The organism is Superficieibacter electus (genome assembly GCF_002915575.1).
Lineage (GTDB): Bacteria > Pseudomonadota > Gammaproteobacteria > Enterobacterales > Enterobacteriaceae > Superficieibacter > Superficieibacter electus.
This window is the reverse complement of the sequence record NZ_PQGD01000010.1, coordinates 169,135-219,643: the sequence shown is the minus strand read 5'-3', so window position 1 is coordinate 219,643 and position 50,509 is coordinate 169,135. Positions and strand designations below refer to the sequence as shown.

Below are 50,509 nucleotides of genomic sequence, written 5' to 3'. Positions count from 1 at the left end.
CGCCATCCGGCATCACAACCACACTATGGATGCTTTGGGCTACCTGCCCGGTGGCGCTGCGCTTACCGGGCCTACGGGGGGAGGTCCAGGCTGGATAGCAGGTAGGCCGGATAAGGCGAAGCCGCCATCCGGCATCACAACCACACTATGGATGCTTTGGGCTACCTGCCCGGTGGCGCTGCGCTTACCGGGCCTACGGGGGGCGGTCCAGGCTGGATAGCAGGTAGGCCGGATCAGGCGAAGTCGCCATCCGGCATCACAACCACATTATGGTCGCTTTGGGCTACTGACGTTGAAATGCCCGGGTACTGCGCTTACCGGGCCTGGAACAGCATGAACCGGGGCGGCATATGACCCTCAAGACCATGGACATTGCCGCGCCGCTCCCTCTCCCTCAGGGAGAGGGCTGGGGTGAGGGTGGTAAAACCGCTCACCCGCGTTCTTACGCTACAGCACGTCCTCCAGCACCCATACGCTGACGCTGCCGCCGTTGCACAGGAAAGTTGCCGTACCCTGTTCATCCGTTTCGACCACTTCCTCACGGTTGCCGAGGAAATCACGCCAGCGTTTGTTGCCGTAATTTTCTCCCAGTTCGATGGTCTTTTCACCGTCGTCGCCGTTGGACATGACCACCACGCATCCGGCGGCCTCATCGGTGCCGCTACGGCTGAAGGCAATACAGTTCGGGTGATCGAAATACAGCGTCTGAATACCATGAGCAAAACGCTGGCGGGCGATAATCAGCTCGCTTAGCTGTTCAATAACCGGCATTTCAATCTGATAAGTGTTACCGTCGCCACCGGTGTCTTCATAACTGGCACCGAAGAGATCAGGATAAAACACCGACGGCACGCCATTTTCTCGCAGCAGAATCAGCGCATAAGCCAGCGGTTTAAACCAGGCCTCGACCGGCGCTTCCAGCGCCTGAAGCGGCTGGGTATCGTGGTTTGCCACCAGTGTTACGGCATGGAACGGATCGGCTTCCACCAGCGTACCGGTGAAGATCTGCGTCATGTCATAATCACGGCCCTGAAGCGACGCCTCGTGGAATTTCATATGCAGCGGGGCGTCGAACAGCATGGTCTTGCCTTCAACCTGATCGATATAATGCTGTAATTTCTCAACCTCATGCGACCAGTATTCCGCCACAATAAATAGCGGTTTTGGTGCCACTTCCTGCACGTGATCGATCCACTCCTTATAAAACCACGCCGGAATATGTTTTACCGCGTCCAGACGAAAACCGTCGCACTGCGTCTCATCCATCACCCAGCGCGCCCAGTATTTAATTTCTTCGGTAACCGCATGGTTACGAAAATCAATGTTTTCGCCCATCAGATAATCGAAGTTACCGAGTTCATCATCAACCTGCTCGTTCCAGCCGTCGCCGGTATAGTCGTTGACGATTTTAAAAATCCCGTCCTCGTCCGGATTCTCGATATGGTCGATACCGCTGAAACACTTGTAATCCCAGACAAACTGCGAATACTTGCCCTCACGTGCCGGAAAGGTATAGCGCGTCCAGGCTTCACATTCGATGATTTCATCATCAATCTGCGTGCGGTCCTGTTCGTTAACACGCTGTACCTGAACAGACTCCTTTTCATCAGCCCCCATTTTATGATTCACCACGACATCGAGTAAGACGGCGATGTCGTTTTGTCGCAATGCGTTAATGGCGGACAGTAATTGCTGCTTATCGCCATATTTTGTCGCAACAGACCCTTTTTGATCGAACTCACCCAAATCGAAAAGATCGTAGCTATCGTAGCCAACCGAATACCCGCCCGATGCGGCTTTATAGGCCGGGGGCAGCCAAATCATATTGATACCAATATCGTTGAGTGTGGCGGCGCGCTCTTCTATCTCAGGCCAGAGTTTGCCACCGTCAGGGTAATACCAGTGAAAGCATTGCAACAACGTGGGGTTGCGCATACGTCATCTCCATGTAACCAGGTGTCACAAGTATGGGATATCCGTTTGAAAAGCGCCTGGCACGAGTCAGATTATTTTTCTCGCGCCATAAAGACCGGTGATAAGCAAAATTAATGACTGATGTCGAGATTGTCCTGCGGCACCAGCACATGGCCGCCCTGTCTGGAATAGGTATTGAGCACGGATTTCTGGATGGACGACTGTCCGACCAGCTTAGCCAGCTCATCCATCCTGATTTGCAAAAGCCGTTTTACTTCACTCTCGTTGTTCAAAATCGACCGCAGCAGGGGGCGAAGCTGCTCCTGCACGACGGAAGAGGGCGCAACCTGTTGCGTTAGCTGCGCCAGTTTTTGCACCGCACTGACATAATCCATTTCAGTCGCGATTAATTCCTCCCACAGTCCTTCGGTGGCAAGGCGCAGCATAACGTTACTCTTTTCAAGTAGCTGCTGATACGAGGTATACAGTTGCGGTGCGTGGTTCATTAGACAGGGTCCTGAATCAAATTAGGCGTAAGTAATGATTCCTTCCAGGCTTCTGCGATGTTGCGCAGCAGACCTTCAACCTCCTCGACGGCATTAACGTCATTGCGAAGATTCGCTTGCAGCAAGCGTCTCACCATGTAGGCATAAAGCGCCAACAAGTTTTGCGTTAACTCGTCACGGCTGTCCTCATCAAGGCCTACTTTCAGGCCGTTTTCAATGATGTTGATCGCCTTAGAAAGGGATAGTCCTTTCCCTTCCAGATTGTTGTCCTGCATAAATAAGCGTGCGCGCACTAACGCACTCAACGCGCCGTCAAACAGCATCGTCACCAGCTGCTGCTGGCTTGCGCTCATCACTGCGCTTTCCACTCCGATTTTTGCGTAGGTTTGCGTGCCTTTTGCGCCGTACATGACGTCTCCTGCATTAATTATTTTTTGCTGCTATCCGTAGACTCAAATTGTTGAGTCAGGTAGCTGCTGGTTGAGTTCAATGAGTTCATCAGGATATCGAGTTGGGTGAACTGTGCTTTATAGCGGGCGACCAGCGAATCAATACGCGTGCTGGCAGCGTTATATTGCTCGGTCAAGTGGTTGAGCGTTTTGCTCACGCCGTCTTTGGCCGCCTGAATAATGCCAGTTTTGGACAGCCAACTGGTGAGGTTGCTGCCGATGGCCGTCGTCACCCCAGTTTTTTTGCCGTCGCCAACAATCATATCTTTTACGCCGGAGGCGTCTTTTTTCAGCGCGGCTTCCAGCTTGTCATCATCCACTTCTAACTGTCCGGTGCTCGGGTCAGAAGTGATGCCAATTTGCGCCAGCGTTTTAATTGAGGTCGACCCCGAGGTATTGGTGAGCAAACCTTTCAACTGGGTCTGAATCGTGCGCAGGGTAGAGTCACCCAGCAGCGCGCCGTTGCTGGCGTTCTGGCTATCCGCACCGGCATCAACGGCGGTGTATTTTGTCAGGCTACTGAAGGTGTCCTGTAAGGCGTTATACGCCGTCACCCAGTCTTTAATCGCTGTTTCTGCTTTCGACGTATCTTTAGTGATGGTTAGCGTCTGATTACCCGTAGTGACGTCGGTCAGATTCAGGGTGATATCTTCCAGCGCGTTACTAATCGTGTTGCTGCTGTTAACGATTTTAACGTTGTTAACGTACAGTTCAGCGTCCTGGGCGGTGACGCTTTCTTTCATGCCCAGGCTACTGTCAGCACCGTCATAGCCTAAAAAATCCTGTAATGCGCTGTCGCCGCTGACGCTTAATTTCATGGCATTGTCAGCGCCCGTGTCGTCGGAGGTAATAGAAAGACGATACTCTCCGCCACCCACATTAATGATACTGGCGCTAACGCCCGCTTTTGCATTATTGATCGCGTCACGAATGCCCGTTAATGATGAATTCGCGGCGCTGATATCAATGGTCACCGGCTTTTTGTCGCCACCCTGCTGGATAGTGAGTTTACTGTCTGACGTCGCAATCGCAGATTTATTATCGAGCTGCGTTTGCTGGCTGGTCAGCGTTTGCGCCTGGGCCAGCTGCGTGACTTTAATGGTGTATTTACCGGCAATCGCGCTACCGGACGTGGTAGCCGTAAAGGCCGTACTGCTGCTGGTGGTTGAGGTCGCGGTAAATAAGTCTGCTTTACCCAGGGCGGTATTGGCGGTCTGGAATTTTTCCAGTGCACTGCTTAACGAGCCATAGGCGCTTAACTTGGCGGTATATGAGGTCTGCTGAGCCGAGATGGGTTTTAAGCCTGCTTTTTCTGCTGCTTCCAGACTGTCCAGAATGCTGCTCAGGTCCAGGCCCGACCCGACTCCCAGCGTTGAAATACTTGCCATAGTAATTCCTTAATGTACCGACACGTAGAACGAATACCGGTGTTATCGGCCTGAATGAAGCAAAGTTTATGCTTAATTGTCTTTATTTAATGGCAAGAATAAGGGGGATAGAAAAGGGTATTTCGGCGCTCAGGAAAAATATCGGCGGCACGAAAAAAAAGTCTAAAGGTTGTTGGCAACCAGACGATAACAGGTTTGACGGCGACGAAGCCGACGGGTGGAAACCCAACACGTTAATCGTAGACTTGATAAACAGGAAAATGAATCATGGCACAAGTCATTAATACCAACAGCCTCTCGCTGATCACTCAGAATAACATCAACAAAAACCAGTCTGCTCTGTCTACCTCCATCGAGCGTCTGTCTTCCGGTCTGCGTATCAACAGCGCGAAAGACGATGCCGCAGGTCAGGCGATTGCTAACCGCTTCACCTCTAACATCAAAGGCCTGACTCAGGCTGCGCGTAACGCCAACGACGGTATCTCTCTGGCGCAGACCACTGAAGGCGCTCTGTCTGAAATCAACAACAACTTACAGCGTGTGCGTGAACTGACCGTTCAGGCAACCACCGGGACTAACTCTTCTTCCGATCTGGACTCCATCCAGGACGAAATCAAATCCCGTCTGGACGAAATTGACCGCGTATCTGGCCAGACCCAGTTCAACGGCGTGAACGTACTGTCTAAAGACGGTTCTCTGAAAATCCAGATTGGTGCAAACGATGGTGAAACTATTTCTATCGATCTGCAGAAAATTGATTCTAATACGCTGAAACTTGGCAATTTTAACGTTAATGGTAAAGGCTCTGTTGCCAATACTGCCGCCAGCAAAGCCGATCTTGAAGCAGCAAAAATTGGCAATGCGGTAGGCAATGATTACACAGTATCCGCCGGGCTGAATAAGACTACTGCTTCTGACGTTCTTAATAGCCTGAAAGGAACCGATACTGTCCATGCCACCATTGCTAATGGCTTTGGGGCAGCAACTGATACAGCCTACACGTATAATGCGACAAACAAATCATTCTCATTTAATGCTTCTGGCGCTGGAGTCACGTCTTCATCTGTACAGTCGTATCTGACACCAAAAGCAGGTGACACCGCATCACTGAGCGTCACAGTGGGTACTACCTCTGTCGATGTTGTGCTTTCAAGTGATGGCAAAATCGCCGCAAAAGACGGTTCTGCCCTGTTCATTGATACTACTGGCAACCTTACCCAGAACAACTCTGGCGCAGTGACAGACGCAACCCTGGATGCGTTGACTAAAAACCATGCCGGTGCTGCCGCGGTTGAAACAACGATTACTGCAGCCGATGGCGCTAAGTTCACTCTGGCGGGTAGTGGCGACAGTGGTGTTACTGCTGGTGCCATCGATGTTGAAGATGCTGTGATGTCAGCTTCTGCGCTGCAAACCGCTGCGAAAACTACCGGTTTCACTGTAGGCACTGGCGCGAACGAAATTCAGGTTAGCAATGCGGGTGCTGTTACTAAAGGCGCGGCCAATGACCAGCTCTATACTGGCACTGACGGTGCTCTGACCACTGATAACACTAAACACCTGTTCCTGCAGGATGATGGTTCTGTTACTAACGGTAGCGGTAAAGCCGTTTATAAAAATGCTGAAGGTGCATTCACTACCGACGCTGCCACGACGTCAGCAGCAACGTCAGATCCGCTGAAAGCGCTGGACGATGCAATCGCCTCCGTCGACAAATTCCGTTCTTCCCTGGGTGCCGTGCAGAACCGTCTGGATTCCGCCGTTACCAACCTGAACAACACCACCACCAACCTGTCTGAAGCGCAGTCCCGTATTCAGGACGCCGACTATGCGACCGAAGTGTCGAACATGTCTAAAGCGCAGATCATCCAGCAGGCTGGTAACTCCGTGCTGTCCAAAGCTAACCAGGTACCGCAGCAGATCCTGTCTCTGCTGCAGGGCTAATCGCCTTTCTTACCTGTCAAACCCCGCTTCGGCGGGGTTTTTTTACTGCTCCGATCTGTCGTAATCCCTAAATAACCCCCCATTTCACCCACTATTCATCCGATTAAAAGCCCTCCAGAAACGGATAATCATGCCGATAACTCATTAACGCAGGGCTGTTTATCGTGACTTCACTCTATACCGCTGAAGGTGTAATGGATAAACACTCGCTATGGCAGCGTTATGTACCTCTGGTGCGTCATGAAGCATTGCGCCTTCAGGTGCGCTTGCCAGCGAGCGTGGAACTGGACGATCTGCTTCAGGCGGGTGGCATTGGGTTATTAAATGCCGTTGAACGATACGATGCTCTGCAAGGAACGGCATTTACAACTTACGCAGTGCAACGCATTCGCGGGGCGATGCTGGACGAATTGCGCAGTCGCGACTGGGTGCCGCGCAGCGTTCGCCGCAACGCGCGTGAAGTCGCGCAGGCAATGGGACAGCTGGAGCAACAGCTGGGACGTAACGCAACCGAAACCGAAGTTGCGCAGCATCTCGGCATTCCTGTTGAAGATTATCGCCAGATGCTGCTGGATACCAATAATAGTCAACTCTTCTCCTGGGATGAATGGCATGAAGAGCATGGCGACGGTATTGAGCTGGTATCGGACGACCATCAGCGGGAAAATCCGCTGCAACAATTGCTGGACAGCAACCTGCGCCAGCGCGTGATGGAGGCGATAGAAGCCTTACCGGAACGCGAACAGCTGGTGCTCACGCTGTACTATCAGGAAGAGCTGAACCTCAAAGAGATCGGCGCAGTTCTGGAAGTCGGCGAGTCGCGGGTCAGCCAGTTGCACAGTCAGGCGATTAAACGCCTGAGGAGCCGCCTGGGTAAGTTATAGGTTGGAGGTGAATTCACCGCCCCTGAAAAGTGCCGCACAACGCAATGACAACCAGGAGTTATCATGACGGTGCAGCAAGTAAAAAGACGGCCCCTAAGCCGCTACCTAAAAGACTTTAAACACAGCCAGACGCATTGCGCCCATTGCCACAAGCTGCTTGACCGCATCACGCTGGTCCGCCAGGGCGAAATCGTCAACAAAATCGCTATTTCCCGCCTCGATATGTTGATTGATGATGAGACCTGGCTGGTCGAGCAGCAAAAATGGGTCGCACTCTGCCGATTCTGCGGCGATCTGCACTGCAAAACGCAGAGCGACTATTTTGATATTATCGGCTTTAAGCAATATCTTTTTGAACACACCGAGATGAGTCACGGTACCGTGCGTGAATACGTCGTACGCCTGCGCCGTCTTGGTAATCATCTGACTGAGCAGAACGTCTCTCGCCGCTTGCTGGATGAAGGTTTCCCCGATGAAAATCTCGAACCCTGGCTGCCAACGACCAGCACGAATAACTACCGCATTGCCTTACGCAAGTATGTCCAGTTTCAGACGCGTCATGCGCTGGCCGACACACAGGACATCGCGCACGCCGAGGTTTGTGATATATATTAAAAGTGAATAAGTTGTAGCGCAAAGGTGCTGGCGATCCTGTGCTAACGCCTTACAATACAGTCAATTTTTCTCTGGTCGGGGCAATTATGAAACTAGCACTTCTGGGTCGTCAGGCGCTGATGGGCGTAATGGCAGTAGCATTAATGGCAGGCGTGAGCGCGAAAACCTTCGCCGATGAAGGTCTGCTGAACAAAGTGAAAGAGCGCGGCACGCTACTGGTAGGGCTGGAAGGCACCTATCCGCCGTTCAGTTTTCAGGGTGATGACGGCAAGCTGACCGGTTTTGAAGTCGAATTTGCCGAACAACTGGCCCAGCATCTGGGTGTGAAAGCCTCTCTCAAGCCCACCAAGTGGGACGGGATGTTGGCATCGCTGGATTCCAAACGTATTGATGTAGTGATTAACCAGGTCACCATCTCCGACGAGCGGAAAAAGAAATACGATTTCTCCACGCCGTACACCGTTTCCGGTATCCAGGCGCTGGTGAAAAAGGGCAATGAGGGCAATATTAAATCCGCCGCCGATCTGAAAGGTAAAAAGGTTGGCGTGGGTCTTGGCACCAACTATGAAGAGTGGCTGCGCCAGAACGTGCAGGGCGTGGATATTCGTACCTATGATGATGATCCGACTAAATATCAGGATCTGCGCGTAGGCCGTATTGATGCCATTCTGGTTGACCGCCTGGCAGCGCTGGATCTGGTTAAGAAAACCAATAATACGCTGGCGGTGGCGGGTGATGCGTTCTCTCGCCAGGAAGCGGGCGTCGCGGTGCGTAAAGGCAACGACGATCTGCTGAAAGCGGTGGATAACGCCATTGCGGATATGCAGAAAGACGGCAGCCTGAAGGCTCTGTCCGAGAAATGGTTTGGCGCGGACGTGACCAGGTAAATAACACCCACCGTCAACAAATCACTTGTGAAATTGACAACGTCCTGACAAGACGCCAGGACGTTGTCCCCCTCTTTTCCCCTAACTTACGACGTCACGTCAGTGGGTACTTGCGGCGGTTAAACAAACGCCGGTTATCACATCGGCATTTGGTACTCTATCATGCCGCTTTTTTTCGCTACCCAATCGTACAGGCGCTGCCCACGCAAATTGGTTTGATGAGTATGCCAGTACAGACGTGAGGCTTCATGGGCATGAGCCTGTTGTCTGACATAGTCAATGAGCTGTTTTCCGACCTGCTTACCACGGACATCTGGCCTGACAAAGAGATCTTCGAGATAACAGTAGTTTGTCGCAGCCCAGGTGGAGCGGTGAAACAGGTAATGTACAAACCCAATTATGTGATCATCGACCTTTGCTACAGCGCAAAACATAGGTTCACCAGCATCAAAAAAGCGGCCCCAGTTCAAACGCGTTATCGGTTCGGGAATGTCGACACCATAAAATTCCTGATAGCTTTTCCATAAGGGTATCCACTGTGCGTAATCCTCATTAATTGCCTGTTGAATAGTTACGTTCTTGATGTCACTGTCCATAATCATAATTTTCCTCACATTCATACGGTGACGGGTCAATTTCGGACGCCATAATAAACGCAGTTTTGGTATCTATTAAGGGACAGTTTTTATATATTTTTAGGGTCCACTTTTAAGCGTACCAGGGATGAAGATGTCCACTAAAAAAGCGATTGCCCCCTTTTTTCAGGATTTGCTCTTAAAAGATGGCATCATTAAGGATCAAGTGTACAGTGCGATTCGCAATGCCATTCTTGACGGAGTTCTGATGGCTGGCGCAAGAATACCGTCCAGCCGTGCACTGGCAGAGATGATGGCGATTTCTCGCAATTCCGTGATTGCTGGCCTTCACCGTCTGTTAGATGAAGGCTATCTCGAAACGCGTAAAGGTTCAGGCACCTTTGTGGCACAAAGCATTCCAGAGAGTGCGATTGGCGTATGTCAACCGGGTATTTCCCCTGAATCACGGCATTTTTCTACGGATCAACTGAACGCTGATATCACTGCAGTCAGCCCTTTATGGATAGAAAGTCAGAAAGATAATAAGAACCACCGTCTTTTCACCGTTGGGGTCGGCTGTACCGATCTGTTTCCTCATGCGCTGTGGGGACGACTACTTGGCCGGGTCTGGCGGCAATCAAAGCGGGAGCTTGGCCTGCATACACACCCCGGAGGGTATAAACCGCTACGGCGAGCTATCAGTGCTTATATTAAGACCACCCGAGGCGTTCATTGCCATGAAGACCAGGTCATCATTGTCAATGGCATCCAGCAGGCACTGAACATTACGGCGAAAGCACTACTTTCGCCTGGTAGCGAGGTATGGCTGGACGACCCGGGTTATAATGGAGCCCGAGGCGCATTTACTGCTGGTGGCGCTGTTGTCAGGCCCGTCCGGGTCGATACCGATGGCATAGATATTAACGACGGTATTGCGCATTATTCCACTCCCCGTCTGGTGTATACCGCCCCATCACATCAATTTCCGCTGGGTGGCACCCTCAGCCTTTCTCGGCGGCTTGCGTTACTGGAGTGGGCGCACGTCAATCAGACATGGATATTCGAAGATGATTACAATAGTGAGTTTCGCTACGCCACTCGCTCAGTGCAGGCTCTCCAGGGACTGGACAAATATAATCGGGTCATTTATTCAGGAACATTCTCTAAAATGATGTACCCGGAATTTCGGCTGGGTTTTTTAGTCGCGCCTGCAGGATTACAGGATTATTTACTGAACGCTAAATATATTTCCGATGTCTGCACCGGCTATCTCGAGCAGGCTGTGCTGGCCCGTTTTATCGAAGAAGGGCATTACGCCAGCCACGTACGGCGTATTCGTAAAAAATGCTATGAACGTAAGATGGCGCTCATTGCTGCCATTGATGAGTATTTAGCACACAAGATGATTGTCCATCCTTCGGACTCAGGTATTCATTTAGTCTGCTGGTTACAGAATGGATTAAAGGGAAAAGAGGTTGAAGCAAAAGCGCGCCAACATGGAATGGGAATACAATCGCTTGATCGCTATTGCCAACGACCTCCAGCGAAGGAAGGCATCCTGCTTGGTTTTGCGAATCATTCCCCGGATGTTCTGCGACAGGGTATCCGGCAACTTGCGCAAATAATTTAACTTAGGGTAGCACTGATTAACGAGAGGGTTATTTCTCCCCACGTTGATCGGGGATTGACGATGAAATAATGAATGACATAACGTGAATACCCGATGCCTCTTAGGTTTGTTTAAAACGCCTGTTTCAGAGAGGCTTTTGCTGGACGGTAATCCGCTATGGAAAGTGTAAATTATCAGCTATCTGCCTGATTCTCGCCCCATTTAACTGCGAAACAGTAGCAAACCGCAGGCGAAAGGGGGGGTATCACGGTACTTTTTTTCTTTCTCGCCCATAGCGTGCATAATAAAAAGAAATTTGTCAGGAGGTTGCATGTCGCTGCACAACTTAACCCGCTTTCCCCGTCTGGAACTGATTGGCGCGCCGACGCCACTGGAATATCTGCCACGCTTCTCGGACTATCTTGGCCGCGAAATCTTTATCAAGCGCGATGATGTGACACCGATGGCGCTCGGCGGTAATAAACTGCGCAACCTGGAGTTTCTTGCCGCCGATGCGTTGCGTGAAGGCGCGGACACCTTAGTGACCGCGGGTGCGATCCAGTCTAACCATGTCCGTCAGACGGCGGCGGTGGCGGCTAAGCTGGGGCTGCATTGCGTGGCGCTGCTGGAAAACCCCATTGGTACCACGGCAGAAAACTATCTTACTAACGGCAACCGCCTGCTGCTGGATCTGTTCGATGTCCAGGTTGAAATGTGCTCAGCGCTGGATAACCCTGACCAGCAGCTCGGTGAACTGGCGATGCGTCTTGAAGCTCAGGGTTTTCGCCCGTATGTCATACCGGTGGGTGGTTCTAACGCGTTGGGTGCATTAGGCTATGTTGAAAGCGCACTGGAAATAGCTCAACAGTGCGAAGGTGCGGTCAATATCTCTTCGGTGGTGGTGGCCTCCGGCAGCGCCGGAACCCACGCCGGACTGGCCGTTGGGCTGGAACAACTGATGCCGGAAGCCGATTTGATTGGCGTGACAGTGTCACGAAAAGTGGCCGATCAGTTACCCAAAGTGGTTGCCCTGCAACAGGCGGTCGCTCAGAGTCTGGAACTGTCCGCCACGGCTGAGATCCATCTCTGGGATGACTATTTTGCGCCCGGCTATGGGATGCCGAGCGAAGAAGGTCTGGAAGCCGTTAAGCTGCTGGCTAAACTGGAGGGTATTTTGCTCGACCCGGTATATACCGGTAAAGCCATGGCAGGTCTGATTGATGGTATTACTCGCCAGCGCTTTAAGGACGACGGTCCGATTCTGTTTATTCATACCGGCGGCGCACCTGCGCTGTTTGCCTATCATCCGCACGTTTAAGGCATACTACTCACAATGCAAGAGAGTCTACAACTGGTCCTCGATTCCGCGCCTTTCCTGCTGCGCGGGGCGGTGTTTACCTTACAGCTGAGTATCGGCGGGATGTTTTTTGGCCTGTTGCTGGGCTTTATCCTGGCGCTGATGCGCATGTCGCCGGTGCTGGTGATCCGCTGGCTGGCGCGGTTTTATATTTCCGTTTTTCGCGGCACGCCGCTGATTGCTCAGCTATTTATGATTTATTACGGTCTGCCGCAGTTTGGCATTGAGCTGGACCCGATCCCGGCCGCGATGATTGGTTTATCCCTTAATACCGCAGCGTATACCTCCGAAACCCTGCGCGCTGCTATCTCATCTATTGATAAAGGCCAGTGGGAAGCGGCGGCCAGTATCGGTATGACGCCGGGTCAGACGCTGCGCCGGGCAATCCTGCCTCAGGCCGCACGCGTTGCGCTGCCGCCGCTGAGCAACAGCTTTATCAGTCTGGTAAAAGACACCTCGCTGGCGGCGACCATTCAGGTGCCGGAGCTTTTCCGGCAGGCGCAGTTGATTACCTCTCGCACGCTGGAGGTCTTCACCATGTATCTGGCGGCATCGTTGATTTACTGGGTGATGGCGACGGCGCTTTCGGCTTTGCAAAATCACTTTGAATACCGCTTAAACCGTCAGGAGCGCGATCCGAAATGAGTGCCATTGAAGTTAAACAACTGCTGAAGAAATTTCACGGGCAAACGGTGCTGCACGGTATCGATCTTGACGTGGAGGAGGGCGAAGTCGTCGCTATCATTGGTCCCAGTGGTTCAGGGAAAACCACATTGTTGCGCAGTATTAATCTGCTGGAGCAGCCTGAAGGCGGTACGATTCGGGTCGGCGCTATCACCATCGATACCGCCCGCCCTTTAGGCCAGCAAAAAGAGAAGATCCGTACCCTGCGCCAGCACGTGGGATTTGTTTTTCAGAGCTTTAATCTCTTCCCCCACCGCACCGTGCTGGAAAATATTATTGAAGGACCGGTCATCGTCAAAGGTGAAGACAAACAGGATGCAATGACTCGCGCCCGGCAATTGCTGGAAAAAGTGGGCCTTAGCGGGAAAGAGAACAGCTACCCCAAACGTCTTTCGGGCGGGCAGCAGCAGCGGGTGGCGATTGCCCGCGCGCTGGCGATGCGTCCGGATGTGATCCTGTTTGATGAGCCGACCTCTGCACTGGACCCGGAGCTGGTCGGCGAGGTACTCAACACCATTCGCCAACTGGCGCTGGAGAAGCGCACGATGGTCATCGTTACCCATGAAATGAGTTTTGCCCGTGACGTGGCCGATCGGGCGATTTTTATGGACCAGGGACGCATCGTTGAGCAGGGGCCGGCAAAAACCCTCTTTACTTCACCACAGCAGCCACGCACAAAGCAGTTTCTGGAGAAGTTTCTCAGCCAGTAATATCATTCAGGCGCATCTGCCCGGCCTGCGGATGTGCCGTCTCTCCCCGATGGAATATAAATTTCACTTAAGTTCTCTGCGTAATTTGCCGCTTCGTTTAACTCGGCGTATGCCTCTGTTTTAACCAAAAAATCATAAATTACCGGAGCTTGGCCTTGCCTTATCTGCGTCTGGTCCTGTTTTGGTACTGTTTATTTGTTCAGAATGGATATTTTATATTAATAAATAAGTTTTATGTGTTAGCTTGATGTATACATAATAATTATTGAAGTGCAGGGGAATTATTGGCAGTTATGAGGGAGAATGACTTTTTCGCGTGGCGGCGGGAGATGCTGTACCGTTTTCAATCGGCGACAGTGGCAGAAGAGGTTTATACTCTGCTGCAACAGCAAATTCAGTGGCTTGAATATGACTTTTTTTCGCTGTGTATCCGGCATCCGGTGCCCTTTACCCGCCCTAAAATATCGCTCCACGCAACCTATCCGGCGTCCTGGCTGAAGCATTATCAGTCTGAGAACTATTTTGCGATCGATCCTGTTTTAAAAACGGACAATTATCAGCATGGCTGTGTCAACTGGAGCGATGATTTGTTTTGCGAGGCAACCAACCTCTGGGATGCCGCTCGCGACCACGGATTGCGCGGGGGGATCACCCAATGTGCGGTCTTACCTAACCGGGCTACCGGTTTCTTGTCAGTCGCCAGTCAGCATGCACAGAATAAAAAAGTGAGTGATGACGAAACCGAGTTGCGGTTGAGAACGTTAATTGAGTTAAGTACCGAAGCACTGTTACGGCTGAATGATGAACTCGTTGCTTCACCCGAGATGAAGTTTAGCAAGCGAGAACTGGAAATTCTGAAATGGACCGCCGAGGGCAAAACCTCTGCTGAAATCGCTATTATTTTGTCGATATCGGAAAATACGGTCAACTTTCATCAGAAAAATATGCAGCGGAAGTTTAATGCGCCCAATAAAACGCAAATCGCCTGCTACGCGGTGGCGATTGGCTTAATCTGACCGCCCCGACGTTCTGCGTGCCAGACGCATAACCGGCTGTGAGTTTCGCTCTCAGCCGGCCATTCTACTACTGACGGTAGGCCTGTTTAATTTGCTTAACCGTGCTGGAATAAACCGCTGCCAGATTTTCATCGTCGATCTGGGCGATTTGTTTTTCCATCTTAATGATTACGCGGCCAGCATCGGCCTGTCCCATCGCCTGTAGCATCAGCGTAAGCATGGCTTTCAGGCAGGAGACTTCCTGAGCCAGTTGCTGAGTATTGTCAGAAGTGGAAAAATCGGGTGCGCTCATTTATTTTCCTCGTATGATTCTTGCGCGCTGGCGCGATGTTAAAAGCAAAGGCGGCGGAGTATATCATAAGCTGAGGCAAAAAAAGGAGTGGTTGTTTTTTGTTCAGCTTGTCTGCGCGGCCGCTAATTAGATAAAATCGTTGAAAAGATTAAATCCCGGTATCCAATAATTGTTTTTTGTTCTCATTGCGTTAATTATTGTTAAAGCCCTGGTTAAGTATTCTTCATGTTATAACGCGCAAAATGAAAAAAAATCCGCTTCTTGATGTTGCGCCGCCTCACATCGCATCGCCTGCGGTATTAAAATTCGAAAAACGCGGGCGAAATCTTATCTCTGGTCTTTTTTTGCATTTCAATGTTCAGCAAAAAAACGGTAATATACGAAAAATCAGTTGTCAGTAGCGTTATCCCTTTTCAGGAGATTATTCCTTTGATCAACGTTTTTCTTGTTGATGACCACGAGCTGGTGCGCGCAGGGATACGACGCATTCTTGAAGATATTAAGGGCATAAAAGTCGTTGGTGAGGCCTGCTGCGGCGAGGACGCCGTCAAATGGTGCCGGGCAAATTCCGTTGACGTGGTATTGATGGATATGAACATGCCTGGTATTGGTGGCCTGGAGGCGACGCGCAAAATCGCCCGCGCTGCGCCCGACACAAAAGTTATTATGCTCACTGTTCATACCGAAAATCCGCTGCCAGCCAGGGTAATGCAGGCAGGCGCTGCGGGTTATCTGAGTAAAGGCGCAGCTCCGCAGGAAGTGGTTAGCGCAATCCGCTCTGTATACTCCGGTCAGCGCTACATCGCCTCGGATATCGCACAGCAAATGGCACTCAGTCAAATCAAGCCAGAAAAAACGGAATCTCCGTTTGCCAGTTTGTCTGAACGCGAATTGCAGATTATGCTGATGATTACCAAAGGTCAGAAGGTTAATGAGATCTCAGAACAGCTGAATCTCAGTCCTAAAACGGTGAACAGCTATCGCTATCGTATGTTTAGCAAATTGAACATTCATGGTGATGTCGAGCTGACGCACCTGGCAATCCGCCATGGCCTGTGTAATGCGGAGTCGTTAGCAAATCTGTGAGTGATGTATTTGATTCAAAATCCTTTCTAAAAACGGTGACCAGCCAACCCGGTGTCTATCGTATGTACGATGCTGGCGGCACCGTTATTTATGTCGGTAAAGCCAAAGATCTGAAAAAACGCTTGTCGAGCTACTTTCGCGGCAACCTTGCCTCGCGCAAAACAGAGGCGCTGGTGGCGTTGATCGCCCAGATTGACGTGACGGTCACCCACACGGAAACCGAAGCGCTGCTGCTTGAGCATAATTACATCAAGCTCTATCAGCCCCGGTACAATGTCTTACTGCGCGACGACAAATCGTATCCGTTTATCTTTTTGAGTGGCGATACGCATCCTCGTCTGGCAACGCATCGTGGCGCAAAACATGCGAAGGGCGAGTATTTCGGCCCGTTTCCTAATGGTTACGCGGTAAGGGAAACGCTGGCACTGCTGCAGAAGATTTTCCCTATTCGTCAGTGTGAAAATAGCGTTTATCGCAATCGCTCACGTCCTTGTCTGCAATATCAGATCGGGCGCTGTCTTGGCCCGTGTGTGGCAGGGCTGGTAAGTGAAGATGACTATGCGCAGCAGGTCGAATATGTTCGCCTTTTCCTGGCCGGAAAAGACGATCAGGTACTAACACAGCTCATCGCCCGTATGGAAAAAGCCAGTCAAAATCTGGATTTTGAGGAAGCTGCGCGTATTCGCGATCAAATCCAGGCGGTGCGTCGGGTAACAGAAAAACAGTTTGTCTCCAATAATGGTGACGACCTTGACGTTATCGGCGTTTCTTTTGATGCGGGCATGGCCTGTATTCACGTGCTGTTTATCCGTCAGGGCAAAGTGCTGGGCAGTCGTAGCTACTTCCCTAAAGTTCCCGGTGGAACGGAGCTGAGTGAAGTGGTGGAAACCTTTGTCGGCCAGTTTTATCTCCAGGGCAGCCAGATGCGTACCCTGCCGGGCGAGATCCTGCTGGACTTTACTCTCAGCGATAAAACGCTGCTCGAAGAATCGCTCACCACACTTGCCGGGCGACGCGTTAACGTGCAGACCAAACCGCGTGGCGATCGCGCTCGTTATTTGAAGCTGGCACGCACCAACGCGGCAACGGCGCTGACGACTAAACTGTCGCAGCAGTCAACGGTACACCAGCGACTCGCCGCGCTTGCCACGCTGCTTAAATTGCCGGAAGTCAGACGAATGGAATGTTTCGACATCAGCCATACGATGGGCGAACAGACGGTGGCTTCCTGCGTGGTGTTTGACAGTAATGGTCCGCTACGGGCCGAGTATCGTCGCTACAATATTACCGGGATCACACCCGGTGATGACTACGCGGCCATGAATCAGGTACTGCGTCGTCGTTATGGCAAAGCGATTGAAGCGAGTAAAATCCCGGACGTGATCCTGATTGATGGTGGTAAGGGGCAGCTCGGACAGGCGAAAAACGTGTTTTCTGAGCTGGAAGTCCCCTGGGATAAACATCATCCCATCCTGCTTGGCGTGGCGAAAGGGACCGATCGTAAGGCCGGGCTGGAAACGCTGTTTTTCGAGCCTGAAGGGGAAGGGTTCAGTCTGCCACCTGACTCACCCGCGCTGCATGTGATCCAGCATATTCGCGATGAATCCCACGATCATGCCATTAGCGGGCACCGCAAAAAACGGGCGAAAGTGAAAAATACCAGCTCGCTGGAAACGATTGAAGGCGTGGGACCCAAGCGGCGGCAGATGCTGCTAAAATACATGGGCGGTTTGCAGGGTTTGCAGAATGCAAGCGTTGACGAGATCGCAAAAGTACCGGGTATATCGCAGGGTCTGGCAGAAAAGATCTTCTACTCGTTGAAACATTAGGTGCCTTGTAGCAACATAGGGCTAATTTTTACTAACAACAGATAGTTACCCGTCACTATGCGATTTAATATCCCTACGTTGCTTACTCTGTTTCGCGTTATTTTGATTCCCTTTTTCGTGCTGGCATTTTATTTGCCGTTCGTTTGGGCACCCTTTGCCTGTGCGCTGATTTTTCTCATCGCGGCGGTCACTGACTGGTTTGACGGGTTTCTGGCCCGCCGCTGGAATCAAAGCACGCGTTTTGGTGCATTTCTCGATCCGGTAGCGGATAAAGTGCTGGTGGCCATTGCGATGGTGCTGGTGGCCGAGCATTATCACAGTTGGTGGGTCACCTTACCGGCGGCAACGATGATTGCGCGGGAGATTATCATCTCCGCACTGCGCGAATGGATGGCCGAGTTGGGCAAACGCAGCAACGTTGCCGTATCATGGATTGGCAAGGTAAAAACCACAGCCCAGATGGTCGCCTTAACCTGGCTGCTGTGGCGTCCTAACGAGTGGGTGACATGGGCGGGTATCGCGCTATTTTTCGTCGCGGCAATCCTGACATTGTGGTCGATGCTGCAATATCTGAATGCCGCACGCAGCGATTTGCTTGAACCGTGATCGTTTCGCCGTAAATTTCAGCAAACGAGCCGCCGTTGCGAAAAATATCGTTGACTCATCGCCTCAGGTAAGTAGAATGCAACGCATCGAACGGCAGCACTGAATGCCAGACGATAATAAAATCAAGTGATTATATAGCTTGATATTGCGGGAATAGCTCAGTTGGTAGAGCACGACCTTGCCAAGGTCGGGGTCGCGAGTTCGAGTCTCGTTTCCCGCTCCAGTTTAAAGCATCGGCTATAGCGGGTGTTAGAGTATTAAAGGCGCGTTAGCAAAGCGGTTATGTAGCGGATTGCAAATCCGTCTAGTCCGGTTCGACTCCGGAACGCGCCTCCAATTTTTTCCCGCGCCCGGGTGGTGAAATCGGTAGACACAAGGGATTTAAAATCCCTCGGCGTTCGCGCTGTGCGGGTTCAAGTCCCGCCCCGGGCACCATGGGAAACAAATAGAATAATCAAAGCAATAAGCAGTGTCGTGAAACCACCTTCGGGTGGTTTTTTTGTATCGCGAAATTAATTTTATTACCTGTTGCTTTTAGTGGATATAAGCATAAGCTTCTTCAGCAGTACTGACGTACAACTGAATAACGCTACTGCATCGGGTCGGTTTGAGTCCGCTGCTGGAAATAGTGGGCTGTAAAAAGACAGGGATAGTAGTCATGACCGAATTAAATACCTTCGCCAGGAAAGCGAAAGGGCGCAAGCTGTATGCGTCTATCACCTTATGCGCTTTCGGAGTGCTTTCTGCCGCAGTCTGGGGATGGCAGCATTATTCCACGGTGAGTGAAAAAACGCTCACGCCGCTGGTCGTGCAAAACAATTTGCAGATAGACCTCAACACGCCTGATGTACTGATTGACAGCGACTCCTTAAGTCAGCTTCCCAAAGATCTTCTGACAATTCCTTTTCTGCATGATGTTCTCAGCGAAGACTTCGTTTTCTATTACCAGCACAACCCTGACCGCCTTGGCATTGAAGGCAGCCTCCGGCGCATTGTCTACGAGCATGATTTAACGCTACAGGACAAACTGCTGACCTCGCTGCTGGATCAGCCTGCCGAGGCTGCCTTATGGCACGATAAAAAAGGTCGCCTGTCGCACTACATGGTGCTAATCCAGCGAAGTGGATTGAGCAAACTGCTTGAGCCAGTGTTGTTTGCGGCGACCAGCGATCGGCAGCTAAGTAAAACCGAAATCAGCGGCATCAGGATTAACAGCGAGACTGTGCCTGTTTATGCGCTGAGTTATAACGGTAATCGCTCTCTGCTTTTTGCAACTTATCATGACAATATGCTGATTTTTTCCAGCAGCGACATGCTGTTTAAAGGCGAAGAACAGGATGCAACAGCAACCAGTATCGCCCGTGGCTTACTAAGCGGTGAACAGCACTGGAATACGCAGTTTGGGTTAAATGCGCGAGTGCCTTCTGCAACCGGCAAACAACAGGTTCGCCAGCGCATCGTGGTGAATGCCAACCTGCTGGGCTTTGGTTATCAGCGCCTGATCCCGGCATTTGCCGGGGTGCGGTTTGATATGGACGCCGGGGGATGGCATAGCTGGCTTGCGCTAAATGATAAATCCGCCAGCGAAGACACCAGCTTTGATTTCGCGCCGCTATGGAGCGTCATGCCCTCAGGTGCCAGTTTTTGTGTGGCCGTGCCGTATTCCCACGGTATTGCAGAGCAAATGCTCTCGCAACTCAGTGCGAATTCGCAAGAACTGAACGGGCTGCTGGACGGTGCCGGTGGGCTTTGCTGGTATGAGAACTCCAGACTTCAGAGCCCGTTATTTATCGGCAACATTAACGGCGGCGCTGAGCAGGCGCAACTTCCGGCCATGTTGTTTGAGAACGCCATCGGCGCGCGCGAAAGCAATGCGCCGCAGGGACGAATGCCGGTGAAAAAGACACAGTCAGGCTCTGCGACGATCTGGCAGCGCGAGGTCAGTTCGCGTTACGGCCAGTATCCGGCAGCGAAATCTGCCTCCCCGGAGCAACTGATGTCGCCCGCATTCTTTCGCGTATCGCTGGCAATACAGGACAAAACGGTGGCATTTTCTCTGGACGATACATTAGTCAATAATGCATTGCAGACGCTGAATAAAACGCGACCTCCGATGGCTGATGTCATTCCCGACGGGAATTTCGTCCCGCTCTACATTAACCCTCAGGGCATGGCGAAACTGCTGAGGCGCGAAACGCTGGAGAGCCTGCCAAAAAATGCCGAGCCGGTTTTCTTTAACGCGGCGCAAACGCTATTAATGCCGAAAATCGATGCATTAGCCGCGCAGCCTCGTTACGTCATGATGCTGGCTCAACCGGAACCCGGTGACGCCTGGCAGTGGCTACCGGTGAGCTGGAAGGCATTATGATCCGTCTGCTGGCGGCATGCTGCTGGCTTGTTTGTGCGCTGGCAACGGCGGCGCAGACCGTTACGCTTGATGCCGAACAATCGACGCTGTTTCGCTCGTGGTTTATGCGTATTGCCGAAGAACAACTGCGTCAGGGGCCGAGTCCGCGCTGGTATCAGCAGGATTGTGCCGGGCTGGTGCGTTTTGCCGCAAATGAGGCCCTAAAACCGCACGATACCTCGTGGCTACGCAGCAACGGGTTGTCAAACCGCTTTTTGCCGCCGGAAATGACCTTAACGCCGCAGCAGCGCCAGCTAGCGCAACGCTGGGATCAGGGCAACGGCAACATTGGCCCTTATGTCAATGCAATCAAATTGATCCAGTACAATAGTCGTTTTATTGGCCGGGATGTGAACCAGGCATTGCCTGGCGATATGCTTTTTTTTGATCAGGGCGACGACCAGCATTTAATGGTCTGGATGGGACGTTACGTCATCTACCACACCGGAAGTGCTACCCACGCGGATAATGGAATGCGCGCCGTCAGTCTGCAACAACTCATGACATGGAACGATACCCGATGGATACCCAACGACTCAAACCCCAATTTCATTGGCGTTTATCGCTTAAACTTTCTGGCGCGATAGGCGGGCAGCGTTTTTCCCGCCTTTGTCTTCCCCTGCTGATCGCAACGGCGCTGGGGGTTCCATGTGCCCATGCCGGTGAGGAGCTTCCCGACAGCGGTTATTCATCACCGACAGGAGACAGTTTTTTTCTGCTGGCCGATAGCAGTTTTACCAATACGGAAGAAGCCAAAGTCAGACTTGAAGCTCCCGGCCGCGATTACCAGCGTTACCGTATGGAGGAGTATGGTGGAGCCGATATTCGCCTCTATCGCATTCCCGATCCGCTGGCCTTTCTGCGTCAGCAGAAAAACCTGCATCGCATCGTTGTTCAACCGCAGTACTTAGGCGACGGGCTGGCAAACACGCTCACCTTTCTGTGGGACAACTGGTACGGAAAATCTCGCCGCGTTATGCAACGTTCGTTTTCCTCGCAGTCTCGCCAGAAGGTAACGCAGGCGCTGCCAGAATTACAGCTCGGCAATGCCATAACGAAACCCTCGCAGTATGTTCAGACGAACCTGTTCTCACCGTTGAAAAAATATCCGCTGGTTGAGCAATTTCGCTATCCGTTGTGGAGCGCTATCCCTATCCAGCCGCCAAAAGGCGTTGAACTGGAAGGATCGTCCAGTAACTTTGTACAGGCGCAACCGGGCAACGTTTATATTCCGCTCGGCAAGCTGGAACCGGGGCTTTATCTCGTTGAAGCTATGATCGGCAAATATCGGGCCACAACCGTGGTTTTCGTTTCTAATACTGTGGCGCTCAGTAAAGTCTCTGGCAACGATCTGCTGGTGTGGACGGCCGGAAAAACCAACGGCGACGTGAAACCCGGTACGGACATTCTGTGGACGGACGGACTGGGGATATTAGCCAGCGGTAAGACGGACAATGAGGGTGCTCTGAAGCTGAAACATATTTCGCCGGAGCGGTCGTACATTCTGGGTAAAGACGCAGAGGGTGGCGTTTTCGTCTCAGAAAACTTCTATTACGACAGTGAAATTTATAATACCCGGTTGTACGTCTTTACCGACCGACCGCTTTATCGTGCGGGCGATCGGGTCGATGTGAAAGTACTGGGGCGCGAATTCCACGATGCGCTGCATTCATCGGCCATTACCGGTGCCCCCGCGACGCTCTCTGTGATTGATGCCAATGGCAGCGTGCTGCAATCGCAGAAGATAACCCTTGATGGGCGCAGTGGCGGGCAGACCAGCTTCCGCTTGCCTGACAACGCCGTATCCGGCGGCTATGAACTCCGCCTGGCGTACCGCAATCATCTTTACAGCAGCGCGTTTCGGGTCGCGAGCTATATTAAACCGCACTTTGAAGTGGCGCTAACGCTGGATAAAAAAGAGTTCAAAACCGGGGACGCGGTGCAGGGTCATCTGCAACTGCTTTATCCCGATGGTAAAGCCGTAAAAGGAGCGCGTGTCCAGTTAAGCCTGCGATCGCAGCAATTGTCGATGGTTGGCAACGATCTGCGCTATGCAGGGCGCTTTCCGATAGAGCTCTCCAGTAGCGACATGGTGTCCGATGAGGCGGGGCGCGTGGCGATAAATCTGCCCGCCGCAGACAAACCAAGCCGTTATTTGTTAACCATTTCTGCCAGTGACGGCGCGGCGTATCGGGTCAATTCGACCAAAGAGATCCTTATTGAACGTGGACAAGCGCACTATGCCCTGCAAACGACTTCCCGGTTCAGCCAGGCCGGTGACGATGTCGCTTTTCACTATTCGCTACTCGATGGCGCAGGGCCAAAACCCGCGCAGTACGAGTGGGTCCGTCTTGAGGATCGCGCCACGCAACGCGGGAGTGTCTCTGCAAACGGGAAATCGTTCACCGTGCGGTTTGATAAACCAGGTAACTACACGCTGACGCTGCGCGATAAAGACGATTTAATCATCGGCGGTATCAGTCATATCGTCAGCGGCACCGGCAGTCAGGCGCAGACTGGCACCATTGACATCACGCCCGATAAAACCCAGTACCAGCCGGGTGAGACGGCGAAAATGCTCATTACGTTTCCCGAGCCGGTACAAGAAGCGCTGCTAACCCTGGAGCGCGATAGGGTCGAGAAACAGTCGCTGCTCTCACGTCCTGCCAGTTGGCTGACGCTACAGCGTCTGAATGATACCCAGTACATTGCCCTGGTCCCGGTTGCTGAAGCCTTTGCGCCGAATATGACCTTTTCAGTGCTTTATACTCGTCACGGCCAGTACAGTTTCCAGAACGCTGGCATTAAAGTGGCGACGCCGCACCTGGATCTACAGGTAAAAACCGATAAAACTCACTACCAGCCAGGTGAGCTGGTCAATGTTGAACTCACTACGCTGCTTAAAGGCAAACCGGTTTCTGCGCAGTTGACGGTTAGCGTGGTGGATGAAATGATCTATGCGCTACAGCCGGAAATCGCCCCGGATATCGGCAAATTTTTCTACCCGCTGGGACGTGACAATGTGCGCACCAGCTCCAGTTTATCGTTCATTACTTACGATCAGGCACTCTCCAGCGAACCCACGACGCCGGGTGCGACCAACCGCAGCGAGCGGCGGGTAAAAATGCTGGAACGTCCGCGCCGGGAAGAGGTTGATACCGCCGCCTGGCTGCCATCGCTGACGACGGACAAACAAGGCAAGGCGCACTTTACTTTCCTGATGCCGGATTCCCTGACCCGCTGGCGTATTACCGCCAGGGGAATGAATGCTGACGGCCTGGTAGGGCAAAGTCAGTCGTTCCTGCGCTCGGAAAAAAATCTCTACATGAAACTGAGCATGCCGACGGTGTTCCGTGAAGGAGATAAACCTGACGCCGGGCTGTTTATCTTCAGCCAGCAGGATAACGCCGCCGCTGAGCTGGTCACACATTTTGCCGGACAAGAGCAGCGTAAGCCGCTGACGCTTCATCAGGGCGCAAACTATATTCCTCTGGCCCAGTCGATTCAGCAGTCCGGTCTGTTCAGTGCCGAGCTGTGGCAGAACGGCCAGAGGCAGGATGGCATCAGCGCGCAGATAGCATTTATTCATAATGCCTGGTGGGTCGATGAGCAGAAAAACGTGCTGCTAAGCGGCGGAGATAACCTGCTAGAACTGCCGGCACATGCGCGCAACATTCGTCTGCAAAGCAGTGACACGGTGCAGGATATTTTCCGTAATAATCTTGATGAGCTTATTGATGAACCTTATGGCGGCGTAGTCAATACTGCCAGCCGTCTGATTCCCTTGAGTCTGGCATGGCGTTCATTGCCCACTCATGACGGTGCCGCCGCCGCCGATTTGCGTCAGATGATGCAAAACAACCGCCTGCGTCTGATGCAACTGGCAGGACCGGACGCGCGTTTCGCCTGGTGGGGTGACAGTGAAGATAGCAGCGCGCTGTTGACCGCCTGGGCATGGTACGCCGACTGGCAGGCCAGCCAAGCGTTAGGGGTACCTCAATCACCTGAATACTGGCAGCATATGCTGGACAGCTATGCCGGGCAGGCCAACACGATGCCGCTGCTTCATCGGGCGCTGGTGCTGGCCTGGGCGCAGGAAATGGGGTTGCCGGTGAAAAGTCTGCTGAAGGGGCTGGACGAAACCCTGGCCAGCCGTTCAGCGCAAAACGGTGATGACAATCTTGCGCCGGATGATAGCCTGATCCTCTGGCAACCCGACTCGGCGTTGGGGGATGCGGTAGCGAGCGTATTAACCTCGACGCTGCTGAAAAAAGCGAATCTGACTTCCGTTGGCAGCCAGGCGGCGCAGGCGGCTGCGCTGCGTCTGGCGGCGGATAGCGCTCAGCCGCTGGCACGCACGGTGGTCTTGCTCAGCGGCAACGGCGATGCCGCTCAGGCGGCCGCTATTCTTCGCAGCTTAACCGCGCAGCAGTCGGGCATGGATCGTGCACTGGCACTGAACTGGTTGGCGACATACATGAATACCGTGCCTGCGGTAGCCCTTCCCGCGCCTGCGGGCGCATGGGCGAAGCGCTATGCGGCAAATGGTGGCGAGTTCTGGCGCTGGAGCGGGCAGGATGTGCCCGAGGTCATCTCGCTACCTGATGATGCAATGCCACTCAATGTGCAGATCCGCTGGCGCGCACCGGCTGACAATGCGCAGCAAAATATGCCGGGGGTGAACATCGAACGTCATTTATTCAAACTGGTGGCAGGCGAGAGCGCCATGAGCTTTATCCTGCAACCCGTCATCGATGATGAAATTGACAGTGACGCGCTCTATCTTGATGAAATTACGCTGACCAGCGAGCAGGCATCACCGCTACGTTATGGGCAGGTTGAAGTCCCGCTCCCACCGGGAGCGGATGTGGAACGCACCACCTGGGGCATTTCCGTCAGCAAACCGGGGGCGAAAGACCAGCAGGGGGCAGCGCTGGAAAAAGCGCGCAATGAAACGAGCGAACTGGCGTACATGATCCCCGTGAAGTCGTTGAGCGGAACCGTAACCTTCCGTCATTTGCTGCGCTTCTCGCAAAAAGGGCAATTTGTATTGCCTCCCGCTCGCTATATCCGCAGCTACGCCACGGATCAGCAGAGCCTGGCACCGAATACAGACTGGACTAAGATGCGGGTGAAATAAATGAAGTGGTCCGGCACGCTATGTCTACTGTGTTTTCTTCCCTTGCTGGCAACGGCAGAGGAGCCTGCACTGCAACTGGCGCTACGCGAGGCTCAGGGAAACCAGCTTTATACCTTAACCACGGCGGGCGTAACACGCGCAATGCCCCTGGCGGAAAAGATGCTCACGCCGCTGGGGAGCGTATGGAAACTGTATGTTTACGCCTGGCTTGAAGATACCCATCAGCCGGAGCAGCCTTATCAGTGTCAGGGGCAGGACGTCGGGGAGGTTTATTGCTGCCATCCTGGAGAGCGTATCACGCGTGATACAGCACTGGTCCGCTCCTGTGGGCTTTATTTTGCACCCTCGCGGTTACATATTGATGCCCGCGCATGGGAAGCGTACTGGCGTCAGCACAACGGCCCATCGTGGGCGCTCTCGCTTTCCTCATTACAGCCGCAAACGCAGGTTGGGGTCAGCGCGCTACTCGATTCGTTAGCCGTCTTGCCCGCACAGCAAAAAGCCCGGACCGTGTTGCTGGATGTGATGCTGGATGGTACGAAAGAGGGGCTTGCCGCCGCGCTCGGGGGACGGCTACGGGTGAAAACCTGGAGCTGGTTTTCCGGCGATGAAACGCAGGCCCGGCGGGGAGGATTCGCCGGTTGGCTGACCGACGGTACGCCGGTATGGGCAGGCGGCAGCGGCACCAGTAAAACGGTACTGATGCGCTATGCGTCAGTATTGGATCAGTTTTTACCTGTGTCGTCAGGTGTCGCCAGCGGTCAGTGCGTGCAGGTGCATCTGTTCGCCCGTTACCCGGTGCAGTCAGTCGTCAAAGAAAACACCACACGTAGCATCACAACGGGTCCTCTGTACGGACGTTATCGGGTGACGTTCAGTAATGGCAATCATATTAGCCTGGTGAGTAACGGCGAAACGATGTTGCTGACCGAGAAGGGCGTGCCACGCCTTCAGGCGCATCTTGATCGTGAAGAGTACGTTGCCAGAGTGCTGGATCGCGAGGCGGCAGCGACGCCGCTGGAGGCGGCAAAAGCGATGACCATCGTCATCCGTAGTTATTTACTGCAAAACGCGCAGCGTGAGGGAGACTGTCTCGTCATCAATGACAGCAGCGCAAGCCAGCGTGTCTCGCCGTCGCCCGCCAGCCGCGCCTCGCGTGAGGTCACGGCCTGGACGCAGGATATGATCCTCGCCGGAAGAGCGGTTAATTATCACAGAGACCGCGCCGCGACGGGGTTGCTCTCATGGCAAATGGCGCGCGAGCAGGCAGAAAGAGGGCAACGCGTAGATGCGATTCTTTCTGCTGCCTTCCCGGATGCCAGTCTGAGTCGCTGGGACGACCCGCAAGCCACCTGCCAGCCGATGCCGGAGGCAAAACGCTGGCTAGTGGCAAAAATGGAGCAGTGGCGTACACAACTGAACCCGGAGCCTGGTTACAGCGAGCCGCCTGCCTTTGCGGTTTGCAAACTGGTTTCTGGTTTTCCATTTACCGACAGGCAGCAAAAGCGCCTGTATATTCGCAATTTCTTTACGCTTCAGGACCGGCTTGATTTAGCACACGAATACTTGCATCTGGCCTTCGATGGTTATCCTTCCGGGCTGGATGAGTCTTACGTGGAAAACCTGGCCCGTCATTTATTAATGGACTAATGCTATGCGTACAATGTCACCTATTTTGTTCCCGTTGTTATTGGTATCGCTTTCGACGCTGGCCGACAGTACGGGCGTTCAGGAGGTGCAAATCGATGCTCCGTTGTCCGGCTGGCATGCTGCAGAAGGCGACAATGCATCGTTCTCGCAGTCGGTAAACTATCCGGCGTCAACCGTCAATATGGCCAGCGACCAAAACATCTCCGCGCAGATCCGGGGGCAGATTAAAAATTTCACCCCGTCCGGTAAAAAGGTCCCCGGCCGACTGGTGGTAAACGGCGTCAGTATGCCGCAGCGTGTGGAAACTGATGGCTCCTTTGCCCGTCCCTATATTTTTTCGGAAGGCAGCAACAGTATTGAGGTGGTGAGTCCTGATGGTAACAGCCGTAATCGGGTGCAGTTTTATTCGACGCCGGGGACAGGGGCTATCCGCGCCCGCCTGCGGCTGGTGCTGTCATGGGATACGGATAATACCGATCTGGATATGCACGTCATTACGCCGGATGGTGAACATGCCTGGTACGGTAATCAGGCATTGAATAATGGCGGTGCGCTGGATATTGACGTCACCACCGGCTATGGGCCGGAAATCTTCGCCATGCCTGCGCCGCTGAAGGGGCGCTATCTGGTATATGTTAATTACTTTGGCGGACGAAGCGAAACCGAACTTACCACGGCACAGTTGAGCATTATTACCGACGAAGGATCGGCAAATGAAAAGCAGGAAACCTTTATTGTGCCGATGCGCGAAGCAGGAGAGCTGACGCTGGTGAAAAGTTTTAACTGGTAATCAAACGCAGTGCAAAGGCTGGCGAACGCCGCCAGCCTTTGCACTCTGATAAAACACGTCTAAACACATCCCCATCATCTCTCCTTTGTTGCTGAAAAATAAACCTTTTAACTTCTGGCCTGCTTATTGCTATTCCTCTGTGTATTTAACAGAAGGATATGGATTGTGACTACAGCAACGGCCCTCGATCTTGAAGAGATCGTTCTGAGTATTATTGTTAACGCCGGCGAGGCCCGGAGTCAGAGCCTTCAGGCGTTATCGCTGGCGGGTGAAGGTAACCTGGTTGAGGCGCGCGCGCGACTGTCGGCGGCGGAGCTGGCTTTGCGCGAGGCGCACAAAACCCAAACCCGTCTGATTGAAGATGAAGCCAGAGGCATCCATCACCCGGTGTCGCTGCTAATGATCCACGCCCAGGATCATTTAATGAACGCTATTACCATCAATGACCTTGTATCGATACAGATAAAAAAATATGCCTGAATCGCAAAAATCTTCAAGGAGACATTATATGCTGCAAATCACGTTGTTATGCGCGGGCGGATTTTCCACCAGCGTTATGGTCAATAAAATGAAAGCGGCTTGTCTTGAGCTCAATATAGACGCACAAATCAGGGCGACATCGGCGAACAATTTTGTCGAATACGCCACCAGCACCGACATTCTGTTGCTGGCTCCGCAAATCTCATTTCTTGAGAAAGATTTCAAAGAGAAGTGGCCGCACATTAAGCAAATGATTATTAGCGGTCTCGACTACGGCACGATGAACGGGAAGCATGTCGTTGAACAGGCACTGGAACTGTAGTTGAGGCCACAAAGGAGGCAGGGATGCGCATTGATGAGGTCTGGACGCTACTGGAGCAGGAAGCGGGTGAACAAGGGCTGACGGCACTGGCGATTGCTAACCGACTTGGCTATGCGCGCTCCAATGTCAGCAACGACCTCAACCAACTGGTAAAAGAGGGCCGCGCCCGCAAAATGCGCGGCAAACCAGTGCTTTATTTCCCGGCGGTAGCAAACGAAAAGCATGACGTTGACGATGCCAGTCTGGCGACGTTTCTCACCAGTAATCGCAGCTTGCGCAAGGCGTTCAGTCAGGCCAGGGCCGCAATACTCTATCCACCGAACGGCATGAATATGTTGATCCTCGGTGAGGCTGGCGTCGGCAAGTCAATGTTCGTTGAAATGTTGCACTGCTGGGGCAAAAAAATGGGCATTCTTGCGGCCAGTGCGCCTTTCATCGTTTTTAACTGTGCCGACTACAGTAATAACCCCCAGTTGCTTCTGAGTCATATTTTCGGCTGCCGTAAAGGGGCCTATACCGGTTCGGTGGAGGATAAACCCGGGCTGGTTGAACAGGCACAGAATGGTATTTTGTTTCTTGATGAAGTGCATCGCCTGCCGCCGGAAGGCCAGGAGATGTTTTTTATTTTTATGGATAAAGGCCTCTACCGACGGCTGGGTGAGGCCGAGGCCACGCGCACGGCCAGCGTGCGTATTTTCGCGGCGACGACGGAAGATACTCAGTCGCAGTTACTCAGTACTTTTTTGCGCCGCTTTGCCATGAGTATTATGCTGCCCCCGCTGCGTGAACGGGACCCGCATGAGCGTTTTCAACTCATCCAGACTTTTTTTAATATTGAATCAGCGACCCTGAAACAGCACGTTACCGTTTCCGGTAACGTTTTGCGCGCGCTGTTAACTTACCAGTGCAAGAATAATGTGGGTCAGTTGAAATCAGACATCCGCTTTGCCTGCGCGATGGCATATGCGGCGAATCAGTCCAGTAGCCCCGGCGCTCTGCGTGTCGGTATACAGCATTTACCGTGGTATGTGAAAGAGGATTTTATTTCTGATACCCATCACCGGGAAATGTGGAGCACGTTGCCTGCGGTAAATCATAAAGCCCTGGAGTTTACCGGCCATGAGCAGAGCATTATCGTGCCAGCGGGGAATAATGACACGCTGTACGAGAGGATGGACAGCCGCGCCAGCGAGCTGAAAATGCGAGGACTCGGCGATCAGGATATTGAAAAGGCACTGGAGAGAGATGTGCTGGCCTATTTTCGTCAGGTGCTGACAAATTATCATCCTGCCGCGCTACATAACGTCGTGGATTTACAGACGTTAACGCTGACCGGGCAGGTCATTAGTTTAAGCACTCAGAAGTTGCCTTATCCACTGAGCCACAAAGTATACTATGGTCTCGCCACGCACCTCGAAAACGCCATAAGCCGTATTAAAGAAAACCGGATCATACGGCATCCGCAGCTTAACAAAATCCGCACGCAATACCCCCAGGAATTCAACGTAGCGCTGGACGTATTACAGCTCATCGAAAAAATGACGGATGTGCGTTTGCCGATCGATGAGGCGGGCTTTTTGGCGCAGTTTTTCGCCTGGGAGCAGCAGTATGGCAATAATGCGAAACGGCAGGTGAAAATTATCGTTGCCGCCCACGGGGCACAGGTTGCCAGCGCCATGACGGCCACGGCGCATGCGTTACTGGCCGTAGAATATGCCAACGCGTTCGACGTTCCCCTGGAGAAAAAAACATGTGAGGTGATGGAAGACATCATCACCCTGCTGGAAGGGGAGAGCGCACATAGCGAAGTGCTGTTTCTGGTGGACATGGGCTCATTAAAGATGTTTGCCGATGAAGTGCGCGAGCGGCTGGGCATGCGCACCCGCACGTTTACCTATGTCAGCACGATGCACATTATTGACGCCATCCAGGGTGCGCTGGCCGGAAAGGAACTGGATACGATTTATCAGGATCTGCTTGTGATCGACAGTGAGAAGCAGCAGGATAATCGGCGTAATGCCTGTGCACAATGTCCACCCGTACAGCGGGATGAAATGAAAAAGCTGGTGATCATTGTATGCAGCAGCGCAGGGGAAAAAGCGGTGGTGCTGCATCACAAAATTGAGTCGCTGTTGAAAGATCAGCAGGGGCAAATTGCGATTAAAACCTGTAATCTGCAACAGCCCGATGCCATTCAGGAATATTTACTGGGTATCGGTGAGCAGTGGCATATTGCCGCGTTAATTTCCCTGCTACCCGTGGCAACCGAAATCCCACAGTTTGCCTGCGATGAATTATTCACCGCCAGCGGTATCACGCGGTTTATTCATTGTATTGCGTCGCAGCGGAATTACTTCCTGCTGGAGGATGCACTGAATTCAGTTATCCACCATGTTGACCGCCAGCGACTGCTGAGTGAAATTAAAAAATTCAATGCGCAGGTACAGGCGCTGTATGATATTCACTACACATTCAATATTTTAATTGGGGTGACGATGCATGTAGCCTGCCTGATTGACCGAATCGCTGATGTGACTTGTCAGCCAGAGGGGGATAATCTGGCTCTCCCTGAGGACAGGCTTTTCATCACCCTGCAAAAACATCTGGCGCGTTTACAGCAGGTCTTCAACGTTGTTATTCCCCAGCGGGACATTCTTGCGCTTCACGAACTGCTATTGCGGATAAAAAACAGTGTGCCGTTGGTTAGCGGAGCGACGTTATCCGACGCTCCGGCGTGAATCAAAGGCTAAGATCGTCTGCGGCAGAGGAAATTACCTGACGAAACCAATGAAAGCTTTTCTTCTTGTAGCGTTTCAGGTCGAGAAGTTCTTTTTCTTCACGATTAACATACACCAGCCCGTAACGTTTTTTCATCTCACCGACCGAGCTGAGAATATCAATCGGCCCCCAGACTAAAAAGCCCATCACCTCAACGCCTTCGTCAATCGCTCCACGCATAGCGCTGATATGATCGCCCAGATAGCGGATGCGGTAATCATCTTCTACCGTGCACTGCGCATTAAGCGTTTCTTTTTTCGCCAGCCCGCATTCGCTAATTAAAATTGGACACTGCCAGCGCTGATAGATATCACGCAGGGCAATGCCGAGACCAAGCGGATCAATCGCCGAACGCCATTCATTTTCTGTAAGAAACGGGTTGCTATTGATCATCTCTCGCTGGTGGTTTTTCAGGATGGTCACACTTTCCGGACGGATCAAACTGCTGCGATAATAGCTGATGGAGATGAAATCAACTGGATGTTTTTTGAACACAAGCAGGTCATCCGGCAAGACTATATCCTCGATGCCTTCCTCCTCCAGCCAGCGGGTATAGATACCCGGATACTCGCCGCCGCGTAAAACCTGTAAATATTGCAGGTTGGCAAGCTGATTAAACTGTTGGCAGGCCAGTTGATCCTCTGGCCGACAACTGGCCGGATACGCAGTGGTCCAGGTGATCATCCCACCCAGCATGCCGTCGGGGACGATCTCATGCAGAGCTTTGACTAGCCGTGCGGTAGCAACCAGCACATGATGATTAACCCGATGTGCGACATCTTTCCCGCTCTTGCGTGCGCCAAAGCGCGGCGCATGAATGTGGGCGAGATTGCTCTCGTTAAAGGGTAGCCATTTTTTCACCCGGTCACCGAAACGCGTAAAAACCACCCGCGCAAAACGTTCAAAGCAATCAATGACGTAGCGGGAATAAAAACCGTCATATTTTTCCGCCAGCGCGGCGGGCATATCAAAATGGTACAGCGTCAGCACCGGCTCAATGCCGTTTTCCAGTAAGGTATTGATAAGACGATCGTAATACTGCAATCCCGCTTCATTAATGGCACCCTCGCCGTCGGGAATAATCCGACTCCAGGCAATATTGGTGCGCAGTGCCGTAAAACCCATTTCTTTAAACAGGGCGATGTCTTCCTTATAGCGATGATAAAAATCGATAGCGACTTCCCAGTCAGAGGCGTTATCCGCGACCGGTAACTGGTCAATCAGCGACAGACCTTTGCCATCGGCATGACTGGCCCCTTCACTTTGAAAAGAGGTCATCGCGCCGCCCCAGAGGAAGTTTTTGGCAAGCGGAAGATGTGTTGTGCTCATAATTGGGTCCTTAATCGGAGGCGTTGAGGGTATGCACCCGTTCGGAGAGTTTGATAAATGGCAAATACAGCATCACCATCATCACGATAATGACGAGTTGAAAAACGACCGCCCGCCAGTCACCTCCAGTCGCCAGAAAACCGGAAATTAACGGTGGCGTCGTCCATGGTATTTGGATCACTACCGGGTCCATCCAGCCCCACAGGGTGACGAGCCAGGCAAGGGTGAGAGAAATTACCGGTGAGAGAATAAACGGCACGATCAGAATCGGGTTAAACACAATCGGCAGGCCAAAAATTACCGGCTCGTTAATATTAAAAAGCCCCATAAAAAATGAAATTTTGGCGATATTCCGCGATGCCTGGCGGCGGCTAAAGATGAACAGGGCGAGGAGTAGTGCCAGCGTATTGCCAGTGCCGCCAATCTGCCCGAATGTCGTCTGGAAGGCATAATTAATGATATTCGGAATATCATCACCATTTGCATAAGCCAGCATGTTCTCCTGCATGCTGGCCAGTAAGCCTGGCCGTAAAATAGACGCGTTGATCACGCTCTGGTGAATACCTATCGCAAAGAATAAATTACCCACCGTGTAAATAAACAAAAAACCCGGCAGATCGGTCGTGATATTCTTCAGCGGTGTCTGGATGGTCAGCGCTATAAGGGCATTAATATCTTTGCCTAACCAGTATTTGGCGGAGAACGAAATCAATGAAAATATCAGCAGGGTGATACATACCGGAATCAAGGCGTTAAACGAGTCAATTACCGCGGGCGGTACCGAGCCGTCGTTAGCGATGGTAATTTTTAGCCGCTCAGATTTTAATAAGCGAATAAAAACGGTGGTGACCAGCAGCCCGGTGATCATCCCCAGGAACATCCCCGATGTCCCGGTGGACGAGTAGGAGAGTGCCCCTGTCACTTGCACATTCTCTTTGCCTGCAACCAGCGCTGCGCTGATGGTATCCGGCATAAACACAATGACAGTGGCGACCGATAACAACACCGGGGCTATCGGATTTGCATGGTTTTTATTCAGACAAAGATGCCAGGAGACAGTGGCAGCAATGAGCACGCCGATGAAATTCAGTGAACCATTGATGATTGCCTCGCCGACGGTTCGCCAGGATTTAATCGCTTCATTGCCAATAATGTCTGCCAGCCAATTATCCGGTTTCAGGAACACGTTATTCACGAGAACCATCAGGCCCGCAATAATAAAAAAAGGCATCAGGGTGGCGAAGGCATCGCGTATTGAACGTAAATGCACCTGCTCCCCCAGCGAGTGCGCCAGTTTGATAGTGGCGTTAGTGAGTGTACCAGTAGCCATTTCTGTTCCTCATAACAAGAGCGTTACTCAGAAATAGCAAAGCGCGTGCCAGTAAATTTTACTGTTTATTTTCAATGGATTAATAATGCTTAAGGTAAGTGTATTAGTGTGTTTAATCGCCATCTTCCTCCGTTGACTGGTCGGTAGAGCAGGTAAACGCCTTCATACTTTGCCCCGCAGAAGGTATGCTGCCGGATAAACTTATCTCAGACAGGAGGACATTATGACTGTGGAAATCAAAACGCTTTCATCTGAGGAAATTTATCGTAATAAGTGGATGGCGCTGCGCGAAGACCGTATTTTGCGTGCCGACGGCAGCGAAGGGCTTTATTCGGTGATCGAAAAGCCGGATTTTGTTGTGATCCTCCCCATTGAAGATGACGCCATTTATGTTGTCGAACAGTTCCGCTATCCGCTGGGCGCGAGAACCATCGAGTTACCGCAAGGGTCGTGGGAGCACACATTAACCGCGACGCCAGAACAGGTTGCTGCCGGTGAGCTACGGGAAGAAACCGGCCTTATTGCCGGGAAAATGATCTGGATAGGCTATCAGAAGCTGGCGCAGGGGTACTCCGGGCAGGGGTATCATATTTATCTGGCAAGCGAGTTGTCGCATCATGCGCCGTCGCTTGATGCGGAAGAGGTGGGTTTAACCGCGCGCAGGATAAAAAACGACGACTTTATGCAGCTCATCCTGAACGGAAAAGTGACTGATGCTACCTCGGTCACCGCTTTTTTGCTGGCAAAAGCCAGGGGATTAATAATCTAAGACTTGTACGCGCCATTGCGCTAACATCCCCTTTATTGCACGTCGCAGAGGAAATACCTTATGAACAGTGGACCACTCAACGAAAACGAGCTGCAATGGCTTGACGATGTGCTGCTAAAGTACGGCAATGATGACAGTATTCTGGATGTTGCTGAACTTGACGGACTACTTACGGCAGTGCTCTCTGCACCGTATGAAATCGAGCCAACTGACTGGCTGCTGGCGATTTGGGGTGGGGCGCATCGTGTGCCTGCCTGGACGTCGGAAAAAGAAATGGAGCGTTTTATGGCGCTTTGCTTCCAGCACATGGCGGACATTGCTGAGCGGCTGGAAAACTACCCGGAGCAATTTGAACCGCTATTTGGTTTGCGTGAATTCGAAGGGGCTGAATTGACGATTGTTGAAGAGTGGTGCTTTGGCTATATGCGTGGCGTTGCGCTGGCCGACTGGTCATCGCTGCCAGAAGCGCTCCAGCCTGAGCTTGATGCCATTGCGCTGCATGGCCTGGAGGCAAACTTTGACAAGATTGAAACATTGACCCCGCAAGAGCTCGATCGCAGTATCGACAAGCTGGCACCGGCGGCGCTTAGTCTGTTTGCCTGGTGGTCCGCGCATCAGATAACTGCCCCGGCTAAGCCGGTACAGCAGCCGCTGCGGGTGGAGAAAACCGTGGGTCGTAACGATCCGTGTCCGTGCGGCAGCGGTAAAAAATTCAAGCAGTGCTGCCTGCATTAATTTCTCATCAGGGACGAGATTATCGTCCCTGGACGTTAATCAGCTCACCGCCGGTAGCCAGCCGGCTACTATCGCAACCTGCACCGCAATAACCAGCACGCCGCAGCTCAATACCAGCCACAGCGCTACCTGACCGCCGGCGACCCGATAACCGGGTTGCGGGTTACGCCGACGGCTTTGCATCGCCAGCAAAGAGGGAATAATCAATGCCAGCACGGCCAGTGCAACGCCCGCATAACCCAGCGCCAGCACGAAGCCGCGCGGATAAAACAGCGCAAAGGCCAGCGGCGGGGTGAACGTTAACACACCCGTCTGTAACCGTCCTGCCGGGCTGTTTTTACGTTGAAAAAGGTCGGCCAGATAGTCGAATAACCCTAGTGCCACGCCAAGAAAAGAGGTTGCCAGCGCCAGATCGGCGAACAAATGTACTGCCAGTTCGACGTGCGTTGAGGCGACGACTTCCCGGATCGCCTGTAACAGGCCATTTAGACCCGCATGCGTCGCGAGCAACGCGGCGAAAGCAGGAGAACCAATACTGCCGAGGGTCGCCAGTTGCCAAAAAATATACGCCACCAGCGGAATAAAACTGCCGACCATAAATACCCGCCGGAGCTTTTTAACGTCGCCATTCATGTAGCTGACAATACTGGGTACACTGCCATGAAAGCCGAACGAGGTAAAAATAACCGGGATTGCTGACAGTGTCAGTCCCTTTTCCAGCGGTAAGGTGAGTAAATTGATCTGATGAATATGCGGCAGCAGGAGGGCCAGCATTAGCAGCAGAAAAATTGTTTTTGCAGTAAACAAAAAACGATTGAACAGATCAACCAGCGATGTGCCGATACAGACCACCGATCCGCCGACCAGGGTGAACAGTAGTACGCCTGCTGTGGGTGGCAGCGTGATGTCCAGCCAGTCGTTAAGGCTGGATGCCAGCAGCTCCCCTGCGCCGCTGACGTAAGCGGCGGTCAGGGCATACATCAAAAACAGCATACTGAACCCAGTCAACCATTGACCATATCGACCGAGGTAGCGCTGCGCCAGCGAGCCAAGACCGGTATCGGCAGGGACGTGCTGATAAACTTCCAGCAGTAGCAGCGCGGTATAACACATCAGGGCCCACAAACCGAACAGTAACCCCAGCGTTACACCAAATCCCACGCCTGCCGCCGCCAGGGGCATGGCAAGCATTCCTGCACCAATGGTGGTGCCCGCAACGATTAAAACACTTCCCAGAGCGCGGTTTCTCACGTATTCCTCTACAGCTTACGGCTTCTTCAGGTTAATTATGCCGCGCAGAGTATGTTAAATCGTGATAATCGTCAAATCACTGTTACAGTTACTGTATTTAAATCTTTACAACATTGTTGGTGTCAATGGATCAGAACCTGTCCTGGCGCAATTCTGCCCTGCACCAATAACGCTATGCTGTGATTTTTCAGGAGGGATTATGGAATCGGTTCATGGGCACGATGTACTCACAATGATGCTTAATTCGGGCGAGAGCTATTCAACGGTAAGCCTGGAGGCGGCTATTATTGCCCGCTTTGGCGAACAAACACGGTTTCATACTTGTTCTGCCGAAAATATGACTGCCGGGGAATTAGTCGACTTTTTACAGCGCAAGGGCAAATTTATTCCGCAAGCGGAAGGGTTTACAACTCACGAAAGTAAAATTTGCCGTCATTAATTCAGGCCAGCATTTGCGCTGGCCTGAAGACTTAATTTTGTGCGTCGAGGGTGGAGAGTTCTTTATCGATGAAATAAAGACCTTCACCGCTTTTACCTGCCAGTGATAATTTGTCGATAACAGATTTGAACAGTTTTTCTTCTTCATGCTGTTCAGCCACGTACCATTGCAGAAAATTAAAGGTCGGATAGTCCTGGCTGCTCATCGCCGCATGCGCCAGGGCATTAATTTGACTGCTGATCAGCTGTTCATGTTCATAGGTGGCGTGGAACAGGTGATCCAGAGATTCATACTCGGCAAATGGTGACGCGGTGTTTTCGATGCGCGGCAAGCTGCCGGTATCGGTCAGGTAATCAAACAGCCGCTGCATATGGCCCATCTCTTCCTGCGCGTGACGACGTAGAAACGCGGCTGCGCCTTCAAAGCTGTGATAGCTGCACCATGCGCTCATCTGCTGATAAAGCAAAGAAGAGTAAAGCTCAAGGTTCATTTGTGCATTTAGTTTTTCGATCATATCGGCTTTAAGCATCATTTGCTCCGCAATATCTGCCAGGGGTTATTATGCCGCCACTATAATTTGTTATTTAATTATTTGCAAAAGGTTAAATAAAAAATTAATTAGCGAAAACGCGACCAGGAATAATACGCATTTGCGTTAATTAATATAAAAGTGCGAATAAGAATAATTCCGCATGAATAGCGCCAGCCGCGATGCTGGCGCAAAAAAATCACCAGTAGCTTACCACTGAATTCTGACTTACGGCGAGACCACGACACTGATATTGCAGTGTGACCTTTTCATTCAGGCAAAGAGAACCGCTGGTGACAGTGCAGGTGGTAATGGGCTGACCGTAAGAAACGGCGGTCGCGTAACCCGCTGCCTGACACTGCCGTGTTGCTGTGCCCTGGGCAAGATAAGGGTCAGTAGTCGCCGCCTGAAGCATGGCTTGTCCGTAGGTTAAACGCACAATACCGCTGGTGGTATCAACATCGCTGACATCAGCCTGTCGGTTAACCGAACAGCCTGCAAGTATTAGCAGGGAAAAGAGAAAGACGGCTTTATTCATGACGCGGTTCTGCTTTAAAAGGAATGCATCCATACTAACGTCTGCCTTTACAGGCAATCCGCGGAATAGCCATGGGATCTACACGTAGTTATCACAACGGCTGAATTAATCCGCCTGAGCGTCAAAGATGGCCTGAAATTTCTGATGCTGCTGGCGAAACAGCGCTACCAGTTGCGGATCAAAATGATGACCCGCCCCCTGAAAAATCATCTCGCAGGCGCGTTCATGCGAATAGCCTGGCTTATAAACGCGTTTTTGCCGCAGGGCATCATACACATCTGCCAGCGCCAGAATGCGTGCCTCAATAGGAATTTGTTCGCCACGAAGTCCTTCCGGATATCCGCTACCGTCCCATTTTTCATGATGAAAGTGAATGATATTTTCAGCGACAGGCCCCAGTCCCAATCCCTGTATAATGCGCCAGCCTTTCAGAGTATGAAGTTTCATTTCGCTAAATTCTTCCGCTGATAATGGACCCTGCTTGCGCAGAATGCGCTCGGGCACCGCGATTTTCCCCACATCATGTAAGGACGCAAAATGTTGTATTTCGTGGATCATCCTGCGCGGGAGTTTTAGTTCACGCGCCATCAAACCGCAATACTGCGCCACGCGGTGGATATGGCTGCCGGTCTCGTCATCGTGAGCGCTGTTAACTTTTTCCATCGCCTCGACGATACTGCGGTTTACCGCCCGGGTTTGTTTCATCTGCCGCCACATTATGAAAAGCAGGCACAGGCTGAAGAGGGCCGTGATCAGCAGCACGATGCTGATCATTTTGAAGGTATTTTTTGTCAGATCCGGCATCAGGGCAGGTTCCACATGCCGCTCCAGTTGGGTACGGAAGCTGGAAATGCGGTGAATCTGCGCTAATAAATGCTGCAGCGGATGGTCAGGCGCGACCCACGGGCCAATTTCATAATCTATGCGGGTCAGGCCCGCGACTTTGAGCACACCGCGAAAAAGTTCATTTCCCCGTAGTGAAAGCTCAAGCGAACTCAGGTCGCCGAGAATATAATCGATCCGGTGATTTTCAATGGCATCCAGCAACTCTTCAACGGAGGCACCGCTGACGATAAAAATATCATTACCAAATCGCTGGCGAAGATAAAGGGCTGCAAAAGACCCCCGCAGAACGCCGACTCGCTGATGACGTATTTGTTCTTCATCCCATAAAAAGGGCTGACCGATGCGGTTATAGTACACATTGTGCCAGGCGACAACCGGCCCAATCATGCCGTCAGACTGGCTGGCGTCGTTCGTATTAAACAGGTTAACCAGTCGAATGGGCCATTTCTCTTGCCGCATTCGCATCACATAGTTATCAACATAAATAACATCGACATCGACATGCAGCAGATCGCGCATGTCATTGATCATATCCACTACTGAGCCGTGATATCCCTGACCATCTTTCCAGATAAGCGGAGCGAAGTTCTCGTTTTTGGGTAGCCAGACGGTAAGTTTATTATCGGTAAACCAGCGTTTTTCGTCTTCGCTGAGGGCAATACGACTAAGTAAAAAATCGCGCCGGGTTTGATCTTCCAGCTTTCGCAGCTTGCCACTGCGTTGCCAGTCATTAATCAATTGATTCACGTTGGTTCTCAGACCACGCAACTCAGGGCTGAACGCCAGCACTGAGGCGATATGCAGATCGGGGAATGGGCGGGATAGCGTGTAATAACGCAGTGTTTCCTCCATTTCGGTAGCATCGTTAATATAAAAATCCGCCTTATTTTCACTGAGCAGACGGAAAGCGTCTTCACTGGTTGTTGCGAAAAGAAGCTGGCTGAAATGCAGATCGGGATAACGAAGATGAACTTGATCCCAGGTGGCATCGTTGCGACGAAACACTACCCGCGTCTGATTGAGTTCGTCCGGTGTGGTCACAGTGCGCGTCAGGCTGGCGGCAAGGACATCATTACTGAACAAACGTGCAGAGAGAATTTTGGTTCGCGCGCGGGCTTCCGTGCGGATCACCCCAGCATACAGGCCATAGCTATCGTTATTGAAACGTTGACTGATTTCATTACCGCCGATGGGCCGAATTTGCAGGTTATAGCCATATTGTTGATTGAGCGCCTGTATTAATTGCGGGTAAAAGCCCTGATAGTTGCCCTTCTTGTCGCGCCAGAACTCGTAGCTCTGGGCGTCATAAAGCCAGACGGGCACGGCCTGTGGCTGTGCGGGAGGGGCAGCAAACAGCGGGAATGCGCACATGAGCGCCAGAAATATCCAGACTACAGAAAACACCAGGGTTCGAAAGGGCGGGCTGTGCTGATCCACTCAGATGATTCCTGTTATCGTTTTGTTTACTTTGAAGTCTAACCAACCCACCGCGCAGCGAATAGAAATTTTTCGACAATGAGAGAAAAACGAGAGGTTGCCCCGGCGGCAGAAAATTGTGACGCTATCTGTAATTTTTAAAACCATTTTTCATTAAATTTGAAAGTATGTTTGCGGGGTAGTAAAGTTGATTACAGATGACATCCCGCGAGGCAACTCGCGCAGCACTCAGGAGAGTTAGAAATGAAAATTGCATTGATGATGGAAAACAGCCAGGCCAGTAAAAATGCCGTCATCCTGAAAGAGTTAAACGCGGTAGCGAGTGAGAAGCATTTTCCGGTATATAACGTCGGGATGAGTGATGAGAACGATCATCACCTTACGTATATCCATCTCGGCATTATGGCCAGCATTTTATTGAACTCGAAAGCGGTGGATTTTGTCGTGACTGGCTGCGGGACCGGGCAAGGCGCATTGATGTCGCTGAATATCCATCCCGGCGTGATTTGCGGTTATTGCATTGATCCAGCGGATGCGTTTCTGTTTGCGCAAATCAATAACGGTAACGCCCTGGCGCTGCCTTTTGCGAAGGGGTTTGGCTGGGGTGCCGAGCTGAATGTGCGTTTCATCTTTGAAAAAGCATTTACCGGCCGTACAGGTGAAGGGTATCCGCCAGAACGTAAAGAACCGCAGGTACGTAATGCCGGCATTTTAAATCAGGTGAAGGCGGCGGTGGTGAAAGACAACTATCTTGATACGCTTCGCGCCATCGATCCGCAGCTGGTGAAGACGGCAGTTTCCGGTCCGCGCTTCCAGCAGTGTTTCTTTGAGAACTGCCAGAACAAAGAGATTGAAGCATTCGTACGTGAAATCCTTGGCTGATAGCCCGGTGACGATCTGCCCGGTGGCGCTTCGCTTACCGGGCCGACAAGGGAAGGGCGTAACGGCCCGGCCATGTATCTTTTCCTGGCCGGGCAAGGCGCATATTGAGATACAGCGTAACCCCCCGTCCAGTGATAATCTATACTCCGTCTTATTTCGCCCTTTTAGATACTGAACTTCCCGCATCTCTGGTCAGCCGGAAAGTGTCAAACATACCCACCAGACAAATCAGCGCAATAAACACAAACGCCAGCCGGAAGCTAATGCCGGGCACGGCGGAAAGTGCCAGCCAGTCACTGACGCGTTCACCGAGGCGAATACCGATAGCCCCAAGAGTAATGCCCAGCCCGACGGCCAGTTGCGTGGCGGTGCTGAACAGGGTATTCGCGTAGCTCATCTGGCCGGTGGGGACGTCGGCAAATGCCAGCGTGCTAATGCCGGTGAACTGAACCGAACGAAAAACGCCTCCCAGATACAGGATGAGCAGGATTAGCCAGACTGGCGTCGTAGGCGTCAATAAAGCGCAGGCCAGTAATGCCAGTACATTAAGTGCGCCATTAATCAAAAGCAGGCGACGAAAACCTAACCAGCGGATCAAGGGGGTGGTGGCAGGTTTAATGGTTAAATTGCCGACGAAAACTGCCAGTACCAGCGAGCCTGCATGAAATGGGTCCATGCCAAACCCCACCTGAAACAGCAGTGGCAGTAAAAAAGGAACGGTACTGATGGACGAACGAAATAGCGAACCGCCATACATTGTGACGCGAAAGGTGGGAACCTGCAGGGCGTCCAGGCGAATCATCGGCCACGCGGCGCGGCGAAAATGGCGTAGCGCGTAATAAGCGGCAACCGCACCAACGGTAAGTAGTGTAAAAGTGATCCCTTGCTGAATCTGGTCAGCCCCCAGCGCCTCCATGGCATACACAAAAGCAATCATGGCAACCGAAGTGGCGAGAAAACCTGGTAAGTCGAAAGGTCTGCGCTGTTCATCGCGAATATCGGGAATAATTCGTAGCGCAAGCAAGATTGCCACTAACCCAATGGGCAGATTAATAAAAAAGATCCAGCGCCAGTCGGCATAACTGGTAATAAATCCTCCCAGCGGTGGGCCGATGATCGGGGCCACCAGCGCGGGCCAGGTAAGCGTGGCGATGGCGGTGATCAGTTGGTGCTTCGGCGTTGTGCGCAACACAGCCAGCCGCCCGACGGGTACCATCAGCGCGCCGCCAACCCCCTGAAAAATGCGCATTGCGACAAAACTCTCCACGCTGGTGGCCAGCCCGCACAATACCGATGCCAGCGTAAAAATGGCCAGCGCCAGCGTAAATACTTTTCGCGCCCCGAAGCGATCGGCAATCCAGCCGCTGGCAGGAATTAACACCGCCAGCGTAATCAGGTAAGCGCTGATGCCAATGTTAAGCTCGACCGCCTCAACGCCGAAGGTTTTACCCATATCCGGCAAGGCAGTAGCAATGACCGTGCCGTCAAGAAACTCCATAAAAAACGCCCCAGCGACCAGTAAGGCCGCTGGCGATAATCCGCGCTTCTCCCTGCCAGAAACAGAATCACTCATCTCATGCCTGCCAAATAAATTGCTGCCAACGTAGATGTTAAGCCGTAGTTTTACATAACTTTTGTTTAATACTTTACCGATACGTGTAAAATTTATGTGATTTTTATCACGTTGTAGTTGATTTTTGTGACGCAGGTCATATTATAGACGGGTAGACAGTAACACCTGCATAACAAAACGGAGTAAATGATGAAATTTCGCAAAATCCTGAAAAGCATGTTTGAAAACTACTGCAAAACCTTCAAAGACGTACCGCCTGGCGCTATGTTCTGATAAAAAAACCTGCTGCGGCAGGTTTTTTTATCTCTGCATTTCCCCACTGGCATTTCAGAGCACGTGCGGTACTATTACGCCCCTGAAACGAGGAGCGCAATATGTCTGACAACCTGAATGCTGACCAGGAACTGGTATCTGATATCGTAGCCTGCCAACTGGTCATTAAACAACTTCTTGATGTGATTGAAATCATCGCCCCGGCAGAAGTGCGCGAAAAAATGTCCGCGCAACTCAAAGCGATTGATTTTACCAGCCATCCCGCCGCTGCTGATCCCGTTACCTTACGTGGTATACAAAAAGCCATCGCCCTGATTGAGCTGAAATTCACGCCGCAGGATGAAACGCATTGAGTGAGGCCTGGCCTCAGACTATGACAAACTTGATTTTGCTATTCTGCGCGTCGTCTGCCGGAAGGTGGCTTCATATTGCACGGTCTGAAAAACAATAATCTCAATTCGTTATTGTAGACCTGTGTAAGCGAAGCACCGGCAGGCATCATTTCGCGTAATAACATTTATCAGCAGACAAAGGCCTGGCATGGCCAGGCCTTTGAACATCAGAAGAAAGTCTGGACCAGCAGGTAACTTGCAGCACAGGCGCAGCTAACGCCAATTAAGCCCGGCAGAATGAAACTATGGTTAATGATGAACTTACCGATGCGGGTGGTGCCAGAGCGGTCGAAACCAATGCAGGCGAGGTCGCTTGGGTAGGTTGGCAGAACAAAATAGCCGTAAGAGGCCGGGAAGAAGGCTATTAGCATTTTAGGCTCTACGCCGAGCATCAGCCCCATCGGTGCCACGGCAGTCAGCGCTGCCGCCTGGCTATTTACCAGTTTTGACACCAGAAAAAGTACAATGGCATACGTCCAGGGATGCGTTTTTACAACCCCTTCAAGGGCGACTTTTAGCTCGGTCAGGTGCGCCTGAAAGAATGTATCACTCATCCATGCTACCCCAAAGACCGAGAAAATCGCCACCATGCCTGCTTTAAATACCGCGCCGTTAGAAATAGTTGTCGCGTTGACCTTGCACACCATTAACATGATGGCCCCGGCAATCAGCATCATCATCTGAATCGTCAGGTTCATTGACAGGGGCGTCAGTTTACCTTTTAGTTCAAAAGAAGGACGCAGCTCCGGAATAGCCCCAAGTAACACCACCACCAGTATCCCGGCGAAAAAGATCCATGTTGACCAGTAGGCCTGCGGCGAAAAACGTTGATCCATCAATGTTTCGCTGCTGCCGTATATAAATTCGCGCTGTTTAGGATCTTTGATTTTTTCTTGGAACTCAGCATCATCAGCCAGGTCTTTACCGCGCCGCAGACTCCACAGGGCGGCAATGGCAACGCCAAACAGTGATGCCGGAACAGAGATGGCGAGGATCTCAAGAATTCCCCATGCCTGACCAACCCCATGGTTTGCACCAATAATGGAAACCAGGGACACGACCGCCACCGAGACCGGCGAAGCGGTAATGGCCATCTGCGAGGCGATGGAGGCGACCGCCATCGGACGCTCAGGACGAATACCTTTTTTGAGCGCAATGTCGGCGATAATCGGGAACATGGTGTACACCACATGACCCGTACCACACAAAAAGGTCAGTGACCAGGTGGTAAAAGGAGCCAGCAGGGTAATATGCTGCGGATGCTTACGCAGTAAACGCTCTGCAAACTGCATCATAACATTCAGACCGCCTGCTGTTTGCAGTGTGGCAGCACAGCCTATCACCGCAAGAATCGTCAACATCACGTCGACAGGGGGTTTACCGGGCTCAAGACCAAAAATAAACGTCAGGATAAACAGGCCAATTCCACTAATTAAACCCAGCCCCATCCCACCAAAACGTGTGCCTACCAGCAGGCAGAGAATAATGACCACAAACTCCAGGGTAATCATATAGCACCTTTTGCACCTTAACAGATTTTCCTGAAGCATTGCATTTTGTAAGGTTAAGCGATGAGATATAGATCTAATTTATAAAATGTTAATTAAAACATAATGTTATATACATTTTATTAACATTTAATTCGAAGGGAAGAGGCCATACTTGCAGGAAAGGGTACGGTTCGCTCCCACCACCTGCAGGCAGGAGCGAATAGAAGGATTAATGTTTTTGGTAATTAACCACATTTAAAAGATGGCGGTCAGTTTGTTCCATCGCCATTCCAGCCTGACGAGCATGGCGTACTTCTTCAACAATGGTTTGTAACAACAAACCATGTTCTTCCCGCTCAGCTTCAATTTGGATGAGAAACGCCAGTGTGTCAGCGTCGTTGAGTTTTCGCGCTTCCTCTATCAATTTTGCCAGGGTTTCACTACGGCGCTGAAAATCGATCATTGTTTGCGAAAAGAGTTCTTCGAGGTTCGTGCACTGCTCTTCTATAGGTGTGGTGGTGGTCACCACGGGATTTGCCCCCGCTTTCTTTATAAAGTCGAAAACACGCATCATCCGGGTAACGTTGATTTGAGCTTGAGAACGCAGAAAGATGGCGGTGCCATTGAGTCTGCGTTTTGCACACCATTCGCTCAGGCGCAGGTAGCGATTCGACGCGTTGTATTCAAGATTCATCTGGGCGTTGAGTTTTTGAACCATTCCTGAAGCAGTCATACCAATATCCTTATTACCAGGGGAGACGATTTATACGAGATCGCATAATTCATGAAAACACCGGAAGAGACGTTTTCATGCGCCACCGATACTGAGAACAGAATAATTAAATCCCGTTATAGCTGTATGTGATCGGTGGTTAATTTTCCGTAATTACTGCAGAAAGAATAAAACCATTACTTATATAAGGAAAGTCTCAAATCCTGGCATTCATCAATATTTACAACTTTTGAAAAAAGAATGACGACTACTCAAAAAAGATGATTTTTTGCATAACTCTTTGATAATAAATGGAGTAACACCATTTTGATATAGTTGAAATGATATTTCATAAAGAGTAGTATTGCACCAGGAGTGGAAAATGGTACTCGCCGGACGTAGCGATACGGGTCAGAAGGGAACATCGTGAAAGCGCAAAATATGCGATAAAATTGAGCCAGATCATTTTCATTCCGACACGTTATACGACCTCAGACGACACTATTTGAGCCTGAGCGTCTAATGCATGCGTAAAACATTCACAGATGAATTTTTCGGAGTAAAAAATGAAGAACGTTGCCGTACTGCTGGCCCCTGGATTTGAAGAGGCGGAGGCCATTGTCACCATTGATATATTACGTCGTTTGAATATTAATGTGGAAACCCTGGCCTGCGCGACCTCCCGTGCAGTCGTCAGCTATCATGCGATTCCGATGGTTGCCGATGCGACTCTCAGTGAACGTCAGGCGCAACGCTATGACGCTGTAGTTTTACCGGGTGGCCCACAAGGCAGTATCAACCTCGCCGCCAGTGAAGACGTCATTGCATTTGTGAGCGCACATGACAACGACGGTAAACTGATTTGCCCCATTTGCTCCGCCGCCGCCAGAGTGCTGGGCGCTCATGGGCTACTGAAAGGACGTCGCTACGTGTGTTCGGGCGAGTTATGGCAGTCGGTGACGGATGGCCAGTATGTAGATGCAGCGGTCGTTGAAGATGGCAATTTAATTAGCGGTAAAGGGTTGGGGCGCGTTTTTGATTTTGCGCTGACCGTTGCCGCCCGACTGCTGGGCGATGAAGCCCCGGCCCGCGACCACGCTGACCATATTTATTATCCCTGGTAATCGCTTGTCCCGGATGCGCTTTCATCCGGGACAAGGATAAGCACGCTAAGGATATAGACAATCCTGTTATAACCCATGCTAATTGTCTGACAATATCCCACCTTTTTATGTCATTAATTGCTGAATATATGTACGCAATGACTGTAATTCTGCGATGTGATGGCGCTCTCCTATGGAGAATTAATTTCCCGCTATTAATGTTCCAGCAAAGGCATCATCGGCATTCTGAATGCTAATGCGTTGTTTTATGTCTGATAAAAAATTTTTAGTACGACTTTACCCTACATAAAAGAATGTTAACGCTGGAGTTTAACATGCACAAATTCACTAAAGCACTGGCAGCCATCGGACTGGCTGCGATTATGTCACAATCAGCTATTGCTGAATCCATGAAGCTGGGTTTTCTGGTTAAACAGCCGGAAGAGCCCTGGTTCCAGACTGAATGGAAGTTTGCCGACAAAGCCGGTAAAGATTTAGGGTTTGAAGTGGTCAAAATTGCCGTGCCTGACGGCGAAAAAACGCTCAATGCTATCGATAGCCTGGCGGCCAGCGGCGTCAAAGGTTTTGTCATTTGTACTCCCGACCCCAAACTTGGCTCGGCCATCGTTGCCAAAGCTCGCGGCTATGACATGAAAGTGATTGCTGTGGACGATCAGTTTGTCACAGCTAAAGGCAAGCCAATGGAAAGCGTTCCGTTGGTGATGATGGCAGCCAGCGAAATTGGCGCGCGCCAGGGGCAGGAGCTGTATAAAGAGATGCAAAAGCGGGGCTGGGATGTGAAGGAAACCGGCGTGATGGCGATCACTGCTAACGAGCTGGATACCGCCCGCCGTCGCACCACCGGCTCCATGGATGCCCTGAAGGCGGCGGGTTTCCCGGAAAAACAAATTTATCAGGTTCCCACCAAATCGAATGACATCCCGGGCGCATTCGACGCCGGTAACTCGCTGCTGGTGCAACATCCGGAGGTGAAACACTGGCTGGTGGTCGGCATGAACGATAACACCGTTCTTGGCGGCGTGCGTGCCACTGAAGGTCAGGGATTTAAAGCTCCTGATGTTATTGGTATTGGCATCAACGGTGTCGATGCGGTCAGTGAACTATCGAAAAACCAGCAAACCGGTTTCTACGGCTCGTTATTACCGAGTCCGGATATCCACGGTTATAAAACCAGTGAGATGCTTTACAACTGGGTTGAGAAGGGCGTTGAGCCGCCGAAATTTACGGCCGTTACTGATGTCGTATTGATCACCCGCGATAACTTTAAAGAAGAGCTGGCGAAGAAAGGTCTTTAATCGATTTCAGTCAACCATGCCTCAGCCCCTTGCCTGTATGCGAGGGGCCAGTTACGTCCCACTATGAATGGCGGAGTCGTTATGCAGCAGTCTACCCCTTATCTTTCTTTTCGCGGTATCAGTAAAACCTTTCCCGGCGTGAAGGCGCTGTCCGACATTAGTTTTGACTGCTATGCCGGACAGATCCATGCGCTAATGGGCGAGAATGGTGCCGGGAAATCTACCCTGCTGAAAATTCTGAGCGGCAACTATGCCCCGACCAGCGGGACCCTGGCGCTACAGGGTAAAGATGTTTCTTTTGCCGACACGACCGCCGCGCTGAATGCGGGTGTCGCTATTATTTACCAGGAACTGCATTTAATTCCGGAAATGACCGTCGCGGAAAATATTTATCTCGGCCAGCTTCCCCATAAAGGCGGCATCGTTAATCGCTCGCTGTTGAATTACGAGGCGCGGCTGCAGCTTGAACATTTAGGCCTGAACATCGATCCGCAAACCCCGCTTAAGTATCTATCAATAGGCCAGTGGCAAATGGTCGAGATCGCCAAGGCGCTGGCGCGCAATGCCAAAGTGATTGCCTTTGATGAACCTACCAGCTCCCTGTCCGCCCGCGAAATCGACAACCTGTTTCGGGTTATCCGCGAGCTGCGTAAAGAAGGACGCGTCATTATTTATGTATCACACCGGATGGAAGAGATTTTTGCCTTAAGTGATGCTATCACCGTATTTAAAGACGGTCGCTATGTTTGCACCTTTACCGATATGCAGAAGGTTAACCACGACGCGCTGGTACAGGCGATGGTTGGCCGTAATCTCGGCGATATCTATGGCTGGCAGCCACGTGACTATGGTGCGGAACGCCTGCGGCTGGAAGACGTAAAAGCGCCTGGCGTGCGCACGCCGATTAGCCTGTCGGTGCGTAGCGGCGAGATCGTCGGTCTGTTCGGGCTGGTGGGAGCCGGGCGCAGTGAGCTGATGAAAGGATTATTTGGTGGCACGCGCATCACCGGCGGGCAGGTGTATATCGACGGTCAGCCTGTTTCCATCGATAAACCCTCGCAGGCTATTCGTGCCGGAATGATGCTCTGTCCGGAAGACCGCAAAGCGGAGGGCATTATCCCGGTCCACTCGGTGCGCGATAACATTAATATCAGCGCCCGGCGCAAGCATATCCACGCAGGCTGTGTCATTAACAATGCGTGGGAGGCGCGCAATGCCGCTCACCATATCCAGTCGTTCAATATTAACACGCCCGGGGCTGAACAGCTGATCATGAACCTGTCCGGGGGAAATCAGCAGAAGGCGATCCTCGGGCGTTGGCTCTCAGAGGAGATGAAAGTCATTTTGCTTGACGAACCAACGCGCGGTATTGACGTTGGCGCGAAGCATGAAATCTATAACGTGATATACGCGCTTGCTGCTTCCGGTGTCGCGGTGCTTTTTGCCTCAAGCGACCTGCCGGAAGTCCTCGGTGTTGCCGATCGTATCGTGGTAATGCGCGAAGGCGAAATTGCCGGCGAGCTTTTGCATCACGATGCCAAAGAACAGCAGGCCCTCAGCCTTGCGATGCCCAAAGTCAGCCAGGCTGTTGCCTGAGAAGGAGTTGAACATGTCATCTTTTACTACGACGGGCGCGTCAAAGTCGTC

The 50,509-nt window shown here is 51.7% G+C and carries 47 protein-coding genes and 3 tRNA genes (1 of these 50 cut by a window edge); 34 read left to right on the top strand and 16 right to left on the bottom strand.

The features are described 5' to 3' along the window. Positions 1 to 220, top strand: a 220-nt coding sequence (locus CHU32_RS28445; protein WP_218113734.1) for a hypothetical protein, incomplete at its 5' end; no start/stop codon positions are given. A gap of 227 nt (positions 221 to 447) precedes the next feature. On the opposite strand, the gene amyA is transcribed toward CHU32_RS28445, so the two are convergent. From amyA to fliD, 4 genes are all read right to left on the bottom strand, one after another. After that, complete coding sequence (gene amyA, locus CHU32_RS14300) at positions 448 to 1,935, bottom strand: alpha-amylase (RefSeq protein WP_103676181.1); 1,488 nt, start codon at positions 1,933 to 1,935, stop codon at positions 448 to 450. 110 nt (positions 1,936 to 2,045) lie between these two features. Further along, on the bottom strand, positions 2,046 to 2,420 hold the full coding sequence (gene fliT, locus CHU32_RS14295) for a flagella biosynthesis regulatory protein FliT (RefSeq protein WP_103676180.1): 375 nt from the start codon (positions 2,418 to 2,420) through the stop codon (positions 2,046 to 2,048). After that, positions 2,420 to 2,830 (bottom strand): flagellar export chaperone FliS, encoded by a 411-nt coding sequence (gene fliS / locus CHU32_RS14290; protein WP_103676179.1) that lies wholly within the window; start codon positions 2,828 to 2,830, stop codon positions 2,420 to 2,422. The genes fliT and fliS overlap by 1 nt, the downstream gene beginning before the upstream one ends. Before the next feature lie 17 nt (positions 2,831 to 2,847). After that, positions 2,848 to 4,257 carry a flagellar filament capping protein FliD gene (fliD, locus tag CHU32_RS14285; protein WP_103676178.1) on the bottom strand — a complete coding sequence of 470 codons (1,410 nt, stop codon included), beginning with the start codon at positions 4,255 to 4,257 and terminating at the stop codon, positions 2,848 to 2,850. A 267-nt stretch (positions 4,258 to 4,524) separates the two neighbouring features. Here fliD and CHU32_RS14280 point away from each other — a divergent pair, with 267 nt between their 5' ends. The 4 genes from CHU32_RS14280 to tcyJ all read left to right on the top strand — a co-directional run bounded on the left by CHU32_RS14280 (position 4,525) and on the right by tcyJ (position 8,587). Next, complete coding sequence (locus CHU32_RS14280; RefSeq protein WP_103676177.1) at positions 4,525 to 6,201, top strand: FliC/FljB family flagellin; 1,677 nt, start codon at positions 4,525 to 4,527, stop codon at positions 6,199 to 6,201. Positions 6,202 to 6,365: 164 nt separating this feature from the next. Next, entirely contained in the window at positions 6,366 to 7,085 is a 720-nt protein-coding gene (locus CHU32_RS14275; protein WP_103676176.1) for an RNA polymerase sigma factor FliA, read from the top strand. Positions 7,086 to 7,148: 63 nt separating this feature from the next. Continuing rightward, complete coding sequence (gene fliZ, locus CHU32_RS14270; RefSeq protein ID WP_103676175.1) at positions 7,149 to 7,700, top strand: flagella biosynthesis regulatory protein FliZ; 552 nt, start codon at positions 7,149 to 7,151, stop codon at positions 7,698 to 7,700. A gap of 86 nt (positions 7,701 to 7,786) precedes the next feature. Continuing rightward, a complete protein-coding gene (gene tcyJ, locus CHU32_RS14265) occupies positions 7,787 to 8,587 on the top strand; it encodes a cystine ABC transporter substrate-binding protein (RefSeq protein ID WP_103676200.1) in 801 nt (266 codons plus the stop codon). Between the two features lie 137 nt (positions 8,588 to 8,724). Here tcyJ and CHU32_RS14260 read toward each other — a convergent pair whose 3' ends face one another. Then, the gene (locus tag CHU32_RS14260; protein WP_103676174.1) at positions 8,725 to 9,189 is read right to left on the bottom strand and encodes a GNAT family N-acetyltransferase; all 465 of its coding nucleotides are present in this window, start codon (positions 9,187 to 9,189) and stop codon (positions 8,725 to 8,727) included. A gap of 127 nt (positions 9,190 to 9,316) precedes the next feature. Here CHU32_RS14260 and pdxR point away from each other — a divergent pair, with 127 nt between their 5' ends. The 5 genes from pdxR to sdiA all read left to right on the top strand — a co-directional run bounded on the left by pdxR (position 9,317) and on the right by sdiA (position 14,538). Continuing rightward, positions 9,317 to 10,792, top strand: coding sequence for a MocR-like pyridoxine biosynthesis transcription factor PdxR (gene pdxR / locus CHU32_RS14255; protein WP_103676173.1), 1,476 nt, complete (start codon positions 9,317 to 9,319; stop codon positions 10,790 to 10,792). 310 nt (positions 10,793 to 11,102) lie between these two features. Continuing rightward, positions 11,103 to 12,089, top strand: coding sequence for a D-cysteine desulfhydrase (gene dcyD, locus CHU32_RS14250; RefSeq protein WP_103750872.1), 987 nt, complete (start codon positions 11,103 to 11,105; stop codon positions 12,087 to 12,089). A gap of 15 nt (positions 12,090 to 12,104) precedes the next feature. Further along, the gene (tcyL, locus tag CHU32_RS14245; protein WP_103676171.1) at positions 12,105 to 12,773 is read left to right on the top strand and encodes a cystine ABC transporter permease; all 669 of its coding nucleotides are present in this window, start codon (positions 12,105 to 12,107) and stop codon (positions 12,771 to 12,773) included. Next, complete coding sequence (tcyN, locus tag CHU32_RS14240; RefSeq protein WP_103676170.1) at positions 12,770 to 13,522, top strand: L-cystine ABC transporter ATP-binding protein TcyN; 753 nt, start codon at positions 12,770 to 12,772, stop codon at positions 13,520 to 13,522. Before tcyL ends, tcyN begins: the two co-directional genes overlap by 4 nt. A gap of 293 nt (positions 13,523 to 13,815) precedes the next feature. Continuing rightward, positions 13,816 to 14,538, top strand: coding sequence for a quorum-sensing transcriptional regulator SdiA (gene sdiA, locus CHU32_RS14235; protein WP_103676169.1), 723 nt, complete (start codon positions 13,816 to 13,818; stop codon positions 14,536 to 14,538). Between the two features lie 67 nt (positions 14,539 to 14,605). Here the strand turns inward: sdiA and CHU32_RS14230 are convergent, their stop codons facing one another. Beyond that, entirely contained in the window at positions 14,606 to 14,830 is a 225-nt protein-coding gene (locus CHU32_RS14230; RefSeq protein ID WP_103676168.1) for a DUF2594 family protein, read from the bottom strand. After that, positions 14,802 to 14,897: a hypothetical protein gene (locus tag CHU32_RS28935; protein ID WP_425444893.1), complete on the bottom strand. Its 96-nt coding sequence runs from the start codon at positions 14,895 to 14,897 to the stop codon at positions 14,802 to 14,804. The genes CHU32_RS14230 and CHU32_RS28935 overlap by 29 nt, the downstream gene beginning before the upstream one ends. Positions 14,898 to 15,259: 362 nt before the next feature. Between CHU32_RS28935 and uvrY the strand changes: the two genes are divergently transcribed. The 14 genes from uvrY to CHU32_RS14160 all read left to right on the top strand — a co-directional run bounded on the left by uvrY (position 15,260) and on the right by CHU32_RS14160 (position 31,878). After that, positions 15,260 to 15,916, top strand: a complete 657-nt coding sequence (gene uvrY, locus CHU32_RS14225) for a UvrY/SirA/GacA family response regulator transcription factor (protein WP_103676199.1) — start codon at positions 15,260 to 15,262, stop codon at positions 15,914 to 15,916. After that, complete coding sequence (gene uvrC / locus CHU32_RS14220) at positions 15,913 to 17,745, top strand: excinuclease ABC subunit UvrC (RefSeq protein ID WP_103676167.1); 1,833 nt, start codon at positions 15,913 to 15,915, stop codon at positions 17,743 to 17,745. Before uvrY ends, uvrC begins: the two co-directional genes overlap by 4 nt. A 57-nt stretch (positions 17,746 to 17,802) precedes the next feature. Beyond that, positions 17,803 to 18,351 (top strand): CDP-diacylglycerol--glycerol-3-phosphate 3-phosphatidyltransferase, encoded by a 549-nt coding sequence (pgsA, locus tag CHU32_RS14215; RefSeq protein WP_103676166.1) that lies wholly within the window; start codon positions 17,803 to 17,805, stop codon positions 18,349 to 18,351. 147 nt (positions 18,352 to 18,498) lie between these two features. Continuing rightward, a tRNA-Gly gene (locus CHU32_RS14210) sits at positions 18,499 to 18,574 on the top strand. Positions 18,575 to 18,613: 39 nt separating this feature from the next. Next, positions 18,614 to 18,687 (top strand) — tRNA-Cys (locus CHU32_RS14205). Positions 18,688 to 18,699: 12 nt separating this feature from the next. Next, positions 18,700 to 18,786 (top strand) — tRNA-Leu (locus CHU32_RS14200). Positions 18,787 to 19,009: 223 nt separating this feature from the next. Then, entirely contained in the window at positions 19,010 to 20,719 is a 1,710-nt protein-coding gene (locus CHU32_RS14195; protein WP_103676165.1) for a DUF2138 domain-containing protein, read from the top strand. Then, on the top strand, positions 20,716 to 21,345 hold the full coding sequence (locus CHU32_RS14190) for a DUF1175 domain-containing protein (protein ID WP_425444895.1): 630 nt from the start codon (positions 20,716 to 20,718) through the stop codon (positions 21,343 to 21,345). The genes CHU32_RS14195 and CHU32_RS14190 overlap by 4 nt, the downstream gene beginning before the upstream one ends. Further along, on the top strand, positions 21,279 to 25,898 hold the full coding sequence (locus CHU32_RS14185; RefSeq protein ID WP_103676164.1) for an alpha-2-macroglobulin family protein: 4,620 nt from the start codon (positions 21,279 to 21,281) through the stop codon (positions 25,896 to 25,898). Before CHU32_RS14190 ends, CHU32_RS14185 begins: the two co-directional genes overlap by 67 nt. Beyond that, on the top strand, positions 25,899 to 27,548 hold the full coding sequence (locus CHU32_RS14180) for a DUF2300 domain-containing protein (RefSeq protein WP_103676163.1): 1,650 nt from the start codon (positions 25,899 to 25,901) through the stop codon (positions 27,546 to 27,548). Between the two features lie 13 nt (positions 27,549 to 27,561). Further along, positions 27,562 to 28,338 (top strand): YfaP family protein, encoded by a 777-nt coding sequence (locus CHU32_RS14175; RefSeq protein ID WP_103676197.1) that lies wholly within the window; start codon positions 27,562 to 27,564, stop codon positions 28,336 to 28,338. A gap of 165 nt (positions 28,339 to 28,503) precedes the next feature. Then, complete coding sequence (locus tag CHU32_RS14170; protein ID WP_103676162.1) at positions 28,504 to 28,818, top strand: PTS sugar transporter subunit IIA; 315 nt, start codon at positions 28,504 to 28,506, stop codon at positions 28,816 to 28,818. Positions 28,819 to 28,846: 28 nt separating this feature from the next. After that, entirely contained in the window at positions 28,847 to 29,140 is a 294-nt protein-coding gene (locus CHU32_RS14165) for a PTS sugar transporter subunit IIB (protein ID WP_103676161.1), read from the top strand. 23 nt (positions 29,141 to 29,163) lie between these two features. Next, positions 29,164 to 31,878, top strand: coding sequence for a sigma-54-dependent transcriptional regulator (locus tag CHU32_RS14160; protein ID WP_103676160.1), 2,715 nt, complete (start codon positions 29,164 to 29,166; stop codon positions 31,876 to 31,878). A 1-nt stretch (position 31,879) separates the two neighbouring features. On the opposite strand, the gene CHU32_RS14155 is transcribed toward CHU32_RS14160, so the two are convergent. Next, the gene (locus CHU32_RS14155; RefSeq protein WP_103676159.1) at positions 31,880 to 33,247 is read right to left on the bottom strand and encodes a glycoside hydrolase family 1 protein; all 1,368 of its coding nucleotides are present in this window, start codon (positions 33,245 to 33,247) and stop codon (positions 31,880 to 31,882) included. 10 nt (positions 33,248 to 33,257) lie between these two features. After that, on the bottom strand, positions 33,258 to 34,577 hold the full coding sequence (locus CHU32_RS14150) for a PTS sugar transporter subunit IIC (RefSeq protein WP_103676158.1): 1,320 nt from the start codon (positions 34,575 to 34,577) through the stop codon (positions 33,258 to 33,260). 223 nt (positions 34,578 to 34,800) lie between these two features. Between CHU32_RS14150 and CHU32_RS14145 the strand changes: the two genes are divergently transcribed. Together CHU32_RS14145 and CHU32_RS14140 are read left to right on the top strand one after the other, a co-directional pair. After that, the gene (locus tag CHU32_RS14145; protein ID WP_103676157.1) at positions 34,801 to 35,346 is read left to right on the top strand and encodes an NUDIX hydrolase; all 546 of its coding nucleotides are present in this window, start codon (positions 34,801 to 34,803) and stop codon (positions 35,344 to 35,346) included. Positions 35,347 to 35,406: 60 nt separating this feature from the next. Continuing rightward, positions 35,407 to 36,081 (top strand): YecA/YgfB family protein, encoded by a 675-nt coding sequence (locus tag CHU32_RS14140; protein WP_103676156.1) that lies wholly within the window; start codon positions 35,407 to 35,409, stop codon positions 36,079 to 36,081. Positions 36,082 to 36,120: 39 nt separating this feature from the next. Here the strand turns inward: CHU32_RS14140 and tyrP are convergent, their stop codons facing one another. Further along, complete coding sequence (gene tyrP, locus CHU32_RS14135) at positions 36,121 to 37,332, bottom strand: tyrosine transporter TyrP (protein ID WP_103676155.1); 1,212 nt, start codon at positions 37,330 to 37,332, stop codon at positions 36,121 to 36,123. 199 nt (positions 37,333 to 37,531) lie between these two features. On the opposite strand from tyrP, the gene CHU32_RS14130 reads away from it, so the two are divergent. Next, complete coding sequence (locus CHU32_RS14130) at positions 37,532 to 37,771, top strand: YecH family metal-binding protein (protein ID WP_103676154.1); 240 nt, start codon at positions 37,532 to 37,534, stop codon at positions 37,769 to 37,771. A 31-nt stretch (positions 37,772 to 37,802) separates the two neighbouring features. Here the strand turns inward: CHU32_RS14130 and ftnA are convergent, their stop codons facing one another. From ftnA to CHU32_RS14115, 3 genes are all read right to left on the bottom strand, one after another. Next, a complete protein-coding gene (gene ftnA, locus CHU32_RS14125) occupies positions 37,803 to 38,300 on the bottom strand; it encodes a non-heme ferritin (protein ID WP_103676153.1) in 498 nt (165 codons plus the stop codon). A 199-nt stretch (positions 38,301 to 38,499) separates the two neighbouring features. Beyond that, positions 38,500 to 38,838, bottom strand: a complete 339-nt coding sequence (yecR, locus tag CHU32_RS14120) for a YecR family lipoprotein (protein ID WP_103676196.1) — start codon at positions 38,836 to 38,838, stop codon at positions 38,500 to 38,502. A gap of 105 nt (positions 38,839 to 38,943) precedes the next feature. Continuing rightward, complete coding sequence (locus tag CHU32_RS14115) at positions 38,944 to 41,121, bottom strand: HD domain-containing phosphohydrolase (RefSeq protein WP_245880222.1); 2,178 nt, start codon at positions 41,119 to 41,121, stop codon at positions 38,944 to 38,946. A 243-nt stretch (positions 41,122 to 41,364) separates the two neighbouring features. On the opposite strand from CHU32_RS14115, the gene CHU32_RS14110 reads away from it, so the two are divergent. After that, a complete protein-coding gene (locus CHU32_RS14110; RefSeq protein WP_103676152.1) occupies positions 41,365 to 42,003 on the top strand; it encodes an RpiB/LacA/LacB family sugar-phosphate isomerase in 639 nt (212 codons plus the stop codon). 151 nt (positions 42,004 to 42,154) lie between these two features. On the opposite strand, the gene CHU32_RS14105 is transcribed toward CHU32_RS14110, so the two are convergent. Then, positions 42,155 to 43,576, bottom strand: a complete 1,422-nt coding sequence (locus CHU32_RS14105; protein WP_103750871.1) for an MFS transporter — start codon at positions 43,574 to 43,576, stop codon at positions 42,155 to 42,157. A 189-nt stretch (positions 43,577 to 43,765) separates the two neighbouring features. On the opposite strand from CHU32_RS14105, the gene azuC reads away from it, so the two are divergent. Beyond that, positions 43,766 to 43,849: a stress response protein AzuC gene (gene azuC / locus CHU32_RS14100; protein WP_103676150.1), complete on the top strand. Its 84-nt coding sequence runs from the start codon at positions 43,766 to 43,768 to the stop codon at positions 43,847 to 43,849. 101 nt (positions 43,850 to 43,950) lie between these two features. After that, positions 43,951 to 44,202 (top strand): DUF2766 family protein, encoded by a 252-nt coding sequence (locus CHU32_RS14095; protein WP_103676149.1) that lies wholly within the window; start codon positions 43,951 to 43,953, stop codon positions 44,200 to 44,202. Positions 44,203 to 44,408: 206 nt separating this feature from the next. Here the strand turns inward: CHU32_RS14095 and CHU32_RS14090 are convergent, their stop codons facing one another. Both CHU32_RS14090 and CHU32_RS14085 read right to left on the bottom strand, forming a co-directional pair. Next, positions 44,409 to 45,752, bottom strand: a complete 1,344-nt coding sequence (locus CHU32_RS14090; RefSeq protein WP_103676148.1) for an anaerobic C4-dicarboxylate transporter — start codon at positions 45,750 to 45,752, stop codon at positions 44,409 to 44,411. A gap of 208 nt (positions 45,753 to 45,960) precedes the next feature. Further along, on the bottom strand, positions 45,961 to 46,464 hold the full coding sequence (locus CHU32_RS14085; RefSeq protein ID WP_103676147.1) for a non-heme ferritin-like protein: 504 nt from the start codon (positions 46,462 to 46,464) through the stop codon (positions 45,961 to 45,963). 545 nt (positions 46,465 to 47,009) lie between these two features. On the opposite strand from CHU32_RS14085, the gene CHU32_RS14080 reads away from it, so the two are divergent. From CHU32_RS14080 to araH, 4 genes are all read left to right on the top strand, one after another. Then, a complete protein-coding gene (locus CHU32_RS14080) occupies positions 47,010 to 47,567 on the top strand; it encodes a DJ-1 family glyoxalase III (RefSeq protein WP_103676146.1) in 558 nt (185 codons plus the stop codon). 314 nt (positions 47,568 to 47,881) lie between these two features. Further along, the gene (locus CHU32_RS14075) at positions 47,882 to 48,862 is read left to right on the top strand and encodes an arabinose ABC transporter substrate-binding protein (protein ID WP_103676145.1); all 981 of its coding nucleotides are present in this window, start codon (positions 47,882 to 47,884) and stop codon (positions 48,860 to 48,862) included. 81 nt (positions 48,863 to 48,943) lie between these two features. After that, the gene (gene araG / locus CHU32_RS14070) at positions 48,944 to 50,458 is read left to right on the top strand and encodes an L-arabinose ABC transporter ATP-binding protein AraG (RefSeq protein WP_103750870.1); all 1,515 of its coding nucleotides are present in this window, start codon (positions 48,944 to 48,946) and stop codon (positions 50,456 to 50,458) included. A 13-nt stretch (positions 50,459 to 50,471) separates the two neighbouring features. Further along, on the top strand, positions 50,472 to 50,509 hold the start of the coding sequence (gene araH, locus CHU32_RS14065; protein ID WP_103676143.1) for an L-arabinose ABC transporter permease AraH. 943 nt of this gene lie beyond the right edge of the window; 38 of the gene's 981 nt are visible here — the first part of the coding sequence; the start codon lies at positions 50,472 to 50,474; its stop codon lies beyond the right edge, outside the window.

Coding starts and splice junctions, on each gene's coding strand:
- tcyN (WP_103676170.1), top strand. CDS start 12,770: ATGAGTGCCATTGAAGTTAAACAACTGCTGAAGAAATTTCACGGGCAA.
- fliD (WP_103676178.1), bottom strand. CDS start 4,257: ATGGCAAGTATTTCAACGCTGGGAGTCGGGTCGGGCCTGGACCTGAGC.
- araG (WP_103750870.1), top strand. CDS start 48,944: ATGCAGCAGTCTACCCCTTATCTTTCTTTTCGCGGTATCAGTAAAACC.
- CHU32_RS14260 (WP_103676174.1), bottom strand. CDS start 9,189: ATGATTATGGACAGTGACATCAAGAACGTAACTATTCAACAGGCAATT.
- ftnA (WP_103676153.1), bottom strand. CDS start 38,300: ATGCTTAAAGCCGATATGATCGAAAAACTAAATGCACAAATGAACCTT.
- CHU32_RS14190 (WP_425444895.1), top strand. CDS start 20,716: ATGATCCGTCTGCTGGCGGCATGCTGCTGGCTTGTTTGTGCGCTGGCA.
- CHU32_RS14180 (WP_103676163.1), top strand. CDS start 25,899: ATGAAGTGGTCCGGCACGCTATGTCTACTGTGTTTTCTTCCCTTGCTG.
- CHU32_RS14140 (WP_103676156.1), top strand. CDS start 35,407: ATGAACAGTGGACCACTCAACGAAAACGAGCTGCAATGGCTTGACGAT.
- pdxR (WP_103676173.1), top strand. CDS start 9,317: ATGTCCACTAAAAAAGCGATTGCCCCCTTTTTTCAGGATTTGCTCTTA.
- tcyL (WP_103676171.1), top strand. CDS start 12,105: ATGCAAGAGAGTCTACAACTGGTCCTCGATTCCGCGCCTTTCCTGCTG.
- CHU32_RS14080 (WP_103676146.1), top strand. CDS start 47,010: ATGAAGAACGTTGCCGTACTGCTGGCCCCTGGATTTGAAGAGGCGGAG.
- CHU32_RS14130 (WP_103676154.1), top strand. CDS start 37,532: ATGGAATCGGTTCATGGGCACGATGTACTCACAATGATGCTTAATTCG.
- CHU32_RS14085 (WP_103676147.1), bottom strand. CDS start 46,464: ATGACTGCTTCAGGAATGGTTCAAAAACTCAACGCCCAGATGAATCTT.
- CHU32_RS14185 (WP_103676164.1), top strand. CDS start 21,279: ATGGATACCCAACGACTCAAACCCCAATTTCATTGGCGTTTATCGCTT.
- CHU32_RS14280 (WP_103676177.1), top strand. CDS start 4,525: ATGGCACAAGTCATTAATACCAACAGCCTCTCGCTGATCACTCAGAAT.
- CHU32_RS14155 (WP_103676159.1), bottom strand. CDS start 33,247: ATGAGCACAACACATCTTCCGCTTGCCAAAAACTTCCTCTGGGGCGGC.
- CHU32_RS14105 (WP_103750871.1), bottom strand. CDS start 43,576: ATGAGTGATTCTGTTTCTGGCAGGGAGAAGCGCGGATTATCGCCAGCG.
- CHU32_RS14160 (WP_103676160.1), top strand. CDS start 29,164: ATGCGCATTGATGAGGTCTGGACGCTACTGGAGCAGGAAGCGGGTGAA.
- pgsA (WP_103676166.1), top strand. CDS start 17,803: ATGCGATTTAATATCCCTACGTTGCTTACTCTGTTTCGCGTTATTTTG.
- CHU32_RS28935 (WP_425444893.1), bottom strand. CDS start 14,897: ATGATATACTCCGCCGCCTTTGCTTTTAACATCGCGCCAGCGCGCAAG.
- CHU32_RS14110 (WP_103676152.1), top strand. CDS start 41,365: ATGAAAATTGCATTGATGATGGAAAACAGCCAGGCCAGTAAAAATGCC.
- CHU32_RS14095 (WP_103676149.1), top strand. CDS start 43,951: ATGTCTGACAACCTGAATGCTGACCAGGAACTGGTATCTGATATCGTA.
- CHU32_RS14195 (WP_103676165.1), top strand. CDS start 19,010: ATGACCGAATTAAATACCTTCGCCAGGAAAGCGAAAGGGCGCAAGCTG.
- CHU32_RS14075 (WP_103676145.1), top strand. CDS start 47,882: ATGCACAAATTCACTAAAGCACTGGCAGCCATCGGACTGGCTGCGATT.
- CHU32_RS14230 (WP_103676168.1), bottom strand. CDS start 14,830: ATGAGCGCACCCGATTTTTCCACTTCTGACAATACTCAGCAACTGGCT.
- CHU32_RS14175 (WP_103676197.1), top strand. CDS start 27,562: ATGTCACCTATTTTGTTCCCGTTGTTATTGGTATCGCTTTCGACGCTG.
- azuC (WP_103676150.1), top strand. CDS start 43,766: ATGAAATTTCGCAAAATCCTGAAAAGCATGTTTGAAAACTACTGCAAA.
- fliZ (WP_103676175.1), top strand. CDS start 7,149: ATGACGGTGCAGCAAGTAAAAAGACGGCCCCTAAGCCGCTACCTAAAA.
- fliS (WP_103676179.1), bottom strand. CDS start 2,830: ATGTACGGCGCAAAAGGCACGCAAACCTACGCAAAAATCGGAGTGGAA.
- CHU32_RS14090 (WP_103676148.1), bottom strand. CDS start 45,752: ATGATTACCCTGGAGTTTGTGGTCATTATTCTCTGCCTGCTGGTAGGC.
- CHU32_RS14165 (WP_103676161.1), top strand. CDS start 28,847: ATGCTGCAAATCACGTTGTTATGCGCGGGCGGATTTTCCACCAGCGTT.
- tcyJ (WP_103676200.1), top strand. CDS start 7,787: ATGAAACTAGCACTTCTGGGTCGTCAGGCGCTGATGGGCGTAATGGCA.
- CHU32_RS14145 (WP_103676157.1), top strand. CDS start 34,801: ATGACTGTGGAAATCAAAACGCTTTCATCTGAGGAAATTTATCGTAAT.
- fliT (WP_103676180.1), bottom strand. CDS start 2,420: ATGAACCACGCACCGCAACTGTATACCTCGTATCAGCAGCTACTTGAA.
- amyA (WP_103676181.1), bottom strand. CDS start 1,935: ATGCGCAACCCCACGTTGTTGCAATGCTTTCACTGGTATTACCCTGAC.
- yecR (WP_103676196.1), bottom strand. CDS start 38,838: ATGAATAAAGCCGTCTTTCTCTTTTCCCTGCTAATACTTGCAGGCTGT.
- CHU32_RS14150 (WP_103676158.1), bottom strand. CDS start 34,577: ATGGCTACTGGTACACTCACTAACGCCACTATCAAACTGGCGCACTCG.
- sdiA (WP_103676169.1), top strand. CDS start 13,816: ATGAGGGAGAATGACTTTTTCGCGTGGCGGCGGGAGATGCTGTACCGT.
- dcyD (WP_103750872.1), top strand. CDS start 11,103: ATGTCGCTGCACAACTTAACCCGCTTTCCCCGTCTGGAACTGATTGGC.